The sequence below is a fragment of the Dactylosporangium thailandense genome (genome assembly GCF_059739745.1).
Genome location: NZ_AP029195.1, coordinates 3,856,367 through 3,914,037, shown reverse-complemented (window position 1 = coordinate 3,914,037; position 57,671 = coordinate 3,856,367). Strand labels below are relative to the sequence as shown.

General features: G+C 74.9%; 42 protein-coding genes (2 of these 42 running past the window's edge). 17 read left to right on the top strand and 25 right to left on the bottom strand.

Translation table 11 applies throughout. The features are described 5' to 3' along the window. Together AC6JBM_RS17575 and AC6JBM_RS17570 are read right to left on the bottom strand one after the other, a co-directional pair. Window positions 1-1,571, bottom strand: partial view of a phosphoketolase family protein gene (locus AC6JBM_RS17575; RefSeq protein WP_497984659.1) — the 5' portion only. 883 nt of this gene lie to the left of the window's left edge; the window shows 1,571 of its 2,454 coding nt (coding positions 1-1,571); the start codon lies at window positions 1,569-1,571; the stop codon falls past the left edge of the window. 126 nt (window positions 1,572-1,697) lie between these two features. Continuing rightward, window positions 1,698-2,900 carry an MFS transporter gene (locus AC6JBM_RS17570; protein WP_497984658.1) on the bottom strand — a complete coding sequence of 401 codons (1,203 nt, stop codon included), beginning with the start codon at window positions 2,898-2,900 and terminating at the stop codon, window positions 1,698-1,700. 199 nt (window positions 2,901-3,099) lie between these two features. Between AC6JBM_RS17570 and AC6JBM_RS17565 the strand changes: the two genes are divergently transcribed. The 3 genes from AC6JBM_RS17565 to AC6JBM_RS17555 are packed head-to-tail and all read left to right on the top strand — an operon-like array spanning window position 3,100 to window position 5,753. Next, window positions 3,100-4,458 (top strand): ferredoxin reductase family protein, encoded by a 1,359-nt coding sequence (locus AC6JBM_RS17565; protein WP_497984657.1) that lies wholly within the window; start codon window positions 3,100-3,102, stop codon window positions 4,456-4,458. A gap of 9 nt (window positions 4,459-4,467) precedes the next feature. After that, window positions 4,468-4,965: an FMN-binding protein gene (locus tag AC6JBM_RS17560; RefSeq protein ID WP_497984656.1), complete on the top strand. Its 498-nt coding sequence runs from the start codon at window positions 4,468-4,470 to the stop codon at window positions 4,963-4,965. Continuing rightward, window positions 4,962-5,753, top strand: coding sequence for an FAD:protein FMN transferase (locus AC6JBM_RS17555; protein WP_497984655.1), 792 nt, complete (start codon window positions 4,962-4,964; stop codon window positions 5,751-5,753). The genes AC6JBM_RS17560 and AC6JBM_RS17555 overlap by 4 nt, the downstream gene beginning before the upstream one ends. Before the next feature lie 14 nt (window positions 5,754-5,767). Here AC6JBM_RS17555 and AC6JBM_RS17550 read toward each other — a convergent pair whose 3' ends face one another. Further along, window positions 5,768-6,394, bottom strand: a complete 627-nt coding sequence (locus AC6JBM_RS17550; protein WP_497984654.1) for a CPBP family glutamic-type intramembrane protease — start codon at window positions 6,392-6,394, stop codon at window positions 5,768-5,770. Between the two features lie 32 nt (window positions 6,395-6,426). Here AC6JBM_RS17550 and AC6JBM_RS17545 point away from each other — a divergent pair, with 32 nt between their 5' ends. After that, window positions 6,427-7,098, top strand: coding sequence for a helix-turn-helix domain-containing protein (locus tag AC6JBM_RS17545; RefSeq protein WP_497984653.1), 672 nt, complete (start codon window positions 6,427-6,429; stop codon window positions 7,096-7,098). A 3-nt stretch (window positions 7,099-7,101) separates the two neighbouring features. On the opposite strand, the gene AC6JBM_RS17540 is transcribed toward AC6JBM_RS17545, so the two are convergent. The 3 genes from AC6JBM_RS17540 to AC6JBM_RS17530 form a co-directional block, all read right to left on the bottom strand. Next, window positions 7,102-8,472 (bottom strand): serine/threonine-protein kinase, encoded by a 1,371-nt coding sequence (locus AC6JBM_RS17540; protein ID WP_497984652.1) that lies wholly within the window; start codon window positions 8,470-8,472, stop codon window positions 7,102-7,104. Window positions 8,473-8,629: 157 nt separating this feature from the next. Beyond that, complete coding sequence (locus AC6JBM_RS17535) at window positions 8,630-9,280, bottom strand: DUF2306 domain-containing protein (RefSeq protein ID WP_497984651.1); 651 nt, start codon at window positions 9,278-9,280, stop codon at window positions 8,630-8,632. Window positions 9,281-9,385: 105 nt separating this feature from the next. Further along, window positions 9,386-9,916, bottom strand: coding sequence for a DinB family protein (locus AC6JBM_RS17530; RefSeq protein ID WP_497984650.1), 531 nt, complete (start codon window positions 9,914-9,916; stop codon window positions 9,386-9,388). Between the two features lie 78 nt (window positions 9,917-9,994). Between AC6JBM_RS17530 and AC6JBM_RS17525 the strand changes: the two genes are divergently transcribed. The 4 genes from AC6JBM_RS17525 to AC6JBM_RS17510 all read left to right on the top strand — a co-directional run bounded on the left by AC6JBM_RS17525 (window position 9,995) and on the right by AC6JBM_RS17510 (window position 15,310). Continuing rightward, a complete protein-coding gene (locus tag AC6JBM_RS17525; protein ID WP_497984649.1) occupies window positions 9,995-11,680 on the top strand; it encodes an ABC transporter ATP-binding protein in 1,686 nt (561 codons plus the stop codon). 206 nt (window positions 11,681-11,886) lie between these two features. Beyond that, window positions 11,887-13,938 carry an ABC transporter ATP-binding protein gene (locus AC6JBM_RS17520; RefSeq protein WP_497984648.1) on the top strand — a complete coding sequence of 684 codons (2,052 nt, stop codon included), beginning with the start codon at window positions 11,887-11,889 and terminating at the stop codon, window positions 13,936-13,938. Between the two features lie 389 nt (window positions 13,939-14,327). Beyond that, window positions 14,328-15,056 (top strand): ATP-binding protein, encoded by a 729-nt coding sequence (locus AC6JBM_RS17515; protein ID WP_497984647.1) that lies wholly within the window; start codon window positions 14,328-14,330, stop codon window positions 15,054-15,056. 62 nt (window positions 15,057-15,118) lie between these two features. Continuing rightward, the gene (locus AC6JBM_RS17510) at window positions 15,119-15,310 is read left to right on the top strand and encodes a hypothetical protein (RefSeq protein ID WP_350617764.1); all 192 of its coding nucleotides are present in this window, start codon (window positions 15,119-15,121) and stop codon (window positions 15,308-15,310) included. A 123-nt stretch (window positions 15,311-15,433) separates the two neighbouring features. Here the strand turns inward: AC6JBM_RS17510 and AC6JBM_RS17505 are convergent, their stop codons facing one another. The 3 genes from AC6JBM_RS17505 to AC6JBM_RS17495 are packed head-to-tail and all read right to left on the bottom strand — an operon-like array spanning window position 15,434 to window position 18,080. Further along, window positions 15,434-16,336 (bottom strand): ornithine cyclodeaminase family protein, encoded by a 903-nt coding sequence (locus AC6JBM_RS17505; protein WP_497984646.1) that lies wholly within the window; start codon window positions 16,334-16,336, stop codon window positions 15,434-15,436. Window positions 16,337-16,338: 2 nt separating this feature from the next. Continuing rightward, complete coding sequence (locus AC6JBM_RS17500) at window positions 16,339-17,439, bottom strand: alanine racemase (RefSeq protein ID WP_497984645.1); 1,101 nt, start codon at window positions 17,437-17,439, stop codon at window positions 16,339-16,341. Next, a complete protein-coding gene (locus tag AC6JBM_RS17495) occupies window positions 17,436-18,080 on the bottom strand; it encodes a helix-turn-helix transcriptional regulator (RefSeq protein ID WP_350617767.1) in 645 nt (214 codons plus the stop codon). The genes AC6JBM_RS17500 and AC6JBM_RS17495 overlap by 4 nt, the downstream gene beginning before the upstream one ends. 117 nt (window positions 18,081-18,197) lie before the next feature. Between AC6JBM_RS17495 and AC6JBM_RS17490 the strand changes: the two genes are divergently transcribed. Beyond that, complete coding sequence (locus AC6JBM_RS17490; protein ID WP_497984644.1) at window positions 18,198-20,183, top strand: substrate-binding domain-containing protein; 1,986 nt, start codon at window positions 18,198-18,200, stop codon at window positions 20,181-20,183. Window positions 20,184-20,301: 118 nt separating this feature from the next. Here the strand turns inward: AC6JBM_RS17490 and AC6JBM_RS17485 are convergent, their stop codons facing one another. Next, complete coding sequence (locus AC6JBM_RS17485; RefSeq protein WP_497984643.1) at window positions 20,302-22,086, bottom strand: ABC transporter ATP-binding protein; 1,785 nt, start codon at window positions 22,084-22,086, stop codon at window positions 20,302-20,304. 158 nt (window positions 22,087-22,244) lie between these two features. Here AC6JBM_RS17485 and AC6JBM_RS17480 point away from each other — a divergent pair, with 158 nt between their 5' ends. Both AC6JBM_RS17480 and AC6JBM_RS17475 read left to right on the top strand, forming a co-directional pair. After that, on the top strand, window positions 22,245-22,439 hold the full coding sequence (locus AC6JBM_RS17480) for a hypothetical protein (protein ID WP_350617771.1): 195 nt from the start codon (window positions 22,245-22,247) through the stop codon (window positions 22,437-22,439). Next, window positions 22,433-22,792 (top strand): S26 family signal peptidase, encoded by a 360-nt coding sequence (locus tag AC6JBM_RS17475; protein WP_497984642.1) that lies wholly within the window; start codon window positions 22,433-22,435, stop codon window positions 22,790-22,792. The genes AC6JBM_RS17480 and AC6JBM_RS17475 overlap by 7 nt, the downstream gene beginning before the upstream one ends. Window positions 22,793-22,838: 46 nt before the next feature. Here the strand turns inward: AC6JBM_RS17475 and AC6JBM_RS17470 are convergent, their stop codons facing one another. The 7 genes from AC6JBM_RS17470 to AC6JBM_RS17440 form a co-directional block, all read right to left on the bottom strand. After that, window positions 22,839-26,300 carry a ricin-type beta-trefoil lectin domain protein gene (locus AC6JBM_RS17470; RefSeq protein ID WP_497984641.1) on the bottom strand — a complete coding sequence of 1,154 codons (3,462 nt, stop codon included), beginning with the start codon at window positions 26,298-26,300 and terminating at the stop codon, window positions 22,839-22,841. A 119-nt stretch (window positions 26,301-26,419) separates the two neighbouring features. Then, window positions 26,420-29,590 carry a chemotaxis protein CheB gene (locus AC6JBM_RS17465; protein ID WP_497984640.1) on the bottom strand — a complete coding sequence of 1,057 codons (3,171 nt, stop codon included), beginning with the start codon at window positions 29,588-29,590 and terminating at the stop codon, window positions 26,420-26,422. 68 nt (window positions 29,591-29,658) lie between these two features. Continuing rightward, window positions 29,659-30,456: a ricin-type beta-trefoil lectin domain protein gene (locus AC6JBM_RS17460; protein WP_497984639.1), complete on the bottom strand. Its 798-nt coding sequence runs from the start codon at window positions 30,454-30,456 to the stop codon at window positions 29,659-29,661. Then, window positions 30,443-32,818, bottom strand: coding sequence for a right-handed parallel beta-helix repeat-containing protein (locus AC6JBM_RS17455; protein WP_497984638.1), 2,376 nt, complete (start codon window positions 32,816-32,818; stop codon window positions 30,443-30,445). Before AC6JBM_RS17455 ends, AC6JBM_RS17460 begins: the two co-directional genes overlap by 14 nt. Then, on the bottom strand, window positions 32,815-39,927 hold the full coding sequence (locus tag AC6JBM_RS17450; protein ID WP_497984637.1) for a hypothetical protein: 7,113 nt from the start codon (window positions 39,925-39,927) through the stop codon (window positions 32,815-32,817). The genes AC6JBM_RS17455 and AC6JBM_RS17450 overlap by 4 nt, the downstream gene beginning before the upstream one ends. Before the next feature lie 93 nt (window positions 39,928-40,020). Next, the gene (locus AC6JBM_RS17445; RefSeq protein ID WP_497984636.1) at window positions 40,021-41,400 is read right to left on the bottom strand and encodes an FAD-dependent monooxygenase; all 1,380 of its coding nucleotides are present in this window, start codon (window positions 41,398-41,400) and stop codon (window positions 40,021-40,023) included. Window positions 41,401-41,402: 2 nt separating this feature from the next. Continuing rightward, window positions 41,403-41,600, bottom strand: a complete 198-nt coding sequence (locus tag AC6JBM_RS17440) for a TetR family transcriptional regulator (RefSeq protein ID WP_497984635.1) — start codon at window positions 41,598-41,600, stop codon at window positions 41,403-41,405. Window positions 41,601-41,650: 50 nt separating this feature from the next. Between AC6JBM_RS17440 and AC6JBM_RS17435 the strand changes: the two genes are divergently transcribed. Further along, window positions 41,651-42,529, top strand: coding sequence for a hypothetical protein (locus tag AC6JBM_RS17435; protein ID WP_497984634.1), 879 nt, complete (start codon window positions 41,651-41,653; stop codon window positions 42,527-42,529). A 19-nt stretch (window positions 42,530-42,548) separates the two neighbouring features. After that, on the top strand, window positions 42,549-42,854 hold the full coding sequence (locus tag AC6JBM_RS17430; RefSeq protein ID WP_350617783.1) for a WXG100 family type VII secretion target: 306 nt from the start codon (window positions 42,549-42,551) through the stop codon (window positions 42,852-42,854). Between the two features lie 36 nt (window positions 42,855-42,890). On the opposite strand, the gene AC6JBM_RS17425 is transcribed toward AC6JBM_RS17430, so the two are convergent. Next, the gene (locus tag AC6JBM_RS17425; protein WP_497984633.1) at window positions 42,891-43,997 is read right to left on the bottom strand and encodes an FAD-dependent oxidoreductase; all 1,107 of its coding nucleotides are present in this window, start codon (window positions 43,995-43,997) and stop codon (window positions 42,891-42,893) included. Beyond that, window positions 43,916-45,406 carry an MDR family MFS transporter gene (locus AC6JBM_RS17420; protein ID WP_497984632.1) on the bottom strand — a complete coding sequence of 497 codons (1,491 nt, stop codon included), beginning with the start codon at window positions 45,404-45,406 and terminating at the stop codon, window positions 43,916-43,918. The genes AC6JBM_RS17425 and AC6JBM_RS17420 overlap by 82 nt, the downstream gene beginning before the upstream one ends. A gap of 80 nt (window positions 45,407-45,486) precedes the next feature. Here AC6JBM_RS17420 and AC6JBM_RS17415 point away from each other — a divergent pair, with 80 nt between their 5' ends. After that, on the top strand, window positions 45,487-46,062 hold the full coding sequence (locus AC6JBM_RS17415) for a TetR/AcrR family transcriptional regulator (protein ID WP_497984631.1): 576 nt from the start codon (window positions 45,487-45,489) through the stop codon (window positions 46,060-46,062). Between the two features lie 8 nt (window positions 46,063-46,070). Here AC6JBM_RS17415 and AC6JBM_RS17410 read toward each other — a convergent pair whose 3' ends face one another. Beyond that, complete coding sequence (locus tag AC6JBM_RS17410) at window positions 46,071-48,197, bottom strand: ArnT family glycosyltransferase (protein ID WP_497984630.1); 2,127 nt, start codon at window positions 48,195-48,197, stop codon at window positions 46,071-46,073. A 97-nt stretch (window positions 48,198-48,294) separates the two neighbouring features. Between AC6JBM_RS17410 and AC6JBM_RS17405 the strand changes: the two genes are divergently transcribed. Next, complete coding sequence (locus tag AC6JBM_RS17405) at window positions 48,295-49,443, top strand: epoxide hydrolase family protein (protein ID WP_497984629.1); 1,149 nt, start codon at window positions 48,295-48,297, stop codon at window positions 49,441-49,443. Window positions 49,444-49,447: 4 nt separating this feature from the next. Here AC6JBM_RS17405 and AC6JBM_RS17400 read toward each other — a convergent pair whose 3' ends face one another. The 4 genes from AC6JBM_RS17400 to AC6JBM_RS17385 all read right to left on the bottom strand — a co-directional run bounded on the left by AC6JBM_RS17400 (window position 49,448) and on the right by AC6JBM_RS17385 (window position 56,210). Then, window positions 49,448-50,002 (bottom strand): Uma2 family endonuclease, encoded by a 555-nt coding sequence (locus tag AC6JBM_RS17400; RefSeq protein WP_497984628.1) that lies wholly within the window; start codon window positions 50,000-50,002, stop codon window positions 49,448-49,450. A gap of 96 nt (window positions 50,003-50,098) precedes the next feature. Then, window positions 50,099-54,565, bottom strand: a complete 4,467-nt coding sequence (locus AC6JBM_RS17395) for an FtsK/SpoIIIE domain-containing protein (RefSeq protein WP_497984627.1) — start codon at window positions 54,563-54,565, stop codon at window positions 50,099-50,101. After that, window positions 54,562-55,707, bottom strand: coding sequence for a hypothetical protein (locus tag AC6JBM_RS17390; RefSeq protein ID WP_497984626.1), 1,146 nt, complete (start codon window positions 55,705-55,707; stop codon window positions 54,562-54,564). Before AC6JBM_RS17390 ends, AC6JBM_RS17395 begins: the two co-directional genes overlap by 4 nt. Continuing rightward, the gene (locus AC6JBM_RS17385) at window positions 55,704-56,210 is read right to left on the bottom strand and encodes a sigma-70 family RNA polymerase sigma factor (protein WP_497984625.1); all 507 of its coding nucleotides are present in this window, start codon (window positions 56,208-56,210) and stop codon (window positions 55,704-55,706) included. The genes AC6JBM_RS17390 and AC6JBM_RS17385 overlap by 4 nt, the downstream gene beginning before the upstream one ends. A gap of 218 nt (window positions 56,211-56,428) precedes the next feature. Between AC6JBM_RS17385 and AC6JBM_RS17380 the strand changes: the two genes are divergently transcribed. Then, a complete protein-coding gene (locus tag AC6JBM_RS17380) occupies window positions 56,429-57,199 on the top strand; it encodes an ATP-binding protein (RefSeq protein WP_497984624.1) in 771 nt (256 codons plus the stop codon). Here the strand turns inward: AC6JBM_RS17380 and AC6JBM_RS17375 are convergent. After that, window positions 57,168-57,428 (bottom strand): hypothetical protein, encoded by a 261-nt coding sequence (locus AC6JBM_RS17375; RefSeq protein ID WP_497986482.1) that lies wholly within the window; start codon window positions 57,426-57,428, stop codon window positions 57,168-57,170. The two genes, AC6JBM_RS17380 and AC6JBM_RS17375, sit on opposite strands and share 32 nt — an antisense overlap. Here AC6JBM_RS17375 and AC6JBM_RS17370 point away from each other — a divergent pair. Then, window positions 57,376-57,671, top strand: the 5' portion of a protein-coding gene (locus tag AC6JBM_RS17370) for a hypothetical protein (RefSeq protein ID WP_497984623.1). 391 nt of this gene lie beyond the right edge of the window; only the first 296 of its 687 coding nucleotides appear in the window; its start codon is at window positions 57,376-57,378; its stop codon lies off the right edge, out of view. The two genes, AC6JBM_RS17375 and AC6JBM_RS17370, sit on opposite strands and share 53 nt — an antisense overlap.

Genomic DNA, 57,671 nt, shown 5'->3' with positions numbered 1-57,671 from the left:
CGGGCCGCCGACTCCAGCCACTTCGCGTGCTGGTTGAGCATGGCGTCGACGATGTGGATGAACGCCTCGTAGCAGGTGAACAGGCCGTGCCGGCCGGTGAGCAGGTACCCCTCCAGCAGCCCCTGGCAGACGTGCTCGGACAGCAGCTCGACGACCCGCCCGGCCGGGTCGAGCCGGTCGTCGCCGGGCTCGTCGAGCGCGTTCCACCGGCGACCGGTCACCTCCAGCACGTCCTGCAGGCGGTTGCTGGCCAGTTCGTCCGGGGCCGTGATCAGGAACGAGTCCGGGTTGATCGCCACCACATCGCGCAGCCAGCGGCCGAGCACCCGGGTCGCCTCGTGCGCGATCGTGCCCGGGTTCGGCACCTCCACGGCGTACCGCCGCCAGGCCGGCAGTTCGAGGTCCTTGCGCAGCAGCCCGCCGTTCGTGTGGGGGTTGGCGCTCATGCGCCGGTCGCCGACCGGGTTCGAGTCGAGCAGCGCCGGCACCGGGCGCCCGTCCGCGTCGAACAGCTCCTCGGGGCGGTACGAGCGCATCCAGCGCTCCAGCGCCCGCAGGTGTTCGGGATCGGTGCGCACGCCCGGCAGCGGCACCTGGTGGGCGCGGAAGGTGCCCTCCACCGGCTGGCCGTCGACCTCGACCGGGCCGGTCCAGCCCTTGGGCGTGCGCAGGACCACCATCGGCCACCGCACCGGCCGGACCAGGTCGCCGCCGTCGCGGGCGACCTCCTGGATCTCCCGGATCGTGTCGGCGGCGCGGTCGAGGACACCGGCAAGTTGCTGATGGACGTCGGCCGGGTCGTCGCCCGCCACGAGCGCCGGGTCGTACCCGTAGCCACGCAGCAGCGCCACCAGATCGTCCTCGGGAATGCGGGCCAGCATCGCCGGATTCGCGATCTTGTACCCGTTGAGGTGCAGGATCGGCACCACCGCGCCGTCGTGGGCCGGGTCCAGCAGCTTGCCGACATGCCAGCTGGCGGCCAGGGGACCGGTCTCGGCCTCGCCGTCGCCGACGACGCAGAACGCGACGAGGCCCGGGTTGTCCAGCACGGCCCCGAACGCGTGCAGCAGCGAGTACCCCAGCTCCCCGCCCTCGTGGAAGGAGCCGGGTGTCTCCGGGGCCGCATGGCTGGGCACGCCGCCGGGGAAGGAGAACTGCCGGAAGAAGCGCCGCAGCCCCTCGGAGTCCTGGCTGATGTGGCTGTACAGCTCGCTGTATGTGCCCTCGAGCCAGGCGGCCGCGTTGGGGCCGGGCCCGCCGTGGCCCGGTCCCGCGACGAACACCGCGTCGAGGTCCCGCTCGCGCACGAGCCGGGTCGCGTGGGCCCAGACGAGGTTCAGTCCCGGCGTCGTGCCCCAGTGGCCCAGCAGCCGCGGCTTGATGTGCTCCGGGCGCAGCGGCTCGCGCAGCAGCGGGTTGTCCAGCAGATAGATCTGGCCCACGGACAGGTAGTTGGCGGCCCGCCACCAGGCGTCCAGCCGTTCCAGCCGGTCGCGGTCGAGCACGCCCTGGGCCGGGCCGAGCGGCGCGGGGCCCTCGACGATGGTCGGACCGGCGGTCGTAGTCGTCATACGGCCGCCGCTACCCCGACATGTGCCGTGTAGACCGCGATCCGCTCGCTCCGCGCGGGAGGCGTCCGGCCGGCCTCGGGCTGCACGACGACGTGGCCGTGCAGGCGCGGGAGCGATGAGGAGGACTCAGAAGGTTTCCCCGGCCGGGCGCCCGCGCAGCGACCCGGCCAGCGGCACACCGGCGAGCAGGCACAGCGCCGCGCCGCTGGTCAGGGCCGTGCGCACGTCCTCGGCGCCGGCCCCGTCGCGCAGCGCCACGCCCGCGAGCGCCGCCCCGAGCCCCGCCCCCAGCAGCCGGCCCGCGGAGATCAGCGCCGACACGCGTCCGTGATGCCGCTGCGGTACCGCATTGAGCCCGGCCCGCGACACCCCCGCGAACAGGGGGCCGAGCCCGAGGCCGAGCAGGACGGCGAGGGGCAGCGCGCCGAGGCCGTGCAGGGGCGCGTTCGTGAGGCCGTAGCAGCCCAGGCCCGCGCCCGCCACCGCGAACCCGCCGAGCAGCACCGGGCGCTCCCCGCGCGCGTCGATCAGCCGCCCCGCCACGGGCCCGACCGCCCCGACGCACACCGCGATCGCCATCGGCGCGGCGGCCGCGAGCAGCGGGCTGTAGCCGGCGGAGTCCTGCAGGTACTGCTCGATGACGAAGAACACCCCGATCATCACGAGGAAGCTCAGCCCCGCGGCGGCCACGGCGACGAGCACGGCGCGGCGGCGCAGCACCCCGGCCGCCGGCTCGGCCCCGGCGTCGGGCGCGCGGCCCGGGACCAGGCGGGCGACCGCGACGGCCGCGGCGGCCGCGAGGGGCAGCAGCGCCCACCAGGCCGCCCGCCAGCCGAAGGCGGTGGTGAGCAGCCCGCCGAGCAGCGGCCCGGCGATGTTGGCGACCCCGGCCGCGGCGCCCCAGATGCCCAGCGCGGTGCCGCGGCGCTCCGGCGGGAAGCCGCTCACCGCCCCCGACAGCGCCGCCGGGCTCGCCAGCCCCGCGCCCATGCCCTGCAGCGCCCGCGACGCCACGAGCACCGTGAAGCTCGGGGCCAGCGCGCCGAGCAGGGCCCCGGCCGCGAACAGCGCGAGCCCGGCCAGCGCGGCCCGGCGTCCCCCGAACCGGTCGACGAGCCGGCCGCCGGGCAGCAGCAGGAGCGCGAACGCCAGGAAGTACACGGTGATGACCCAGCCGAGCGGCTGCGGGGCCGTGCGCAGCGACCGCCCGACGTCCGGCAGCGCGACCGCGACGAGGGTGCCATCGATCTGCAGCAGCGCCGCGAGGCCGCTGCAAGCGGCGAGGGTGCGCCAGGCTCCGCGCGGCACGGTCCCCGGGTCGCGCGGCATTGCGCCAGCATAGAGGCCCGTCCGGTGGGATGGTGAGGGGCTGAGTGTGCTCGCCCCGCCGGTGCGCAGGTCGGCGGCACCGGCCCGCCGCCGAGGCCCCGCCGGCGTCCTCACGGTTGGCGCTGAGGGCCCGCGCCTCTTAAGGGATTCTTAGACCTGCGCAGGCCAGTTCACAGGATCGTCGCCGATGGTTACGGTCATGACGACGACCCTCGCCTCACCGGCCCGCGCCGTGCGCGCCGCCACCCCCCGATGGTGGGCCGACGCCGGTGGTGCGGCCGCGTGGGTGAGCCTGCTCGTGGTGACCGCGCTATGGGTCGCGGGCGGCGGGGTGCAGGCCGCGGCCGAGTCGTGGACGGACTCGCTCGGCCGGCTCACCGGGCTGCTCGCCTCGGACCTGCTGTTGCTGCAGGTGCTGCTGATGGCCCGGGTGCCGGTGGTCGAGCGGGCGTTCGGGCAGGACCGCCTGGCCCGCTGGCACCGCTGGACCGGGTTCACCTCGTTCCACCTCATGCTCGCGCACATCGTGCTCATCACGATCGGCTACGCGGGCGACGCGCACGTCAACGTGCTCGCCGAGCTGTGGGACCTGGTCGTCGACTACCCGGGGATGCTGCTGGCCACCGCGGGAACCCTGCTGCTCGTGCTCGTCGTGGTGACGTCGATGCGGGCGGCCCGGCGGCGGCTGCGCTACGAGTCGTGGCATCTGCTGCACCTGTACGCGTACCTCGGCGTCGGCCTGGCCCTGCCGCACCAGATCTGGACGGGCACCGACTTCGTCTCCTCGCCGTGGTCGCGGGCCTACTGGTGGACGCTCTACGCGGTCTCGGCCGGCGCCGTCGTGCTCTACCGCCTCGGGCTGCCCGCGTGGCGCAACTGGCGGCACCGGCTCGTCGTCGACCGGGTCGTCCCCGAGGGCCCGGGCCTGACCTCGGTGTACCTGCGCGGCCGGGACCTCGCCGAGCTGCCGGTGCGGGCCGGGCAGTTCTTCCAGTGGCGGTTCCTCGAAGGGCCCGGCTGGTCCCGCTCCCACCCGTACTCCCTGTCGGCGACCCCGCACACCGGCGTGCTGCGCATCACCGTCAAGGACCTCGGCGACGGCAGCGCCCGCGTCGCCGGGCTGCGGCCGGGCACCCGCGCGCTCATCGAGGGCCCCTACGGCAAGCTGACCGGGGAGCGGTACACCGGCGGCCCGGTCGTCATGCTGGCCTGCGGCATCGGCGTCACCCCGCTGCTGGCCCTCCTCGGCGAGCTGCCCTACGCCCCCGGGCAGGCCACCCTGGTCTACCGGGCCCGCAGCGAGGCCGAGCTCGCCTTCCGGGCCGAGCTCGACTGGCTGGCCCGCCACCGCGGCGTCCGGATCGTGTACCTGCTCGGCCCCCGCGCCCACGAGACCTCGTGGCTGCCGGCCGGCGCCCCGCCCCTGCACCACCTCGCGCCGCAGATCGCCGGCGCGCGGGTCTACGTCTGCGGCCCCGACGCCTGGACCGGGGCCGCGACGACCGCGGCCCGCGGTGCCGGAGCCGGTCCCATCCACACCGAACAGTTCGCCTGGTAGGAGCCTTCCTTGCGACGCATCACCCTCTGGCTGCTCTCCACCCTCGCGGCCGTCGTGCTGCTCTTCAGCTACCGCACGAGCCTCGGCTCCACCACCACCGCGGCCACGCCGGCCACCGCGGCCGGCACCACGTCCTCGTCCACCACCGGCACCGGCACCGGCACCGGCACCGGCACCGGCACCGGCACCGGTTCGGGGTCGGGGTCGGGGGACGGCACCGCGAGCGGGACGACCTACCAGGGCTCGGTGGCGCCGACCCGGTGGGGCGACGTCCAGGTCAGCATCACCGTCGCGGGCGGGAAGATCACCGCCGTGTCGGTGCCCGTCTACCCGAACGGCAACGGCAAGGACCGGCAGATCAACGCGCGTGCCCTGCCGACCCTGGTCCAGGAGACCATCGCCGCCCAGAGCGCCGACATCGACACCGTCTCCGGCGCCACGGTCACCAGCGACGGCTACAAGGAGTCGCTGCAGGCCGCCCTCGACGCCGCCCACCTGAACGCATGAGCACCGCGACCCTCCCGCGGCGTGCGTGGGTCCAGCAGATCATGGGCCTGCCGGTCAGCATCCACGTGCGCGGCGACGACCCGGACGGGGCCGAGGTCCGGGCCGGTGTCGAGGCCGTCTTCGCCGACCTGCGCCACGCCGACGCGGTCTTCAGCCCGTACCGCGACGACAGCGACCTGAACCGCTGGGCCCGCGGCGAGCTCGCGGCCGGCGCGGCGGACCCGGCGTTCGGCGAGGTCCTCGCGCTGTGCGAGCGGGCGCGGGAGCGCACGGGCGGCTGGTTCGACCCGCGCGGGCTGCCCGACCCGCGCACCGGCACGCCCCGCTTCGACCCGTCCGGCCTGGTGAAGGGCTGGGCCGTGCAGCGCGCGGCCGAGCGGTTGCGGCGGCTGCGGCGGCACTCCTGGTGCCTCAACGCCGGCGGCGACGTCCTCGTGCACGCCGAGGACGACCACCCGGCGTGGCGGGTCGGCATCGAGCACCCCGACGACCGCGCCCGCCTGCTGCACGTGCTCGAGCGCCGCGACGGCGCCGTGGCCACCTCCGGCACCGCCCACCGCGGCCACCACATCGTCGACCCCACCACGGGCCGGCCGGCGTCGGCGGTCCGCGCGGTGACGGTGACGGGCCCGGAGTTGCTGTGGGCCGACGTCTACGCGACCGCCGCGGTGGCCCGCGGCCCCGGCAGCCTGCCCTGGCTCGGCACGCTGGAGGGCCACGCGGCCCTGCTCGTCTCGGCGTCCGGCCTCGTGCGGGTGACCGAGCACTGGCCGGCCCCGGCCGCGTAGGCCCGCGTCGCGCCTTATCGCACCATCGCGACCAGCATGACCAGGTTCACCAGGACGTGGGCGAGCACCGCGGCCGGCAGCCCGCGCGGGCGCCCGGCCGCGACCGCGAGCGGGAGCGCGAACACCGCGACGGTGAGCCAGGTCCAGGGCTGCCACAGGTGGTACGCCGCGAAGAGCGCCGCGTTCGCCGGTGCCGCGAGCGCGGGCCGGGCCGGCAGGCGCGGCAGGAGATAGCCGCGGAAGTACACCTCCTCGGCCACCGGGCCGACGAGCACGAAGCACACCACCCAGCCGGTCACGGTCACCGCGACCTGCCAGCCGGGCCGCGCGGTGTCCACCGTCAGCGGCCACCACGGCGCCGGCTCCAGCCACTGCACGAGCCCCGGCAGCAGCGCGGCGGCCGCGATCGTCGCCGGCAGCACCCGCCACGACACCGCGAACGCGGGGCGCACCGAGCGGGCCAGATACAGCTCGACCGGAGCCAGGACGAGCAGCACCGCGGCGAACATGCCCCACACGAGCGGCAGCCCGGCGGCGGCCAGCACCGGGGCGAGGGCGGCGAACACGAGGGCGCCGGCGGCGCCCGGCAGCAGGTGCAGGGCGATGGCGCGCGGCCACGACAGCGGTGTCAGAGGTGTCATGGCCCGAAACGGTGTCGCCTACCCTGCTCAACATGACAGGCCCGGATTCGAGTAGGCGTGAGGTGCTCACCGTCGCGGACGCGGCGGCCGCGCGGATGGTGCTCCAGCCGCAGCGGCGCCGGTTCCTGGAGCCGTTCCTCGCGCGGCCGTGCACGCCCGGGGAGGCCGCCCGGGCGCTCGGGGTGCCGGTCGAGCAGGTGGCGTACCGCGTGCAGGCCATGCTGCGCGCCGGGCTGCTGCGCGCGGCCGGCACGCGGGCCCGAGCCGGCCGCGCGGTCACCGCGTATCGGGCCCCGGACGAGGTGCGGGCGCCGCTCATGGTGCTGCCCGACGGCGACGTGCGGGACTTCTTCCGGCTGGTCGACGAGCCGATGCGGGAGACGTTCCTCGCCGCACTGGCCGGACTGGCGAGCCGGGCCGGGCTCGGCGACTGGGTGGTCCGGTTGTACCGCGACGACGCCGGTCGCATCCGCCTGGACCTCGCCCCCGATGGCGGCGACTGGGACCCGGCCGCGCTGCTGGGCCCGGACCGGCCCGCCGTCATGTTCAACTGGGTGCCGCTGCGCCTGACGCACGACGATGCCAAGGCCCTGCAGGGAGAGCTCATGGCCGTGCTCGGCCGCTGGGCGGGCGCGGTCCCGGCCGACGGCGAGGCACCCACGCATCAGCTCGGGCTGTTCCTCACCCCGATCCCGGGCCGGTGAGGGTCAGCCGCCGTGGCTGGTCGAGGTCGCGGTCGGGGTGGTGCCGTCGCAGGTGACCGTCACGTCGATCGACCGGTTGCCGTGCGTGAACGCGGCCACCGCCGCGACCGCCGGGCCGGCGTTGACCCAGTCGACCCGGTACGGCGAGGTCGGCGACCACGACGTGAGCTCGGCCTGGCCCGACGGCGTGCACCGGGCCTGGACGATGCCACCCTCGGACGTGAACGTGCGCGGCGGCCCGGGCACCGCCTCGGGCGAGGCCGTCCCCGTCCCCGTCCCCGTCGGCGTTGCCGGAGGCGCGGCCGCGGATGCCGGGGCCGGGCCGGTCGTCGTCACCGGCCGGGCCGAGGGGACGGCCGCCGCGGGTGCCGAGGACGGCTCCGCCGGCGGCGTGCTGCCCGGCGCCGTCGTCGGTTCGAGCGACGGGGCCGGTTGCGCCGCGGCGGGCACCTGCTGGTCCGAGGCCGGGAACAGCGCCCAGGCGAGCAGGCCGGCCGCGGCCGCGCCACCCAGGACGACGAGCAGGGCGCGCCGGCGCGGCGGCGGGGTGCCGGCCGGGGCAGCCGGCGGATCGTAGGTCGCGAGGAAGGTGGCCACCTCGGCGGCGGTGGGGCGGTCGGCGGGGTCCTTGGCCAGGCAGCGCAGGCACAGGTGGGCGACCTCCGGCCGTACGCCGTCCAGCTTCGGCAGCGGCGGCGGCTCGGCGAAGAGGTGGGCGTCGAGGGTCTCCGTGGGCCGCGACATGGACCAGGGCAGGCGACCGGCGAGCAGCTTGTAGAGGAGCATGCCCAGGGAGTACACGTCGGATGCCGGGGTGATCGGGTCGCCGACGATGCGTTCCGGGGCGAGGTAGGCCGGGGTGCCCAGGAGCTGCTCGTCCGGGTCGCCGGAGTCGGCGGTCGCGGCGATGCCGAAGTCGACCACCTTCGCGCCGGTCGGGGCGAGGATGACGTTGGCCGGCTTCACGTCGCGGTGGACCAGGCCCGCGGCGTGCGCGGCGGCCAGGCCGGCGGCGACCTCGGCACAGATCCGCAGGGCCTCGGCGGGGGACAGCGGCTCGGCGGCGACCCGTTGATCCAGGGGCAGGCCGGGCACGAGCTCCATGACGATGTACGGCGTGCGGAGCCCGCCCTCGACGGTCTCCCCGAAGTCGTGGACCTGGGCGATGTTCGGATGCGACAGCGCCGCGGCCGCCTGCGCCTCCACCCGGCTGCGCAGCCGGAACGCCGGGTCGCTCGCGTACCGGCCGGACAGCAGCTTCACCGCCACGTCCCGGGCCAGCACCTCGTCCCGGGCCCGCCAGACCGTCGACACGCCGCCGACGCCCAGGATGTCGTCGAGCCGGTACCGCCCGCCCAGGACCCGCACTTGCATCGACGTAGTTTTGCATCCGATCACGCGACGCGCGACTCGGCAGCGGCGCCGGCGGTCCGCGGCAACGCTCCTACCAGGCAATGCTCGGCCAAATTTCGTTGCTTGCGCACAACGATCGCGCTCGCGGCCGGGCCCGCCGCCGCCCGGGCCGATACGATCAGGCCGCCCGGGCTCGCGAACGCCGGATGACCAGCAGCTCGACCACGAGCAGGTTCACGACCCAGCCCAGCGTCTGACCGATCGGGATCATCGCCGGTGCGCGCTCGCCGATCTCGCCCGCCGTGGCGCCGCCGAACGGGATCTGGGCGAGCAGCAGCAGCGGTACGAGCAGCCGGGACGTGACGGCGAGGAACGTCAGCGCGTAGTTGCGCAGCATCCAGGCCCGGTGGGCGGTGAAGTCGCGCCGCCGGGCCGCCCGGTAGGCGAGGACGCCCGTGACCAGCCACAGCACCGCCGCGGTGGTCAGGCCGGCCTGCGTGACGGGCCGCCCCGACCAGATCGCGACCGGGACGGCGGCGATCGCCGAGGGCAGCACCCCGGCGAGCAGGTAGACCCGTCCGAGCGTCCGGTGCAGCCGCCGGCGCGCCCGTACCGCCGGCATGAACTGCAGCGGCCCGATCACGAGCGCCACCGCCGCCGTGAAGATGTGCACGACGAGCACGGCGTAGTGCGGGCCGCCGCGCACGTCGAGGCGGCCGTCGGCGGGGTCGAGGCTCAGGTACGGCCACGCGAGCACCACCGCGAACCCGATCGCGACGACGAGCAGCCCGAGGAGCGTGCGGCGGCGCCGGAGCGCTTGATCTGTCACGGTCCGATCATCGGACGGCGGCCCGGCATCGAGCGTCGCCTCAGCGTCGGTGCGGACGTACGCAAATCTGCGTACCGCGAACTCCGCCCGCCGGGGGCCGCGCCGTCACTCGCCGGTCGCGCCGTCGATCGACTCGCGGAGCAGGTCGGCGTGCCCGTTGTGCCGCGCGTACTCCTCGATCATGTGGCACAGGATCCAGCGCAGGCTCGGACTGCGCCCATCGGCCCAGGGCCGGGCCGCCACCCGCCCGAGCCCGCCGTCGCGCAGGGCGGCGGCGGTCCGCTCGCGCGCCTCGGCCACGCTGGACCGCCAGAGCCGCCGCAGCTCCTCGGGGCCGTCCCCGGCCGCCGAGTGCCACTCCCAGTCCGGGTCGGCCGCCCAGTCCACGCCGGCCCAGGGCTCGGGGCGCTCCTCGCCGTCCAGCCGGTACGCGAACCAGTCGTCCTCGACGTACGCGAGGTGCTTGAGCAGCCCGCCGAGCGTCATCGGGGAGGCCCCCACGGTCGCCCGGAGCGCGTCCGCGCCGAGCCCGGAGCACTTCCACGCGAGCGTCGCGCGCTGGTAGTCGAGGAACCCCAGCAGCGTCGCGGCCTCGTCCCCGTCCGGCGGCGGCTCCGGCCGTCCGTGCTCGTCCATCCGACGAGTATCGCGCCCGAACGGCCCGGGCGTGGGCCCGGTGCCGCGGTGCGCCCAGGTTAGGCTACCCTCACTCCGGTGACCGCCCCGCTGCACGCCTCCGGCATCCTGCGCCGGGCGCTCGCCCGCAACCGCCGCCACCTCGGCCTCGGCACGCTGCTCTACTGCGGCCACCAGCTGTGCGAGTCGATGGTGCCGATCCTCATCGGCGTCGGCATCGACCGCGCGGTGGCCCCCGGCGACGGCCGAGCCCTGATCGCCTGGATCGGCGCCCTGGCCGTCCTCTTCGGGCTGCTGACGCTGGCGTACCGCTTCGGCGGCCGCCACCTCATGCGCGCCATCACCGACGAGGCGTACCTCCTGCGCGACGAGCTCGCCGCGAAGATCCTGCACCCGCGCGGCATCCGCACCCCGCTGCGCGCCGGGGAACTGCTTACCGTCGCGTCCACCGACGCCGACAACGTCTCCTACCTGCTCGACTACGCGCCCCGCGTCGCCGGCGCCGTGACCGCGACGCTGATCAGCGCCGTCGCGCTCGTCGCCGTCGACTGGCGCCTCGGGGTCGCCGTGCTCGGCGGCACGCCCGTCGTGCTCGGCCTGCTGCAGCTCGCCGGCCCGCGCATCGCCCGCCGCGTCGAGGCCCAGCAGGACCTCGCCGGCCGGGCCTCGTCGCTGGCCACGGACCTCGTCACGGGCCTGCGCCCGCTGCGCGGCATCGGGGCCGAGGGCGCCGCGGCCCGCCGCTACCGGGAGGTCAGCCGCGCCTCCCTGGCCGCGTCGCTGCGCGCGGCCCGGACCCAGGGCACGTACCTGGCCGCCTCCACCGCCACCAGCGGCCTGCTCGCCGGCGGGGTGGCCGTGCTCGCGGGCTGGTTCGCGCTCACCGGCCGGATCACCGTCGGCGAGCTCATCGCCGTCATCGGCCTCGCCCAGTTCCTCATGGAGCCGCTGGGCATGCTCGCCATCGTGCCGAGCTGGATCGCGGAAGCCCGCGGCTCGGCCGAGCGGGTCGCGCTGGTGCTCAACGCGCCCGAGGTGCGGCCGGAGCCCACCCGCGCGCCGGCCGGCGACGACGTCACGCTCGAGCTGGCCGGGGTGCGCCACGGCCCCCTCGACGGGCTGGACCTGCTCGTGCGGCCCGGCGAGTTCGTGGGCGTCGTGGCCTACCGGCCGGCCGACGCGGAGGCGCTGATCGGGCTGCTCGCGGGGCGGGTCGCGCCCGGGGAGTTCGACGGGGAGGTGCGGCTCGGGGGAGTACCGCTGCATGAGCTGAACTCCGCACGGGAGCTGCTGCACGTCGAGCCGCACCACACCGACCTCTTCGCCGGCACGCTCGCCGAGAACCTCGCACCCGGCGGCGCCGACCCGGACGCGCTCGCCGCCGCGCTGCGGGCCTCGGCCGCCGACGAGGTCCTCGCCGCCCACCCGGCCGGCATCGAGCACGCCATCGACGAGCGCGGCGCCGGGCTGTCCGGCGGCCAGCGGCAGCGGATCGCCCTGGCCCGGGCCCTGCTCGCCCGGCCGCCGGTCCTCGTCCTGCACGACCCGACCACCGCCGTGGACGCCGTCACCGAACAGTCCGTCGCGCTCGGCGTGCGAGCCTTGCGCCGGGGCCTGACGACGCTCGTGGTCACCAGCAGCCCCGCTCTGCTCGCCGTCGCCGACCGGGTCGTGGTCCTCGACGCGGGCCGCGTTCACGCCGCGGGCACCCACGCCGCCCTGGGCGCGGCCGAGCCGTCCTACGCGCGGGCGGTGCTGCGGTGACGCTGCCGATCGCCTCGGCCCGGGGCAGCGAGCCGTCCTGCGTGCGGGCGGTGCTGCGGTGACGCTGCCGATCGCCTCGGTCCGGGGCAGCGAGCCGTCCTGCGCGCGGGCGGTGCTGCGGTGACGCTCCCGATCGCCTCGGCGCGGGACACCTGGCGCCGGATCCGCGGCGCCGGTCGGCCGGCCTGCGCGCGGACGGTGCTGCGGTGATGCTCCCGATCGCCTCGGCCCGGGGCACCTGGCGCTGGGTCCGCGGCGAGCTCGGCCGGCGGCGGCTCGAGGTCGCCGGCACCCTCGCCGTCGGGCTGGTCGGGGCGGCCGCCGCGATCGTGCCGGTCTCCGCGCTCGGCGTGCTCGTCGACCGCGTCCGGGCCGGCGCCTCCCCGTCGGCCCTCGCCGCCATCGGGGCGGTCATCGGCGCCGCCGCGCTCGCCGCCGGGCTCACGGCCGGGCTCGCCGCGTACCTCGTCGCGCGGACGGGCGGCCGGCTGCTGGCCACCCTGCGCGAGGCCACCGTCGAGCGGGCGCTGCGGCTGCCGTCCGCGACGCTCGAACGCGCGGGCCGCGGCGACCTGCTCGCCCGGGTCGGCCCCGACGTGGCGGCCGTGCACCGCGTGGTGTCCGAGATCCTCCCGACCATGATCTCCTCCGTGCTCCTGGCGGTCCTCAGCCTCGCCACGATGGCCGGGATCGACTGGCGCCTGGGCCTGGCCGCCGCCGTTTCGCTGCCCTTGTACGTCCTGGGCCTGCGCTGGTACCTCCCGCGCTCGGCCCCGGGCTACCGGCAGCAGCGCATCGCGATCGCCGACCGCGCCCGGCTGCTGGTCGAGAGCATGCTCGGCCGGCCGACGGTGCACGCGTACCGGCTCGAGGAGCGCCACCGCCGCGGCATCGACGCGGCCTCGGCCCGGGCGCGCGACGTCGAGTACTCGGTGTTCAAGCTCTTCACGCGGCTCGTCGGGCGCGTCAACCGGGCCGAGTTCGCGGGGGTCCTGGCGATCGTCGTCGCCGGCTACCTCCTGGTGCGCGCCGGCCACGTGACCGTCGGCGAGACCGCGGCCGCGGCCGTGCTCTTCCACCGCCTGTTCAACCCGATCGGCGGCCTGCTCTTCAGCGCCGCCGACATCCAGGCGGCGGGCGCGGCCCTGGCCCGGCTGGTCGGCGTGCTCGAAGTCCCTGCGGCCCACACTGCCGACGCTGACGCCCGAGCTGTCGACATTGACGCTGGCGCTGTTGACGTTGACGCCCGTGTTGCTGACGTTGACGCGCGCACGGTTGCGGTTGACGCCCGCACCGTTCACGTTGACGCCTGCGACGTTGACGCTCGCGCCGCTGGCGTTGACGTTGACGCTCGCGCTGCTGACGTTGACGTTGACGCTCGCGCTGCTGACGTTGACGTTGACGCTCGCGCTGCTGACGTTGACGTTGACGCTCGCGCTGCTGACGTTGACGTTGACGCTCGCGCTGCTGACGTTGACGTTGACGCTCGCGCTGCTGACGTTGACGATCTGGATTGTCGTCATGTCGAGATTGTCAATGTTGATTTTCGTCAAGTCGGGTTGATGCTGCGCGACGTCACGTTCGCGTACGACGACGGCACCGATGTCCTGCACGGCGTCACGTTGCATGTGGCCCCCGGCACCCGCGTCGCGCTCGTCGGGTCGACGGGTGCGGGCAAGTCGACGCTGGCCGCGATCGCCGCCGGGCTGCTGCACCCGCGCTCCGGCATCGTCACCGTCGGCGGCCGGCCGCCCAGCACCGCCCGGGTCGCGGTCGTCACCCAGGAGACGCACGTCTTCGCCGGCCCGCTGGTCGAGGACCTGCGCCTGGCCCGCCCGGGCGCGACCGACGCCGAGGTGTCGGCGGCGCTGGCCACCGTCGACGCGCTGGGCTGGGCCCGCGACCTGCCCGAGGGCCTGCGTACCGTCGTCGGCGAGGGCGGCCATCCGCTCACCGCCGCTCAGGCTCAGCAGCTGGCCCTCGCCCGGGTCGTACTCGCGGACCCGCCCGTCGCCGTGCTGGACGAGGCCACCGCGGAGGCGGGCAGCCTCGGCGCCCGTCACCTGGAGACCTCGGCCCTGGCCGCGACCGCGGGCCGCGCGACGCTCGTCGTCGCGCACCGCCTGACCCAGGCCGCGACCGCCGACCGCATCGTGGTGCTCGACGGCGGGCGGGTCGCCGAGGAGGGCACCCACGCCGAGCTGGTCGCGGCCGACGGCGCGTACGCGCGCCTTTGGCGAGCCTGGGAGACCCGCTGACGAGGAGGGCACCCACGCCGCCGAGCTGGTCGCGGCCGACGGCGCGTACGCGCGCCTCTGGCGAGCCTGGGAGACCCGCTGACGAGGAGGGCACCCGCGCGTCGAGCTGGCCGCGGCCGAGGGCGCCTACGCGCACCTTGACGAGCCTGGAAGTCCCGACGACCCGGGCGGGTCGTCAGGGAGGGCGCGTACGCGAGCCTGGGAGACCCCGCTGGCCCGGGGAGGGCGCCCAGGCCGAGTCTGGGCGCGGCCGACGGCGCGCACGCCAGCCTGGGACAGCCGCTGACCCGACCGGCGAAACGATGCTCCGGCTCGCCGGCGGCCCCCGGAAACCCGCACGCAGCGCGATCGGATGTTTACCGATCTCGGGATGCGATAAATGGACTCTGGTGTTCCGGTGTTCCGTCGTCGAGGACTATCCGCTCGCGATCCTCAAGCCCAGCGGGCTCCTCGAGCGCGCCACCGCCCCGCGGCTGCGGCAAGCGCTGCACAAGGCGCTCACCGTCCGGCCCGAGGTCGTGCTGCTCGACGCGGAGCGGCTGCGGGCCGTGGACGATCTCGAGCTCTCGGTGTTCGCGGTGCTCCGGCGCAGCTGCGAGGGGGCCGGCGTGGCGCTTGTCGTGTGCGGGGCGCCGCCCGAGCTGGCCGCCCGGCTCGCCCGCGTGGCGGTGTGCCGGCAGCTGGCAACGGCGCCGTCCGTCGGGGCGGCGGTGGACGGGCGCGCCGGTCGGATGGCGCCGTCGCGCCGCCATGCGTTCCTGCTCCCGCTGTCCTCGTCGGTGGCGCAGGCCCGGGCCGTCGCCGAGGACGCCTGCGCCGCGTGGGGCGTGGCCGAGATCGCCGGGCCGGTGGTCATGGTCACCGGGGAGCTGGTCACGAACGCGGTCCGGCACGCGGGGACCGAGATCGGGTTCTCCGTCGAGCTCGGCCGCTACTACGTGGTCGTCGCCGTGCGCGACGGCAGCCCGACGCTCCCGCGGCTGCGCGACCCGGACCTCGAGACGGGCGGGCACGGGCTGCTCATCGTCGAGGGCATGAGCGCCTCCTGGGGCAGCGCGCCGACGGTCACCGGCAAGATCGTGTGGGCCACCGTACGGCGGCCGACGAAAATTGATTGATTCGCCTGCAACGGGGTATGGGGCTCGCCGTCACACCACTTGATCAATTTGCGGGAGCCCTCGTGTCCTATATCGTCCAGTCCGACAGCATCCTGGCGAACACCGCCGCCGAACTGCTCGCCCGGCACGCCGCCGGGGCCGCCAACGGCATGTGCCGGGCCTGCGGCTCGCCCGCTCCCTGCCCGGCGGCCCGCCACGCGGACTCCGTCCTGGCGGCCGTGCCCGCCATGGAGCGGGTGGCGGAAGCCGCCTGAGGACAGGTCGGGACTGCGGCGAAAAGCTGGCGGCCGTGCCCGCCATGGACCGGGTGGCCGAAGCCGCCTGAGGACGAAAAAATACCGGCGGCGGAAGCCGCCTGACGACGGTCCGGGACGAGGCTAGGAACCGGCCACGCGCAGCAGGGCCTCGGCGATGAAGAGGTCCTGCAGGGCGATGCCCGAGCTGTCGAAGACCGTGATGTCCTCCGGCTCCACGCGGCCGATCGCCCGGCCCGTGAGCACGTCGCCGATCGCGGTGACGTCCAGCCCCGCGGCGTGCTGGAACTCGCCGATGCGGCGGGACTGGGCGGGCAGGTCACAGTACAGCCGCGCGTTGTGCAGCAGCGAGGGCGGGAGCTCCTGCTTGCCGACGGCGTCGGAGCCCATGCTCGCCACGTGCGTGCCGGGGCGCACCCACTCCGCGTCGAAGAGCGGGGCGGTCGCCGTCGTGGCCGTGACGATGATGTCGGCGCCGAGGCACGCCTCGCGGGCCGGCGTCACGGTGCCCGGCAGCCCGCGCGCGGCCAGGCGCTCGACGAATGCGGCGCCGCGCTCGGGGGTGCGGGCCACGACCAGGATCGACGCGATCGGCCGCACGCGCGCGAGGGCGGCGCACTCGTAGAGGGCCTGGTGGCCGGTGCCGAACACGGCCAGGGTCGCGGCGTCGGCGCGGGCCAGGACGCTCGCGGCGACCGCGTCGGCGGCGGCCGTGCGGTAGGCGTTGACGGTCCCCGCCTCCACGACGGCGGCGATGCGCCCGGCGTCCTGGTCGAACAGCAGCACCACCGAGTTGTGGCGCGGCTCGCTGTCCGGCCAGTAGCTGCCCACCTTCAGGCCCGCCAGGGTCTGCGACGCGGCCGACTTGACCGTGAACCGGTTGCGCGGGTCGGAACCGTGCGCCAGTACCGCCGGAAACACCTCGGCCCGGTCGTCGACCGCGGCGACGAGCGCCTCGCGGGCCGCCGCGAACGCGAGGTCCTCGTCGATCAGGGCGGCGGACTCCGCCTCGGACAGGAAGATCACGGTCACCATCCTCGCACTCGGGGCCACTGGGCCTGGATCGTCCGCGAGCCGGGCTCGAGGACGTGGTACCGCTCGTGCTGCGCCGCCGTCGCGCAGGCGTGGATCGGCAGGATGCGCACCCGCGCGCCGACCGGGATACCGGGCAGCTTCGCGGCGCTGTCCGGGCGGATGGCGAGGATCCCGTGCTCCTGGCTCGCGTCGGTCATGAGCAGGTCCTCGTAGGGGTTGCCGTCGAGATCGGCGACGAGGCCGTACGCCTGGTCGACCCGCTGCCGCGCCGTGCCGCGGTCGCGCGAGGTGGCCATCCAGCCGCCGTCGGTGAGAATCCAGCCCTTGTCCGGCTGGTGGCCGATGACGGTGACGACGACGGAGAGCGCGAGATCCGCGTGGGTGCACACCCCGATGCCGGCCATCACGAGGTCGAAGAAGACGAAGTTGCCGGCCCGGACCTCGGTGACGCCGCGCAGGTCGGTCGCGAAGTGCGCGGTCGGGGTCGAGCCCACGCTCACCACGGGCGCCGCGAACCCCGCCACCCGCAGGCGTCCGGCCGCCTCGACGGCGACCGCCCGCTCGTGCTCGGCCGCGGCCCGCAACTGCTCGTCGCCGTCGGCGAAGTAGGACTCGCCGGCGTGGGTCAGGACCCCGCGGGGCTCGCCGAGGGTCTTCGCGATGTCCAGCAGCGCCGGGTCGTCCGGCCGCACCCCGCCGCGGTGCCCGTCGCAGTCGACCTCGATCAGCGCGGGGAGCCCGGCCACGGCCGACGCCTGCTCGACGCTGTCCAGCAGCACGGTGACGTCGACCCCGCTCGCCCGCAGCGCCCGCACCCGGTCGAGCTTGTGCGGCGCGATGCCGACGGCGTAGAGGATGTCGGTGAAGCCGGCCGCGGCGAACGCCTCGGCCTCCGCGAGCGTCGACACGGTGACCGGCCCCGGCCCCCCGCCGTGCACCATGCGCGCGACCTCGACCGACTTCGCCGTTTTCACGTGCGGCCGCAACGGTACGCCGAGCCGCTCCAGATGCGTGCGCAGCCGCCGCACGTTCGCCTCGACGCGGTGCGGGTCGAGGGCCGCGAACGGGGTCTCGGGATCGTCCAATGTGGTCACTGCTGGGCCTCTCTGCGGCACTCGGCCAGATCTGCGTACACGGCGGAGCGGGACACCCCGAGCCGGTCGGCGACGCGCGGGACGGCGTTGCGCACGCGGAACACGCCCCGCTCGTCCAGCGCGCGCAGCAGGGCGATGCGCTCGCCGCGCCCGAGCCCGGCCGCGGGCCGGCCGCGCGCGAGCTCCTCCGCGCGGACGAGCGCGTCGACGACGTCCTCGAAGTCGTTGGTGAACGTGGTCGCCGGCGCCTGCGGCGGCAGGACCCCGGCCAGGGCGGCCAGCAGATCCCCGGCCTGCCGCAGGGCGGTCACGTCCACGTTCACGCACAGGGCCCCGAACACGCGCCCGTCCCCGTCGCGCAACGGCATCGTCGAGGACTTCACGATCCGGCCGTCCGCGGTGCGCGAGACGTAGTTGAGGTCGTTCCCGGCCGCGTCGCCCTGGGCGAGCACGGCCAGCCCGATCTCGCTCAGCGCCCCGCCGACGGCACGACCGGTGACGCTCCCGGCGACGGCGACGACGGACCGCTCGCCGAGCCGGTAGTCGTGCAGCACGACCTCGCACGTCGGCCCGAACGTGGCGGCGATGCCGTCCACGACCGGCCGCAGCGCGCTCAGAATCGCGTCCGCACCCTCCGTCACGCCGCCTATAGTAAACGTCCAGTGGCTGGACAGAAAGTCCGCCGTTCACCGAACGGATTGCTGGCGTCCGGCCACCGTCCGCAGTCGACGACACTCCGGCGGTCCACCGTACGGGCTGTGTCGCGATCATCACGGGGAATCGTCGTCCTGCTGGCCTTGGCGCTCGCCGTCATGGGCTCGGCCCGGCCGGCGGCCGCGGCCGTGTACGCGCCGATCACGGGCGGGGGCTCGACGACGGCGTCCAACGCGTTCCACCTCTGGACCGGCAACGTCGCGCAGTACGGGATGCGCGTGGACTACCTGCGGGTGGGCGACGCCAGCGGCCGGCAGCGCTTCGCCGCGGGCGACACGGACTTCGCCGCGTCCGACGTGCCCTTCGACGCCGGCGATCCGGCCGCGGCCGCGCGCCCCTTTGCCTACATGCCCGACGTCGCCGTCGCGACCACGTTCGTCTACACCCTGCGCAACGGGCTCGCGACCATCACGAACCTCCGCCTGTCCGGCGAGAACGTCGCGAAGATCTTCACCGGCCGCTTGACCGCCTGGAACGACCCCGCGATCGCGGCCGACAACCCCGGCGTGAACCTCCCGGCGATCGCGATCGTCCCGGTCGTGCACTCCGAGGGCTCCGGCCAGACCGCGGCGCTCACCCGCTGGATGGCCGCACGCCAGGGCCCGATCTGGCAGTCGTACTGCGCGCAGACCGGCCGAACCCCGTGCACCCCGACCTCGGCGTATCCGGTGCTGAACGGCTCGAACATGATCGCCCAGCCCGGGGACGTGGGCGTGGCCGGATACGTCGCGCTGGCCAACGGCACGATCGGCTACACCGACGCCTCCACCGCGCGGGCCGAGGGCCTGCCGGCGGCGAAGGTGCTCAACTCGGCCGGCTACTACACCGAGCCCACCGCCGGCCACGTCGGCGTCTCGCTGCTCGCCGCGCGGGTCGCGCCCGACGGCACCGCGGACCTGTCCGGCGTCTACACGAACCCGGATCCGCGCACGTACGAGCTGTCGTGGTACTCGTACCTGCTCGTGCCGACCGGCGACGCGTTCGGCTTCACCGCGGCCAAGGGCTTCACCCTGGCCCAGTTCGGCACCTACCTGCTGTGCCCGGGCCAGGGCGGCCTGAGCGCGCTCGGGCTGGCCCCGCTGCCACTGAACCTGGCCCTGGCCGCGTACCGGCAGCTGCGCCAGGTGCCGGGCGCGCAGGTCCCGCCGACCGAGGACGGCTTCGTGCACTCCTGCGCCGGCAACCCGACGTTCGCGACCGACGGCACCGACACGCTCGCCGCGAGCGACCCGATGCCGGCCGGGTGCGACCGCAAGGGCCAGGGCCCGTGCTTCACCGGCATGCTCACGCAGACCGGACTGTCGGGCCCGGACCAGGTCGCGATCGGCGACGCCGTCAGCCTGGTCGCCTCGGTCTACCCCGTCGGCGCGCCGGGCACGGTCCAGTTCCTCGACCGCGACACCCCGCTCGCCGCCCCGGTGCCCGTCTACGGCGGCTATGCCCGGCTGACGGCGATCCTCGACCCGGGCTTCCACATCGTCACGGCCCGGTACGAGCCGTTGGCGGACTACCCCTACTACCAGCCGTCGACCTCGAACCCGCTCGGCATCACGGTCGCGGGCGTGGCCCCGCAGGACGAGAGCATCGTGACGAACGTCCCCCACGACGAGGGCGTCTTCACCATGACCGTGACCGACGTCCCGGTCCGGCTCACGACGGCCGCCCTGCAGCCCGACCACACCTTCGACTCGACGGGCGGCCTCGCCCCCGTGACGATCACCGACGAGCGCGACCAGACCCGCCCCGGCTGGAGCCTGACCGGCCAGGTGGGCGACTTCACGAGCGGCGCGAACACCTTCAGCGGCGCGTACCTGAGCTGGACCCCGGCGATCCTGACCCCGAACCGGGCCGGGGACGTGCGGCCGGGCGACCCGAGCGCGATCCTGCGGGACGGCAGCGAGCTGGCTCACGCCCCGGCGGCGGGCGGCCTGGGCACCACGGTCCTCGGCGCCGGCCTGCACCTGCGGATCCCGTCGACGACCCAGCCCGGCGAGTACTCCGCGACGCTCACCATCACCGCGATCGCCTGACGGGCCCGCACGCGGCCGGAGAACGCTCGATGTCCCGCATACGTCGATGGTCGCGGCCCGCAAGGCCGGGCTCCATCCCGCTGCCCACCGGCCGCGCGCTGGGGCTGACCCCACCGGGTCAGGCGACCGGCTCGGTCTCCGGGCGGTAGCCGTCGGCCTGGAGGCGGAACAGCCGCGCGTACTCGCCGCCGTGCGCGAGCAGCTGCGCGTGCGTGCCCCGCTCCGCGATCTCGCCGCCCGACAGCACCACGATGGTGTCCGCGTCGCGCAGGGCGCCCAGGCGGTGCGAGATCAGCAGGCTCGTCGCGCCGGTGCGGTGGGCCCGCAGGCCGTGGTGGATCTCGTGCTCGGCCTCGGCGTCCAGGCCCGCGCTCGGCTCGTCCAGGATCAGCAGGTCGCGGCGGTCGCGCAGGTAGGTGCGGGCCAGGGCCAGGCGCTGCCACTGGCCGCCCGACAGCAGCACGCCGTCGCCGTCCGCCTCGGCGAAGAGCTTGGACAGCATCGTGTCGTAGCCGTGCGGGAGGGCGCGCAGCACCGGGTCGATGCCGGCCCGGGCCGCGGCCGCCTCGACGTCCGCGGGCGACGGGGACGCCGTGACGTCGCCGAGGGCGATGTTCTCCGCGGCCGTCAGCTCGTAGGTCATGTAGTCCTGGAACAGCGCGCCGATCCGGGACCGCAGACCGGACAGCGAGAGCGAGCGCAGGTCCACGCCGTCCCACAGGATCGCGCCCCGCGTGGGGTCGTAGAAGCGGCACAGCAGCTTCACGATCGTGCTCTTCCCGGCGCCGTTCAGCCCGACCAGCCCCACCGCCGAACCGTGCGGGAGGACGAGGTTCACGCCGCGCAGCACCCAGTCCTGCTCGGGGGAGTAGCGGAACCACACGTCCCGGAACTCGATCGAGGACCGCAGCGGTGGTACCGCCCGAGGCTCGTCCGGCACCGCCAGGTCGGGCTCCGCGTCGAGGACGGCGCGGAAGTGGCGGTACAGCAGCAGCGCGTTGTGCACCATGGCGACGCGGCCGACCAGCGCGGCCAGGGTCGTCTGCAGGGCCGCGATCCCGGCGACCAGGGCCGAGACGTCGCCGACCGAGAAGCGCCGCAGGGACACGGCCCAGACGAGGACCGCTCCCAGTACCGATGCCGAAACCAGGCCGAGCAGGAACTGCACGCGCAACGTCCGGGCGTCCAGGCGGCGCCGCTGACCGTCGGCCTCGGCGAGCTCGTCCAGCATGCGCAGGCGGAACAGCTCGGACAGCCCCAGCAGCCGCACCTCCTTCGCGGCCGGGAGGCTGGTCTGCAGCTCGGCGTAGAAGAACTCGCGGCGCTCGTTCGGGCTGATGCTCCAGATCATCGCGGCCTGCGCGCGGCTCAGGCGGATCTCGGCCAGCAGCGCGGGAACCAGGCCCAGCAGCGTGACGGCGGCGATCGCGGGGCTGACCGCGGCCAGGACGACGACCAGGCCGGCCACGGTGATGCCGAGCTGGACGGTGCCCAGGACGCCTTGCACGACCTGGCCGGGGCCCGAGCGGCCGGCCGACTGGGCCATCCGGAGCCGGTCGTGGAACTCGGGGTCCTCCAGCCGGGCGAGGCCGCCGAGCCGGGCCGTCGCCTGGTACAGGTCCGACTGGGCGCGGCGGCCGACCTGGTTCTGCAGGAACGTGTGCAACGACGGCAGGGTCGCGGCGAGCAGTCCCGCCGCGACGAGTCCGGCGATCGCGAATGTCGCAGTGTCGGCCGTACCGCCGGCGGAAATCGCATCCAGCGCGCGCTTGAGCAGCCAGACGGTGGCGACGGGCACGACCGCGCCGACCAGCGTGACGGCGGCGTCGGCGGCGAGAGGGCCGGGGCCGGCGCGCACGGCCAGCCGCACCGCGTGCCCGGCGTCGAGGAAGGGCTGGCGCACGCCGCGCACGTTACCGTGATCATCCTCGATGGGACAGTTTTCACGGCGCTTTCACGGCCGAGCCGGGGTTTCGCGGCGTCGCGTTGACACGACTGCGCGTGATCACTGACGCTCGCGATCGTCGTCGTGCAACACCAAGATTCGAGGAAAGGACGCCCATGGTCGCACTCGTCAACCGGCTCGCCGACCGCATGCTCGCCCGGCTCGTCCCCGCCGCGCGCGCGGAGGCCGACTGCGCCTACCACCTCAGCTGCTGGTGCTCCGGCGGCCTGCACTGGTGCCAGAAGTGCATGAACGGCTGCTCCGGCGTGCCGAACCACTGCTACGCCAAATACGCGACGGGGACGTGCTGACCCGTTTTCCATGGTTCGTCGTGCGGGTCTCGGGCGGCAGCATGGCGCCCGCGCTGCACGACGGCGATCTGCTGCTCGCCCGCCGGTACCGCGGCCAGCCGCTGCGCGTCGGCGACATCGTGGTGCTGCACCGGCCCACCGGACCGGTCCGGCTGCCACCGGGCGCGCGGATCCAGGCCGGCCCGGTCGCTCCCCAGCGGCCGGGCCGGCTCGTCAAGCGCGTCGCCGGGCTCGTCGGGCCCGACGCGATGATCGTGCTCGGGGACAGCCCCGGCTACGACTCCCGCCTCTTCGGCCCGGTCCCGGTCGCGACCACGATCGGCGTGATGGTCCGCAAGCTGCGCACCGCATGACACCGGGCCCCGCCGTGGCGGCGGCGAGGCCCGATGCGCCTGCGGATCAGCCCAGGCGGAACTTCTGGGCCGCGGTGGTGTTGCAGTCCCAGATGCGCAGCGGGTCGCCCGCCTTCTGGTTGTTGTTCGGGTCGTCCAGGCAGCGGCCCGACGGCGGGTTGTAGAGCGTCCCGTCCGCGCGGGTGGTCCACTGCTGCGAGCCCGTGCCGTTGCAGTCCCACAGCTGCACCGCGGTGCCGTTGGCGGTGCCGCCGTTGACCACGTCGAGGCACTTGCCCAGCGTGCGCAGCGACTGGTCACCGGGGGCGGACCAGCGCTGGGCGTCGCTGCCGTTGCAGGTGTAGAGCTGCACCGCGGTGCCCGAGGCCGGCGACGCGTTGGCGACGTCGGCGCACAGGCCGCCCGGGCCGGTGACCGGGCCCGGCGGCAGCTTCCAGAGCTGGGCGCCGGAGCCGTTGCAGGCGTACATCTGCAGCTGCACCGCCCCCGGCGTGGTGTTCGAGTTCGGCACGTCGAGGCACTGCCCGCCGTTGGTCAGCGCGCCGTTGGACTGGTGCGACCACTGCTGCGCGGCCGCGCCCGAGCACGTGCTGATCGTGACCCCGGCCCCGGCGGTGAGGCACTTGCCGAGCACCCGCACGGTGTTGTCGGCGCCGTAGGCGAACGTCTGGGCGGCGGTGTGGTTGCAGCCGTACAGCTGCGTCGCCGTGCCGTCCGTCGCCGTGCCGCCACGCACGTCCAGGCACAGGCCGCCGGCGCCGAGGATCTCGCCCGCGGTGGGGTTGGCGGTGGCCGAGCCGGACAGCGAGACGGTGTGCTGGGCGTTGAGCGCCAGCGCGGCCGTCGTGACCGTCACCGTGCGCTGGTTGGCGTTCCAGGACCACGCCGTCTCCGGGACCTGCACCCCGTCCACGCTCACGGCGGTGGGTGCGTTCGAGTTCGACAGGCGCAAGGTGTACTGCCGCGACGTCGGCGCCCCCGTGAAGGAGCCGGTCTGCGCGCCGACGGTGAGCGTGCGCGACGCCTCGCTCCAGGCCAGCGGGGCGCTGGTCGAGGCCGTCGAGGTGCCCTCGCCCGCGTCGGAGTGCAGCGAGAAGGTCCCGTCGGCCCCGGCGGCCACGTTCACGGTCAGCTGGGTCAGCGGCCGCTGCCCCGCGTTGTCCACGTAGTCGGTGCGGGTCGGCAGGATGCCGCCCGACTTGATGAGCACCGGCATCTGCGACAGCGGCGCGGAGACGGTCACCGTGGACGGTCCACTGTAGACCTGGCCGGTGAAGTAGTCGGTCCACGTGCCCGGCGGCACCCACATCGAGCGGGAGCCGGAGCTGCTCACGATCGGCGCGACGAGGACGTTGTCGCCGTAGAGGTACTCGGTCGGGTTCGTGTACGCCTCGTTGCTGGCCGGGTAGTTGAGGTACAGCGGGCGCGTGATCGGCACCCCGGTGGTGTTCGCCTGCTTGGCCAGGGTGTAGGTGTAGGGCACCAGCGCCTCCCGCAGCCGCAGGAAGCTCTCCGCACTGGCCTGGGCCGCGCCCGTGTAGTTCCACGGCAGCCGGTCGCCGTGGTCGGAGTGCAGCCGGTCGACCGGCTGGAAGGTGCCCAGCTGGACCCACCGCGCGTAGAGGTCGTCGGCGAGGTGCCCGCCGTGGAAGCTGCCGATGTCGTGGCTGACGTTGGAGAAGCCGGCGGCCGCCTCGTCCGGGGTGAACCGGGCCTCGAACGCCAGCATGTCCCACGACGCCGGGGTGTCGCCGGTGAACTGCATCGTGTTGCGCCGCTCGGCCCACGGCCCGGCCGCGAAGCTGGAGTCGTCGTTGCCGTACTCCGCGCCGCCGATGCGCCCGAAGGAGAACCCGCGCAGCCCCCGGGCCGCCGCGGCGTCCGCGTAGGCCTGGTTGATCCAGGGGTCGGCGGCGACGTGCGGGTCGGACGCGATCGAGGCGCCGCAGCTGGTGCAGTAGTCCAGCCACCACGTGCGCACGCCCTGCTGCTCGAACGGCTTGTGCAGGTTCAGGTACGCGCTGAGGTGCCCCGGCTTCGACCAGTCGAAGACGTAGTTGCCCCCGTCAGGGATCAGCCCGCCCGCGGTGCTGTTGGCCGCGGCGAACTTCGGGTCGTTGCCCGCGATGCTCGTGTGGACGTTCAGCGAGACGTCGAGGCCCTGCTGCTTCGTCCAGTCCAGGAACCCCTGCGGGTCCGGGAACAGCGACGTGTTCCAGTTCCAGCCGTTCCACTGGCTCGGCGACTTCCAGTCGGTGTCGACGACGAGCCAGTCGATCGGGGTGAACGTGCCGCGGAAGGTCGGCAGCAGCGTGTTCTGGTAGTCGGCGGTGCTGTAGGCGAAGTAGCGGGAGTACCAGACGCCGTACGCCGACTGGGGCAGCAGCGCGGAGGCGCCGGTGAGCGCGTTGAGGTCGCTCAGGCCCTGCTTGTAGTTCTGCCCGTAGCCGAAGAAGTAGCCGTCCTGGTACGGCTGGCTGCCGTGCCCGGGCCGGTCGGTGAGGACGTGCGCGGCGCTGAGCAGGGCGGTCCGGGAGTCGTCGAGCAGGTACCAGCCGGATCGGGCGAGGATGCCCGGGTGCTCGGGGACCGGCAGCACCCTGGGGTTGTCCAGCGAGCGCGACCAGCCGCCGAGGGCGTCCTTCGGCCCGGCCCCGTAGGCGGTGGTGAGCAGCGCCGTGGAGGCGGCCGGGAACGTCGTGGTGGCCGTGGGCGTCAGCGCGATGCTGTCGATGTTCACGTGACCGGAGTCGGACGCGTTCTGCGCCACGGTGATCGTGCTCGTGCCGGCGGGCAGGCTCACGGTCGTCGACGCGGTGCCCCAGGTGTCCCAGCCGCCGGTGGCGGGCAGGCTCAGCTGCGGCCCGGCCGTCGTGCCGACCCTGGTCGACAGCGTGCGCGTGGTGCTCTGCCCGTCGCCGCCGGTCGCGTTGGCGTAGCGCACCTGCAGCCGGTAGCTGCCGGCCGCGGGCACGCCGCTGACGTCGACCGCGATCCCGGAGCCGGTGGACTCGATCCCGGCCGCGAACGCCGAGCCCGTGTAGCCGGTGTGGTCGTAGGCGGGCGTCGCGCGCCCGGTGAGCAGGGCGTTCTCGGCCTCGCACGCGGTGTTGTACGCGCAGTAGGAGGGGAACGCGGGCTGGGCGGTCACGCCGGTGGACAGCGCGACGGAGGTGTTCGCGGCGGTGAAGGCGCCGCTGCCCTGCTTGTAGCGCAGGGTCAGCGCGCTCGTGCGGATCTCGCGGTACCCGTCCGACGTGGCGGTGGTCGTGTACGACGGCACCGGGAGGTTCCGGTTGACCGCGTTGAGCGTGGTGCCGTCCTGGAAAGCGCCGTCGCCGGCGTATTCGAGGCGGATGAGGGTCGGGGTGAGCACCTCGAAGCGGGCGTTGCCGTCGGTGACGACGTTCGTGGCGGCCTGGGCGGGCGCGGGCGGGGCGAGCGAGACGAGTGCCCCGGCGAGCAGCGCGAGCGCGGCGGCTCGGGGGAGGAGGCGGCGGTTGGGCACAGATACCTCACAGGGCAGCACTGAGCGGATGCTGTCCCTCACTCCACTGCGTTGTAACTAACGTTGTCAATACGTGTTATGGGAAATGTTGACAGAACGCCCTCGCGTGTTGCCTCCGCCTACTCGCGGGCCTCGGTGACGTCGGAGGCGGTGCCGATCCACTCCTCGATCTGGCCGTCCTCGTCGAGCAGCGGCACCGCGCGCGACAGCGTCCAGCCCAGCGTGCCGTCGGGCCGGCGGACGCGGTGCTGGAGCTGGAAGACGGTGCGGGTGCGCACCGCGTGGTCGATCGCGGCGAGCACCCGGGGCTGGTCGTCGGGGTCGATGTAGTGGTCGAGCCAGGAGGTCGAGGGCTCGTCCGTGTCGTCGAGGAACCCGCGCCCGGTCAGCGTGCGCATCTCGGACCAGTCGGGGCTCATGCGGTACACCACGTCGAAACTCGCGTCCACGATGGCGCTCCAGCGCGCGTCGGTCCGGCGGCGCTGCCGGGCCAGCTCGAGCTGCGCGGCGACGCGGGCGACGAGCTCGCGGGCCGAGAACGGCTTGACGATGTAGTCGTCGGCGCCGGCCAGGAGCCCCTCGATCGCGGTCTGCTCGCCGGCGCGGGCGGTGAGCAGCAGGACCGGGACGCCCGCGAGGCCGGGGTCGGCGCGCAGCCGGCGCAGCAGGCCGAAGCCGTCCAGGCGGGGCATCATCACGTCGGCCAGGACGAGGTCCGGCCGGTGGTGCCGCGCGACCTCGAGCGCCTCGACGCCGTCGGCGGCGCCGGTCACGTGCCAGGCGCCGCCGAGCAGCCGGGTCAGGTACTCGCGCATGTCGGCGTTGTCGTCCACGACGAGCACGCGGGCGTCGCCGAGCCAGCGGCCGGGCAGCGCGGGGACCTCGGCGTCGCGGTCGATCCCGAGCGCCCGGCGCGCCTGCTCGCGGGCCGCGTCCCAGCGCGACGCCTCGGCGGCCATCGCCGCGGCGACCTCGCCGGTCGGGGCCGGCGCGGTGGTCTCGGGCCGCCCCAGCGGCCGGCGGCCCAGCGGCAGCCAGACAGTGAAGACGGTGCCCCGGTCCACCGTGCTGGTCGCGCGGACCCGCCCGTGGTGGCGCCGGACGAGCTCGTCGACGAGCGCCAGGCCGATCCCGGCGCCCTCGTGGGTGCGCCCGCGGGTCTGGGCGACCCGGTGGAACCGGGCGAAGATGTGCGGCAGCTCGGCCGCGGGGATGCCCACGCCCGTGTCGCGCACGGTCAGCTCGGCGTGCTTGGGCAGGGCCCGCAGGGTGACGCCGATGCCGCCCGACCAGGTGAACTTCAGCGCGTTGGAGATCAGGTTGGAGAGGATCTTCTCCCACATCTCCGGGTCCACCCAGACGGGCTCGGGCAGCGGCGCGGCCTCGATCGTCAGCGTCAGCCCGGCGGCCGCGGCGGCGCTGCGGAACATCGCGGCGATCTGGGTCGTCAGCGCGGCCAGGTCGGCCGGCACGAGCCGGGCCCGCAGCCGGCCGGCCTCGATCCTCGAGAAGTCCAGCAGGGTGCCGACCAGCCGCAGCAGGCGCCGGGCGTTGCGCTCGGCGACCTCCAGCTCGGCCGCGACACCGGCGGGCAGCTCGGCCGCGTGGTGCAGGGCCTCCTCGAGCGGGGCGAGCATCAGGGTCAGCGGCGTGCGGAACTCGTGGCTGACGTTGGAGAAGAACTCGGTCTTGGCCCGGTCCAGCTCGGCGAGGCGCTCCAGCCGCTCGCGCTCGCGGCGCCGGGCCTCGGACTCGGCGACCTTGGCCGTGACGGTCTCGCCGATCAGGGTCAGGAATTCGTGGTACCGCTCGTCCGGCGCCAGCCGCGGGTTCAGGCCGAGGATCAGCACGCCGGCGGCCTTGTCCTGCGCCTCGTCCCGCAGCGGCAGGAGCACGGCGGCCTCCGGCGACACCTGCGGGGCGCCCGTGAGGTGGCCGCGGAACCGGGTCGCCAGGTCCTCGAGCAGCACCCGGCCGCCTTCCACCGCCTGCCGCAGCGGCCAGGCGCCGGCCGGGGTGAGCCGCGTCTCGCGCGGCGCCAGCGGGCCGCCCGGCTTGACGCCGGCCGCGCCGACGAGGCCGGCGACGGCGCCGGTGCTGTCGAGGAGGTACACCACCGTGAAGAGCAGATCGGCGCAGTCCCCGAGCACGGCCAGCGCCGCCTCTCCGGCCGCGCGGCGGCCGGCGGCGACCGGAATGCCCGCGAGCCGGTTCAGCGTGCGCAGGCGCCGCGCCGCGATGACCTCCCGCGTCCGGTCGAAGAACGACTGGTAGACCCCGAGCACCGTGCCGTCCGTCCCCCGGATCGGCGTGTGGGACAGGTCGAACCAGGCGTCCCGCATCCGCCCGTCCCGCTCGAACGGCAGGTGCGCGGCCTCGATCCGCGGCCGGCCGCCGCGCAGCGTCTCGGCGAACAGCGGCCGAATCCGGTCCCAGGCCTCGGGGAACGCCTCGCGGTGCGGCCGGGCGAAGGCGTGCTCGTGCCGGCCACTGAGCGGGTCGACGGCCGCCTCGTTGACCAGCAGGAAGTTGTCCTCGCCCCAGATGACCGCCGTGGGGTCGGGGGAGTCCATCGCCAGCCGCACCGCCGTGCGCAGCACCGGCGACCAGTGCGCCACCTGCCCGACCGGGGTCCGGCCCCAGTCGATCTCCCCGGCGAGCGCGGCGATGCGGCCGGTCCGGCCGAACGTCGCGTGGATGGCCGCGAGTTCCTCGCTCGCCGGGGGCAGCGGCGCCCCGCACGCGACGTCGGCGACGACCGCGCCGATCTCGTGCAGCGGCAGCACCAGGTCGGCCCCGGCCGCGACCGCGGCCCGCGGCATCGCGGGCTGCTCGGCGGTGTCCTCGCTCTGCGCGATCACGATGCCGCCGGCGGCCTTCATCGCGCGCACCCCGGCGGCGCCGTCGCTGCCCATGCCGGTCAGAACCACCACGAGCGCCCGCGGCCCGAACGAGTCGGCGACCGAGGCCAGCAGCGCGTCGTGCGGATGGTCGCGGATGTCCAGCGGGGTCGAGCCGACCGCGCTGCTGCTGTCGGGAAGGATCTCGAGCCGCCGCCGCGCGGGCGCGACCACGACGTGGCCCGCCTCGAGCGGCTCGCCGTCCCGCGCCCAGGCGACCGGCAGGGTGGTCTGCCGCTGCACGACCTGCACGAAGTGGCTCCCGGGCCCGCCCAGGTGCTGCTGGACGACCACGGGCACGGGCAGGCTCGCGGGCAGCTCCCTCAGCACCGTGCCGATGGCGTGCAGACCGCCCGCCGAGGCCACCAGGACCACGACGTCAACGCTCACGCACCTCAGTCTTCCACTTCGCCGCCGGATCCGGACGCCGGCGGCTCAGCCGCACCCGCCCCGAGCGCTCACCGCCAGTACCACTTCTGGTTGCTCTTGCCGTTGCACGGCCACAGCTTCACGGCGCTGCCCGGCGCGGTGTTCTCCCCGAACACGTCCGCGCACTTGTTGGCCTGCGTGTCCACCAGGTCGTTGGAGCCGTTCAGGCGCCACTGCTGGGCCTGGTTGCCGTTGCACTTCGCCACCTGAATCGTGGTGTAGTCGTCGGTCGAGGCCCAGGCGGCGTCCATGCACAGCCCGACCGAGCGGATCGTGCCGTCCGGCGCGGTCTCCCAGTGCTGCACCGCCGAGCCGTCGCACCGCGCGATCGTCAGCGCCGCGCCGTCCTTGCCCGAGTTCGCGCTCAGGCACAGCCCGGACTGCACGCCGACGATCGCACGGCCCGGGATCGTCGGCGCGGCGGCGGTCGTGGCGGCCGCGGGCGGCTTGACCCCCGCGGCGCCGGCCGTGTTCGTCGGGGCGGCCTTGGCCGGGCTGCCACCCGTCGTCTTCGGCTGCTGCGTGGTCGCCGCGGGCTGCCCGGCGGCCGACTTCACGGGCGCGGCGGACGGGGCCGGCGAGCCCGGGGCCACGCTCGGGGACGTCTGCGACTCGGTGACCGCCGCGGGGAAGACATACTGCGGGTCCGCGACCCGCGGACGGTCCGGCGCGGGCCAGCGCAGCTGCAGCGGTACCGCCACCAGCACCGCCAGCGTCGCCAGCCCCCCGGCGGCGATCCACACCCGCCGGTCCGGCAGCAGCCCGCGGGCCGCGGTCGCGGGCTTGCGCGCGTAGGCGGCCGCGAAGGATTCCTCAGACCGGGGCACGGTCGCTCCTCACAGAAGGCAGGTCCTCGGGCCGCAGCAGCACGAGGTCGTCGGGGCCGGCGCCGTCGAGCTCGGCGACGCGCTGCGCCTGCCGCTCGGTCAGCTCCTGGAACACCTGGCGCGCGAGGCGGCCGTTGCCGAAGCCCTCGCCGCGCGGCAACGCGTCGAAGTAGGCGGCGAGCCCCTCCGCCGCGGGGCCGGTCAGCTCGTAGCGGTGCTCGCCGGCCTGGTGCTCGACGATCGCCACCAGCTGGGTGGTGTCGTAGTCGTCGAAGTGCAGCGTGCGGGTGAACCGGGAGGCGAGGCCCGGGTTCGCCCCGACGAACCGGGTCATCTCGTCCGGGTAGCCGGCGACGATCACCACCACGTCGTCGCGGTGGTCCTCCATCATCTTCACGAGCGTCGCGATCGCCTCGTGGCCGAAGTCGTCGCCGAAGCGGGGGACGAGGGAGTACGCCTCGTCGATGAACAGCACCCCGCCGAGCGCCCGGGTGACGGCGGCGGCGGTCTTCGGGCCGGTGTGCCCGACGTACTCGCCGACGAGCGCGGAGCGGTCCACCTCCACGAGATGGCCCCGGCGCAGCAGGCCCAGCGCCTTGAGCAGCCGGCCGTAGAGGCGCGCCACGGTCGTCTTGCCGGTGCCGGGGTTGCCGGCGAACACGAGGTGGCGGCTCAGCGGGGGCGCCGGCAGCCCGGCCTCCTGGCGCATCCGCACCGTCTGCATGAGCTTCACCAGCGTGTGCACGTCGCGCTTGACCCGGTCGAGGCCGACCAGGACGCCGAGCTCGCCGAGCAGGTCGTCGAGGCTCTCCTCGGCCGGGTCCGGGTCGAACTCGGCGACCGGCCGCTCCGGCGCGCCGGCGGCCTTGGCCAGCGGCACGGCGTCCGGCCGCTCGTCGAACGTCGCCGTGGCGCGCTCGCCCACGTGGATGGCGGTGAAGCCGGGCTCGGTGATGCGGCAGTCCTCGTAGGTGCCCCCGGCGTCGTCGGCGACGTAGAGCCCGTTCTTGGCCACGCCGTGCACCCGCAGCCCCGACACCGTCGGCTTCGCGCCCGTCCACACCACCAGGCCGGAGCCGCCGCCCCCGGTGACCGTGGCGCCGTCGATGCGCACCTCGGCCTGGCTGTCCACGACGATCCCGGCGGCGCCCGCGTCGCGGACCGCGACCTCGGCCAGGGTGGCCGCGCCGGCCCCGGTGACCTCGAAGCCGACCCGGGCCGGGCGCACCACCGTGCAGTTGCGCACGGTCGCGGCCGTCGCCGAGGCGAGCCGCAGCCCGATGTCGGCGCCGTCGACCCGGCAGCCGTCGGCGCTCAGCCGGGCCTTGCCGGTCGCGTGCACCCCGCTCATGGCCAGGTCCGACAGGTCGCAGCCGGACAGCTCGACGGCGGCGTCGTCGGCCGCGTGCACGCCGTGCTCGGCCCCGCGCACCACCCGGCACCGCTCCAGCCGCAGCCGGGCCGCGCCGGCGCCGTGGACCGCGCCGAAGGCGGAGCCGACGAGGTGGCAGCCGGTCAGCAGGGCCTTCGCCGAGCCGGTGACGAGCAGCGCGTTGGCCCCGGCGTCGCGCACGGTGCAGTCCTCGGCGACGAGCTCGCCGTCGTCGGCGACGACCAGGCCGCTCGCGCCCGGGCCGGTGATCCGGCACTCGGTGAGCCTCGCCCGGGCGGCCCCGTTGACCTGCACGGCCGCGGAGCCGGCGGCGGCGATGCTGCTCTGCTCGGCCAGCGCGGTCGCGGCGTCCTCCAGCAGCAGCCCGGTGCGCCCGGCCCGGTCGATGCGGCAGTCGGCGAGGGTCAGCCGGGCGGTGCCGCGCAGCCGGATCGCGGAGCCCTCGGTGCCGTGCAGCCGCAGCCGGGTCGCCGCGAACTGCGCGTCGCCGGAGAGCACGACCCCCGCGCCGTCGCCGATGCGCACGTCGGTGGCCTCGGCCCGGGCCGGCCCGACCAGGTGCAGCGCGGCGCCCGCGGCCCCCTCGATCGCCCCGCCGGTGAGGGCCAGCGCGACCCGGCCCCGGGCCTCGACGCGCCCCTGGCGGACCCGGACGTCCTCCAGCACCAGCCCGCCGCTGTCCACGACGGACACCAGCGGCCGGGACGGGTCGGTGCCGGTGATCGCGAACCCGTGCACCGCGCAGTCCCCGGTCGCCACCGTCAGGGCCGGCTCGGTGCCGGCCGGGACCAGCTCGACGCTGCCGGCCCCGGCCTCCGGGCGCAGCGTCACCGGCCGGTCCAGCCGCAGCGTCTCGGCGTAGCGGCCCGGGGCCACGGCGACGGTGTCACCGGGCGCGGCCGCCCGCACGGCCGTGGCCAGGTCGCGATGGGCTCCGCGGCGGCCGGGGGCCACCAGATGTACCGTCACGGCCATCCTCCGGGCTGGTAGTACCACGGGTTGACGCTGGGCCGGAACGCCTTGAGCAGCTCCGAGGTGACGACCTTCTCCACGATCTTCCAGGGCAGCTGGAAGCCGAACTCGGCCAGGCCCTGCCGGTGGAACGCCCGCCCGCCCAGCCCCGCGGTGAACAGCGTCTTGCCGATCGTCGTGGTGACCGCGCCGGTGATGCCCGACGCGGCCGCGAGCAGCCCGTCGAACGCGGCCGCGCCGCCGGAGAGATAGATCGTGTCGCCGTCCGCGTTGGTGATGCCGAAGACCGAGGCGTTCATGGCGCCGTTGACGAAGCCGGTGAGCCCGGCGACCGGGACGTTGAACGCGAAGTCATAGGTGCCGCCCCGCCAGCGGGTCGCCGTCTCGTTCCCGGCCCACTCGTTGCTCCAGTGCTTGTCGTGGTTGAGCGGCTTGCGGAACCAGGCCTTGCCGCCGTCGATGTTCGCCAGGCCGGCCTTGAGGTCGGCGGTGCGCTGCATCGGCCCGAACCGGTTCTCGTGCATCACCGACCCGACGGCGCTCTTGACCGCCGAGCCCACGGCCGCGTTCGCGAACGCCTTGAGCGCGTCCTGGCCGTTGAACTGCTTGCCCGCGATGGCGTCGACGATCGCGTTGACCACCAGGTTGGCCGCGAACTCGAGCAGGAACTCCTGGGCGAACTCCAGCGCGATCTTCTGCGCGGCGTGCTGCCAGTACGGCTTGTACAGCGCCTCGTTGAGGTTGCCGACGTGCAGCTCACCGCCCCAGGCCATCCGGTTGCTCTCGCGGATGCGCCGGTTCCAGCCCCGCACCTCCGACGCCCAGCCGCGGTAGTCCAGCTCCCGCCCGGCGAGGTCGAGGCCGCGCCCGACGCCGGGCACGTGCACCCAGCCGGCGTCGTCGCGCCTGGCCACGATGGTGCCGGCCGCGTCGTACTGCCGCCACTGCCCCCGCCACGCGTCCTTCTCGATGAAGCCGACCCCGGGCAGCGGCTTGCGCTCCCGGACGACGGCGCCCATGTCGAACTCCTTCCACACGCCGAGGTCGCCGCCCCGGTACTCGCGCACCCTCAGCACATCCGCGGCGGGAACGTCACGGACCAGGGTCGGGCCGGTCAGGTCCCGGAACCTCGTGGCGCCCGGCGACCACTCCGCGTGCCAGGCCCGGCCGTTCCACCATTCGCGGCTGGCCCCGAGCGGCGCGGTGACGTTGCCGTGGCGGTCCACCCGGTGCCAGTGCCAGGTGTGGCCGCCCGCCGCGTTGTCGACCCGCCACGCGTCGACGTACGCGCCGCCGTCGAGCATCCGCCGCTCCCGCACCAGCACGTTGACGCCGTTGACCCGCTGGAAGTCGCGGAACGAGTCGTCGAACGTGGTGTGCGGGCCGTTGAAGTTGCGGCCCCAGTCGCGGGTGCCGCTGTTCGTGCCGTCGGTCCACGTCCAGCGCCGCGTCGTCGCCCCGCCCGTCGCCTCCACGTGCACGGTCCCGCCGCCGGGGGCCATCGTGGGGAACTCGTCGGAGCGGCCGACCACGACGCCGTGGATGTCGCGCTGCACCCACGGCCGGCCCACACCCTCGAACGCGTCGATCCGCGACGCGAACCCGCCGCCCGCCGCACCCGCGGCGGGCGGGCGCTGGAACTCCCGGATCGAGCCGTCCGCGTAGCCGGCCCGGGCGACCCGGTAGTTGTTGTTGAAGGCGTACCAGTCGCCGGCCGTGACGAAGCGGTCCTCCCACACCCGGCCGTCCGCGTGGACGCCGCGGCCGAAGGACACCCGGTAGCCGCTGAGGTTGCCGGCCCCCTCGGACCACGGGACGTGCAACGGGTTGCGGGCCGCGCCGGCCGGGAGCGGGACGACGTCGTGCCCGACGGTGAGCGTGTTGCCGTGCTCCAACTTGCCGGTGTACCGCACGAAGCGCCCGTCCCGCCCGACGTCGTACGCGGCCTCGCTCATCGACACGAACCGGAACCCGTCGGTGCGCACGGCGCCCGGGTCCATGCGCGTCCACGTGAACACCTGGAACTTCGTGTCGGTGCGCAGGAACTGGTTCTCGTGCAGCCGGAACACGCCGCCCGGGACGCCCGCGAGGAACCGGCGCGCCCAGTGCGGCGGGCGCTGCTCGGACCAGCGGGCCGTCTCCAGCGTCGAGCCGTTCGGCAGGTTCTGCAGCTTCCCGGCGTCCTTGCCGTGCGGGGAGTGCGACTTCCACGTCGCCGCCGGTGCCCCGCCCGCGAGGTCGTACTCCTTGTACATCCCCGCCTTGTCCGGCCCGTGCCACGGCCCGTGCTGCCGCTGGGCGATCGCCCCCGGCGCGCCGCCGGCCCCGGGCGCCATCCGGTCGGTCCAGCCGCCGTCGTGGTCGACGGTCCGCACGCCGCTGCCGAGCTCCGCGCCGTGCTGGTCGACCCGCGTCCAGCGCCACTGGCCGAGCGCGTCGCGGGTCGCGATGACCTCGCCGCCGCCGAGGCTCTGCCGGATCGCGTGCGACGGGGTGCCGGTGTGGCTCACGTCCCGCCACGACACCGCCGAGTTGTCGAAGCGCCGCACGCCGTGGTCGACGAGCGTCCCGGCCTGGTCGAACTTGGCCCACTGGGGCCGCTGCCCGCCGCGCAGGTCGTTGCCGACGGTGCGGAACACGTCGAGGGTCTGGTTCGCACCCGGCACCGGCCGGCGGTGGAACATCTCCGCCCCGGTGTCGGTGAGCAGCTTCACGCGGCCGTTGACGGCACCGGCGAAGTCGGCCGTACCGCGCTGGAACGGCCCCGGATTGACCACCGGCGCCCCGTTCTCGTGCAGCCGCCAGGTCCCGTTCGGCACGTCGGCGACGAACTGCCGGACGGTCGGCCGCCCGTCGCGCAGCACGTTGAACGACTGCGCGGTGACCGCGCCGTCGGGGTTGTGGACGCGGTACTCCCCGTTGTGCAGCCCGCGCGTGTCGGTGACCCGGAAGTCGTTGCCGGCCAGCCGCTGCACCCGAAGGTGCGGGATCTGCGCCCCGGTGACCGCGTGCTCGGCGTGCCAGCCGCCACCGACCGGGTTGACGAGGAAGTGCTCGACGTTGCCGGCGAGATTGTCGGCCCGGACCCCGACGTGCGTGAGGGTGCCGTTGATGTCGAACCGCTCGAAGTGCGCCGCGTTGGTGAGGTTGTCGACCTGGAACCCGCCGGCGTGGGGGTTCGACCGGAAGCCGGCCGGTACCTCGAGGTGCGGCGCCCCGCCGCCCGTCGGCGTGACGTGGGACCAGCCGGGGTGCCCCTGGATGGGGCGGCCGGTGTGGGTGAGGTTGGCGTTGATGTCGAAGCGTTCGAAGTGGCCGGCGTTGGTGAGGTTGTCGACGTGGAACCCGCCGCCGGCGTGGGGGTTGGCCTGGAAGCCGGCGGGGACTTCGAGGTGCGGCTGGCCGCCGCCGTGGGGGGTGACGTGGGACCAGCCGGGGTGGCCCTGGACGGGGCGGCCGGTGTGGGTGAGGTTGGCGTTGATGTCGAAGCGTTCGAAGTGGCCCGCGTTGGTGAGGTTGTCGACCTGGAACCCGCCGCCCGCGTGCGGGTTGGCCTGGAAGCCGGCGGGGACCTCGAGGTGCGGCTGGGCGCCCGTCGGGGTGACGTGGGACCAGCCGGGGTGGCCCTGGACGGGGCGGCCGGTGTGGGTGAGGGTGCCGTTGACGTCGAACCGCTCGAAGTGGCCCGGGTTGGTGAGGTTGTCGACCTGGAACCCGCCGCCCGCGTGCGGGTTGGCCTGGAAGCCGGCGGGGACCTCGAGGTGCGGCTGGGCGCCCGTCGGGGTGACGTGGGACCAGCCGGGGTGGCCCTGGACCGGGCGGCCGGTCGCGAGCAGGTTGCCGACGTCGTCGAACCGGCGGAACTCCTCGCCCCGGATCATGTCGGTGACCTGGAAGCCCCCGTCGCCGTGGGCGACCGCCAGGTACTCCGGCCGCCCCACCCCGCCGGCGTCGACGACCCGCAGCGACTCGACGTTGCCGACCGTGTGGATCTCGATGCGCAGGTCCGACGCCGAGCCGTGCACGTCGCGCAGCGGCACGTGCGGGTCGAACGGCTCCGGGGCCATCTTGGAGAACGGCTGGCCGCCGCCGAGGAGGCGGGGCCGGGCCTTGACCGACTCCGCGGTGATCTCGGCGATGCGCAGGTCCATCGTCACCGGGTCGATGCCGAGGGTCTTCAGGTCGCGGGCGATCCGGTCGACGCGGGTGATGGCGGCCGCGTACGTGCGCTCGGCCCGCACCTCCACCGCCGTCGGGCCGCGAGAGGAGCCGCCGGGGCGGTCCATGATGTCGTTCCAGGTCTGCTCGACCCGGCCGAGCTCGTTGCGGGCGCGGGTGTACGCGGCCCAGGTCTCGATCTTCTTCGCCCGCAGCGGGTCGTCGGCGCCGCCGAACAGCTCGCCGATGCGGTCGCTGTCGCGGCGCCAGGCTCCCTCCAGGCCGCCGCCCGGCAGGCTGACCGTCTTGCCGGGGCTGCCCGCCGAGTGGATCGCGTTGTCCAGGCCGGTCTCGGCCCGCGCGAGGCGCCCGCCGAGCTGGGTCTGCACCAGGCCGGCGACGGCGGTCGCGCCGATCGGGTCCAGGGTGGCGCCGGTCTGGACGTCGGCGCCGGCGTTGTGGGCGGGGTTGACGACGGTGGGGGTGCGTTCCGCGGTCTTCGGGCCGGCGGTGACGGGCGCGGCCACGACGAGGTCGTCCACCTTCGGCGCCCCGGCCACGTGCGCGGGCGCGACGTTGCCGGTGTGGACGGTGGCCACGTCGGCCGTGCGGACGGTGGAGACGGTGTTCGCCGTGTGCACGGCCGGAGCCTGGACCGCCGGCGTGTGCTCGACGGGGGCCAGGTTGACGTGGACCGGCGGGGGAGTCGCCGCGATGTGGGCCGTGGTGTGGGCCGTGGTGTCGACCGTGTGGGTGATCGTCGGCGCGTTGACCAGGTGGGTGACGGGAGCCGGCGGGGTCGTCGTCGCCAGGTGGGTGACCGGTGCGGGCGGTGCCGTCGAGGCCACGTGGGTCGCCGCCGGAGGCGTGACGATCGCGTTGACCGCGGGCGCCTCGACGTGGACCGCCGGGGTGTCCAGGTGGCGGGTCACCGAGCCGAGGTCCATGGACACGTGCTGGGCGTTGATGGCCAGGCTGGTGTGGTCGGCGATGCGGCCGCCGGCGCCGTTGAGGGCCGACGTCGGGACGCCGTTCATGAGGTGCAGGGACGGCGGGGAGACCGCGGCGGAGCCGAGGGCGTCGATCGCGTGCACCGGGGCCGGCGGGACGGCGCCCGTGTGCAGGGCGCCGACGCTGCCCAGGCCCGGCACCTCCAGGTGCGGGGCCTGCAGGTGCGGCGGGTTGAGGTGGTTCGCGCCGTTGACGAGCTGGTTGACGTGCACGCTGGGCAGGTCGAGGGCGTGCGGGGTGGTCGCGCCGTTGGCCGTGGCGTTGAGGTGCAGGCCCGGCAGGTCCAGCGCGTGCAGGGTGCTCGTGCCGGCGGTGTGGGCCGGCGGGGTGAGGTGCAGGCCGGGCAGGTCGAGGGCGTGGACCGTGCCGGAGATCGCGGTTCCGCCGGCCAGGTGGGCGACCGTCGGGGGCTGCAGGTGTACCGCCGAGGAAATCCCGGTGATGTGGTCCACGTTGGCCAGGACCGGGTTCACCGCCCGCTCGGCCCAGGCCTCGACCCGCACCTTCGAGATCGTGTCCATCGGCGAGAGCAGCAGCGCGTCGAGGTTGCGCACCGCGTCCCCGCTGAAGTGCAGCGAGTCGCCGAACGAGGTCGGGATGTGCATGCTCGGCGGGTTCATGCCGAGGTGGCCGAGCCCGCCGAAGTCGGTGAGCTTCGGCATCTGCAGGCGCGGCGGCACGGCCAGGTCGCCGGCCCGCACCTCGGCGAGCTTGATCGACGGGAGGTCGACCCCGCGCTCGGGCAGCACCGGGTGCGGCTTCGGCAGCCCGAAGATGTGCTTGCCGAGCACGCCGCGGTCCCACACCGCGAGCTTCGTCGCCTGCCACACGCCCAGGTGCAGCTCGTCGGCCTCGGCCGGCAGGAACAGCCGCAGCCACCTGTTGCCGCCGAACTCGCGCTGCAGGAACGTCCACGTCGAGCTGCCGAACTTGGCCAGGAACCCGGGGATCCCCGCCACGACGTTGCCGATGCCCTTGACCCCGTTGACGACGATCAGGCCGCCCTTGCCCAGGGTCGTGGCCATGAACGAGGGCAGGTCCTTGATCCCGGCCTGCACCCACAGCCCGGCGCCCTTCACCCAGCTGCCGCTCAGCGCGACCATGTCGTGCAGGCCCGGGAACAGCACGAACGGGTGCGAGATGATGCCCCTGAAGGTGTTGCCGAAGAACTTGAACACCGCGAACGCGCCGGCCTTGAGCCCGTTCCAGGCCAGCTGCGCGCCGGTCTTGATGAGCTGGAAGATCGGCACCGCCCGCGTGGTCGGGGCCAGGATGCCCAGCGCCGACAGGAAGAACTCCAGCGCCGAGGCCTTACCCTGCGCGAAGTCGACCGCCGTCTTGATGAACAGCACCATGTTCACGCCGAGCGCGACGAGCGCGATCGGCCCGCCGAACACGAGGGCGGGCAGGATCAGCGCGATCGCGAGCCACTTGAAGATCTCCCAGAACTCCTCGCAGCCGGAGACGGGCTGCTTGATGTGCTCGTAGGCGTCGACGATCTTGTTCGAGGCGGTGGTCGCGGCGTCGGACACGGCGGTGCCCGCGTTCCTGGCGGTGTCGGTGAACCCCTGCCGGCTCGGGTCGTCCTCGGCGAGGTTGCGCGCCTGGCTGAGCGCGTTGTCGGCGCGCCATTGCTGATCGCGCAGGGTCGAGTTGTACGTCGTGAGCGCCGTCACCGACCACTCGAACGCCTCGGCGAGGCTCTGCACGAACCCGCGGAGCCGGTCCGAGATCTTCTCCCGCAGCGCGTCGGCGGTCTGCCCGACGAACGCGTTGGGACCGGCGGTCTCGAGCACCGCGGCCAGCCCGTCGTCGACGTCGCGCGCGACCTGCCCGAGGTCGCGGATGGACGCGATAACCTCGTCGATGCGGCCCGGGTCGCCCGGCGTCGGGTCCGATCCGAGGCCGACCTTGTCCCAGTCGGTCGGGCGAGCCACGGCCTCGCCTCCTTCGCATGCGCTCCCGGGTTGTCCGGCCTCGCCTCGACCACGATCGAGGGGCCGCTCCGGTTCACGCCCGCGCCCGGGAAATCACGGCCTGGGCGGCGCCATGCGGGCGGCGGACTCGGCGAGCGCGTCCCGCCAGGCCCCGTGGGCGACCGAGGCGACGTACCCGTCGGGCCGAACGAGGATCTGCGCCGGGCCGCGGATGCCGTACGTGCGCCGAAGCCGCGCCGGCGGGCGGGGGATCGAGACGGTCCTCAGCGCGGCGCCGTGCGCGGGCCACACACCGCCGGGGAGGCCGGCGATCGCGTCGGCGCCGACGGCCAGGAGGGTGAAGTGCGGGCCGCGGAACGCGTCGTGCAGCCGGCGGTGGCGCCCGTCCTCGTCCTGGTACACGGCGTCGGGCGCCCGGTCACCGGGCCGGACCCCGCTCGCCGGGCCGGCCGGCGCGAGCGGGCCGCCGGCGTAGGACAGGCGCAGCTGGCGCTCCTCGTCCCCGCGGCGGATCGCCTTGCGCGGCTTGCCGTCGAGGGACGTGTACAGCGCGCCGGCCAGCCCGAGCACGTGCGCCGCGACCGGCCGGCGCTCCGCCTCGTAGGTGTCGAGGAGCCCGTCCGGGGCGCCGGCGAGGACCTGGGCGAGCTTCCACCCGAGGTTGTAGGCGTCCTGGATGCCGGTGTTCATGCCCTGCGCGCCGGTCGGCGGGTGCACGTGGCCCGCGTCGCCGGTCAGCAGCAGCCATCCCAGGCGGTACCGGGCGGCGATGCGGATGTTGGGCCGCCAGACGGACGCCCAGTGCACCTCGCGCAGGACCGGCTTCGCCCGGCCGGGCAGCGCGGCGAGCGCGGCGGCGAGGGCGCCCGGGCTCGTGTCGGCCTCCTCCGCGCGCCGCAGCCGGTACATGAGCTGGAACCGGCCGCCGGGCAGCGGGCACAGGGCCACGAAACGGCCGTGCCGCCGCGGCCAGATGTGCCACCGGTCGCGGGACGGCCCCCGCACCGTCACGTCGGCGACGATCATCCGGTCGGACTCGTCGGTGCGGCCCTCGAAGGCGATGCCGGCGAGGTGACGCACGGTGCTGGCGCCGCCGTCGGCGCCGACGACGTACCGGGCCGGGATCGCCTCGGCACCCGCGGGCCCCCGCACGGTCGCGGTCACGTGCTCCGGGCCGTCGAGCACGGTCTCGACCGTGGTGGCGAACTCGACCCGGCCGCCGAGCTCGCCGAGGCGTCCGCGCAGCGCGGCGTCGGTGCGGTACTGCGGCACGAGCAGCGTGTCGGGGTGCGGGACGTCCGGGGCCGGCCGCCGTCGCCGGTACATGGCGACCGGGATCGTCAGCGGGCCCTCGAAGCCGCCGGGCGCGGCGCTGATGACGCGGCACGCGACACCGCGGCGCCGAAGGTCGAGGGCCAGGGTGAGGCCGGCGGGACCGGCCCCGACGACGAGCACGTCCAGGGTGGAGGGCATCGTCAGCGCCGCTCGTCGCGCAGCAGCCCCCTGACCTCGCGGCCGAGGCCGAAGGACGGGCCGCCGACGAGGCAGAGCGCGGGCGCCCTGACGTCCAGCCGGGCGGCCACCGCGCGCACCGTCACCGCGTCGATGCCGCCGTCGTCCAGCACGGCGAGCGCGGCCGCGGGCGGGCGGTGAACCGGGAGCGGGGTTCGCACGTGGTCGTGGCGGGACCCCGGTCGGCGGGGGGACCGGTCAGGAGAGTGCCGTGCCCGACTTCGCGATCGACTACGGACTGCTGCACCAGGCCCGCAAGGACCTCCACGACCTGGCCGACCGGATCGGGCCGCGGCTCGGGGACACCGTCTTCTCGCAGGTGGGCAGCATCGAGTACGGCGACAGTGACAGCGTCTTCGGCAACGAGACGCTCGCCGAGAGCTTCCGCAGCCTGTACCGGCGCGCCCAGCACCCCATGAGCAAGGCCGAGGACGACCTGCGCGAGCTCGGGGACATCTTCGGGGCCGTGGCGGACGGCTACTTCGACGTCGACGCCCAGATCGCCGACGGCATGGGCATGATGGGCTCCACCCTCGACCTCGACCGGTGGAAGGACAAGAAGGCCGAGTGGGACTACCTGCAGGGCCATCGCGGCGACTGCGTTCCCGGGCCCGACGGCAAGATGCCGGACTTCTGCTCGGCGACCGACCCCGGCCCGCCGCCCACCGACATGACGATCAACACCGCGACCGGCTCCGTGCACACGCACCTGACGCTGGACGAGAACAACAACGTCATCAAGGAGGAGACGACGGTCGTCAACGGCGACCAGAAGTACACCTCCACGACCACGTACAGCGACGGCGGCAAGAACTACACCACGGACACCGTGTTCAGCGACGGCAGCAAGACGCACTCGGTGACCACGACCGGCGACAACGGCTCGTCGACGACCGACACCACCGACCAGGACGGCAAGACCACGCACACCGTGATCGCGCTGAACCCGAACGGCGGCGGCACGATGACCGTCAGCGAGCCGGACGGCACCGTGACCGAGTACTCGCGCCCCGACCGCTACGCGAAGTGGGACGAGACCAGCAAGACCAGTCCCGAGGACGACACCTACTACCCGACGCCGATGTACTGACCGGAATTGGAGCCGAGCAATGCCCAACATCTCCCTCGACTACGAGAAGATCGAGGCGACGTCGACCCGCCTCGACGGCGCGGTCCGCGACATCCTGCCGATGCTGGAGTCGCTGCGCAGCGACGTGTCGAACCTGCTCGAGGACGGCCTGGTGTTCCAGCAGTCCAGCCCGGCGATGAAGGAGTCCTACGAGAAGTTCAACACGTCGCTGCTCGCGGCGATGAAGGGCATCAACGACTTCGCGAAGCAGTTCCGCGACATCCGCACCTCGATGGAGGAGATGGACACGGACATGGCCGGGAAGATCCGCTCCGCCGGCAGCTGAGCCGGCGGCCGACGCCGCGACGGGGGCGGCTCCGGGTCACGACTGCTCGCCGTAGCCGAAGTCCGGTACCTCGGCCGAGAGCAGGAACTCGGCGCCGCCCTCGGTCACCTTCTGCATCTGCGCCGAGCGCGGGAGCATCGTCGCCTCGTAGGCGCGCACGGCCTCGCCGACGCTCGCGTGGTGCGCGAGCGCCAGGGCCAGCTCGCAGCCGTCGAGCATGGCCAGGTTGACGCCGACGCCGAGCGGCGGCATGACGTGGGCCGCGTCGCCGAGCAGGGTCACGGCCGGGTTGTGCGTCCACGCGTGCGGGACGGGCAGGGCGAAGATCGGGCGGTCCACGTACGGCCCGTCGTTGTCGGTCAGCATCCGCCGCAGCCGCGGCGACCAGGCCGCGTAGGACTCCAGCAGCCGGGCCCGGATGCCCTCGGTGTCGGCGATCGTGAGGCCGCTCGCGGCGATCCAGTCGACGGGCGCGCGCTGGATGACGTACACCCGGATGTGCCCGCCGCTGTTGCGCTGGGCGAACAGGCCCCGGTCGCCGTCGGCCGCGGCCGCGCTGCCCCCGCCGACGAGCTCGACGAGGTCGGGGTGGCGCTGCTCGACGTCGGAGAACCAGGCCTCCAGGAAGCTCACGCCGCTGTACTGCGGTACCGCATCCGAAACGGCGGGCCGCACCCGGGAGAAGGCGCCGTCGGCCCCGACGACGAGATCGGTCTCGACGGTCGTGCCGTCGGCGAAGCGGAGCTCGCCCGAGCCCCCGACGGACTCCAGCGCCCGCCCCCACCGCACGGTGCCGGGCTCGAGGGAGTCCAGGAGCAGGCCGCGCAGCTGGCCGCGGTCGATCTCGGGCTTGACCAGCTCGCCGGCCTCGGGGACGGCGTGGAAGAGCAGCTCGCCCCGGGCACCGTACTGGCGCATCTCCTGCCCCTCGGGCCGGGCGAGCCTCAGGAACTCCTCGTACAGGCCGGCCTCGCGCAGCGCGAGCTGGCCGTCCTCGGCGCGCAGGTCGAGGGTGCCGCCCTGGTTGCGGGCGTCGGGGCTCGGGTCGCGGTCGTAGACCGTCACCGGGACTCCGTGGCGCTGGAGGATGCGGGCGCAGGTGAGGCCGCCGGGGCCGGCGCCGATGATCGTGATGCTGGCCATGACTTGGCTCCATTCTGGACGCTGCGAAGCGGGACCTCCTCGATGCACGCGGCGGCGATCAGGCCGGCGACGCACACGAAGAGCGTGACGAGGAAGATGTGCCGGACGCCGGTGGCGATGCCGGCCGGGTCGGCGACGTGCCCGGCGACCGCGTTGGTGAACAGGGTGCCGAAGACGGCCACGCCGACGGAGCCGCCGAGCGTGCGGAACAGGTTCGTGGCGGCCGAGGCGGCCCCGAGGTCCCGCGGCTCGGCGCTGTTCTGGGCGATCGTGGTCGCCATCTGCATGGTGCAGCCGAGGCCGGCGCCGATCAGCGCCATGAAGACGCCGGTCGTGGCCCGCGAGGTGTGCTCGGTCGTGGTGGCCAGCAGGCCCGTGCCCGCGATCAGGAACCCCGCGCCGAGCAATGGGAAGAGTTTGTACCTCCCGGTGCGCGTCATGTACCGCCCCGCGATCTGCGACACCACGACGACCGGGATCATCAGCGGCAGCAGGAGCAGGCCCGAGTTCGCCGCGGAGGCGTGCTGGACGGACTGCTGGAACAGCGGCAGGTACAGCGAGCACCCGAACATCACGACCCCGGCCGCGGTGACGATCACGAGGGCCAGCGGGAAGTTGCGGTGCCCGGTGAACACCCGCGGCGGCAGCACCGGCTCGGCCGCCCGGCGCTGGGACACCACGAGCGCGGCGGTGGCCAGGGCGCAGCCGGCCGCGAGCGCCAGGATCGGCCACGAGCCCCAGGAGTAGGTGCCCCCGGCCCAGGTCGCGGCGAGCACGAGGCTGCCGATGGCCACGGTGAGCAGGGTGATGCCGAGCCAGTCGATGCGGGCCTTCACGCGCGTGACCGGCACGTGCAGGAGCACCGCGCACCACACCAGGGCGAGCGCGCCGAGCGGCAGGTTGAGGTAGAACGCCCAGCGCCATCCGAGGTGCTCGGTGACCAGGCCGCCCAGCAGCGGGCCGCCGATCGTGCCGATCGCCATCACCGAGGCGGTCATGCCCTGGTACCGCCCCCGCTCCCGCGGCGGCACGAGCGCCCCGATGAGCGCGAAGGCCCCGGCGCCGAGCCCGCCGGCCCCGATCCCCTGCAACGCGCGGAACCCGATGAGCTGCCCCATCGAGTGCGCGGCCCCGGCGAGGCCCGAGCCGGCCAGGAAGAGCGCGATCGCGGCCAGGAACACGTGCTTGCGGCCGTAGAGGTCGCCGAGCTTGCCCCAGACGGGCGTGGAGATCGCGGTCGTGAGCGTGTACGCCGTCACGACCCAGGAGATGTGGGCGAGCCCGCCGAGGTCGCCGACGATCGTGGGCATCGCGGTGCCCACGACCATGTTGTCGAGCATGGCCAGCAGCATCGCCAGCATCACGCCGAGCAGGACCCACCGGACGTTCACCTTCCGCATGACTCGCATGACCCCAGAAAAGCAGACTGAGTTCAAAAGTGCAACGAGTCAACTTAGTGCCTGATGCCACTCTCGGGTACGATCGGCGTATGACCGAAGCCCCGCCCGGACGGCGCGAACGCAAGAAAGCCGCGACCCGGCAGTCCATCGCCGACGCGGCCCTGCGGCTGTTCCTGGAGCGCGGCTACGACCAGGTGAGCATCCGCGACATCGCCGACGCCGCGGACGTCTCGACCACCACGCTGTTCAAGCACTTCCCGAGCAAGGAAGCGCTGGTGTTCGACATGGACGAGGACCGCGAGGCCCGGCTCGTCGCCGCGGTCCGCGACCGGCCCGCCGGGACGGACGTGATCGAGGCGCTGCGCGGATACGCGCGTGACCACTGGCTGCCGCTGGCCGACGACCCGCGGCTGGCCGCCTTCACTGCCCTCGTGGACGCGACGCCGGCGCTGCGGGACTACGCCGAGCGGATGTGGTCCCGGCACACGGACAGCCTGGCCGCCGCCATCGCCGACGCGTGCGGCGCGCCGGCCGGCGATGTGGCCAGCGCGGCCCTCGCCCGGTTCATGCTGCAGATCCCGGCCATCACCCGCGGCCGCCCCGACCCGGAGGCGGCCGTCGAGGTCGTCTTCGGCATCCTGGCCGACGGCTGGCGCCCGGCCTGAGGGGCCGGTCATCCGCAGCGGTACAGCTCCTGGTCGCCGACGCCGACGTCGTCCGGGACCGCGGCGCAGGCCGCGCGCACCCAGTCCGCGATCGCGGTGGTCGTGCCGCCCGTCCGGCCGGGACGGAACCCGAACCTCCCCTCGCCGGCCCCGGACAGCAGCACGTAGTGCAGCTCGCCGCGCGCGACGAGCCGCTGGACGCCGGCGAGGGTCGGGCTCGGGACGCTGCCGCTGAAGCCGCCCATCGGCAGGTAGGGCCGGCCGGTCGCCATGATGTAGGGGGCGGCCTCGCTCCACGAGGTGGTGGCGGCCAGGTACCGCGCGCCGTCGCGGTGGGCGACCAGGTAGTCGTCGAGGCGGCGCTGGTCGGCCGTGAGCGTCTCGCTCGTCTCCCCGAACGGGCCGCCCCCGAAGCCGCCCCCGCCCCGCGCGACCATCCGCCGGACGTCGGGCGGCTCGCCGCCGGGGAAGCCGCCGCCGGGCGTGCCGCCGCCCGGGAGGCCGCCGCCCGGCGGGCCCTCGGGTGCTCCGGCGCCGCGCCGGTCGCCGAAGCCGCCGCCGACGGGGCCGGCCGAGGCGTCGAACGCGCTGCCGCCGTAGCGCGGGTGCAGGACCGACGCGGCCCAGGCGCTCGGGGCGGCCACCGTCGCGGCGATCGCCAGCACCATCGCGGCGCGCAGCACGGCCCGGCGCGGCCGGGGCGCCCGCGGCACGGCGGCGGCGACCAGTACCGGCAGGGCGAGGAGCGCGGCGGCCGCGATCGCCCACGGCAGCCAGGGCAGGAAGTCGGGGAAGCGGAGGCTGAGGTACACCGCCCACGCCACCTCGGCCACGACGAACACCGGCAGCAGCCCCGCCGCGGCGCGCCCCCGCCACCCGGGCGGCGCCGCGGCGGACTCCGGCCGCGCCGCTCCCGCCCCCGGCCGGTCGCGCAGGCCGCGCCACCCGCGGACCAGGGCCGACGCCGACAACGCGGCCAGGGGCGGCGCGAGCGAGGCCATGTACGCGGTGTGCGGGATCATGATGGCGCTGAACACCGCGGCCACCGTGACGAGCCACAGGCCCCAGAACAGCAGGCCGGCCCGCTCGGGATCGGTGCGCGGGGCCCGGCCGCGGGCGACGAGCCCGGCGACCAGCCCGAGCACGGCGAGCGGGTAGAGCCAGCCGATCTGGGTGCCGTACCGCTGCCCGAAGAGCTTGGCGAGCCCCTCCTCCCCGCCCATGCCCCGCCCGGCCGGCGGCTCGAACCCGCCGCCCGGGCCGCCGGCGTTCGCGCCGCCGGGTCCGCCGCCGGTGAACATCGACTCGACCGCGCCCGGCACGTGCAGGCCGAAGCGGTCGAAGCCGTTGTAGCCGAACACCATCGCGAGCGCGCTGTTGTTCGTGCTGCCGTCGACGTAGGGGCGCCACGCGTCCGGGGTGAGCTCGTAGATCGCCACCCAGGACAGTGACGCGGCCAGCATCACCACCCCGGCCGCGCCGAGGTGGCCGAGCCGGCGGCGCCACGGGCCGGGCGCGGCGACCAGGTAGGTCAGCGCCATCGCGGGCAGCACCATCCACGCCTGCATCATCTTGGCCTGGAAGCCGACGCCGATCCACACGCCCGACACCAGCAGCGAGCGCAGCCGTCCCTCCAGCAGTGCCCCCTGGAACGCGTCGGCCGCGAGCACCAGGGCCATGGTGAGCAGCCCGTCCTCCATCGGGTGACCGAACATCGAGGCGACGACGGGGGTGAGCCCGAACAGTCCCGCGGCGAGCAGCCCGGCCGCCGGGCCGGCGAGGCGGCGCCCGATGCGGTACATCACCAGCACCGCGATCACGCCCTCCACGACCTGCGGGAGGGTCAGCGACCAGGCGTGGTAGCCGAAGATCCGCGCCGAGATCGCCTGTGGCGCGAAGGAGCCGGCCAGCTTGTCGATGGTGACGGTCGCGCCCGGGTCCAGGGCGCCGTAGAAGAACGCCTTCCAGCTCACCGACATGCTCTTGGCCGCGACCGAGTAGAACAGCGCGAACCCGCTGTCACGGATGCGCCAGACGTAGAGCACCGCGGCGAGGGCGGCCACCGCCAGCAGGGCGGGCCGTGCCCAGGCGGGCTGGCCCTCGGGGGAGCGCCAGAACCGAAATGCAGACGTCACGGGCTCTCCATGGCATATGTCGGAATGATCCGAGTCGGAGTCTGCCCGAACAACCTCAAAACGGGCTCGGAGTCTCGGGTCGAGTAGGTTTTGTGGCATGGTCGAACCGTTCACCTCGCGCGCCTCGGCCGAGGCGCTGCAGGACCTCCGCGCCCGGCTGCGGGCGACCCGCTGGCCGGATGCGCCCGAGGACGCGGGCTGGGGGCTGGGCGTCGACGTCGCGTACCTGCGCGAGCTGGCCGAGTACTGGGCCGACGGCTTCGACTGGCCCGCGCAGGAGGCCGCGCTCAACCGGCTGCCCCGCTTCCGGGCCACCGTCGGCGGCCGCGGCATCCACGTGGTGCACGCCCGCGCGGCCGACCGGCGCGACGCGCTCCCGCTGCTGCTGTGCCACGGGTGGCCGGACTCCTTCTGGCGGTACACCAAGGTGATCCCGCTACTGGTCGACCCGGGCGCCCACGGGGCGGACCCGGCCGACGCGTTCGACGTGATCGTGCCGGACATGCCCGGCTACGGCTACTCCGACCGGCCCACGGGCACCCCGCCGGACACGATCGCCGTCGCGGGGCTCTGGGCCGAGCTCATGCGCGCGCTCGGCTACGAGCGCTTCGGCGCGGCGGGCGGCGACATCGGCAGCGGGGTGAGCCGGTACCTCGCGCTGGACCACCCCGAGCGGGTCGTCGCCGTGCACCGGATGGACGCGGGCCTGCCCGTCTTCGCCGGCGACCGGGCGGAGCTGGCGCCCGAGGAGCGCGCGTTCCTCGACTCCGCCGCGGCCTGGGGCGCGGCCGAGGGCGCCTACGCGGCCATGCACCGCACCAAGCCGCAGACGGCCGCCGCCGGGCTCAACGACTCCCCGGCCGGGCTGGCCGCCTGGATCGTGGAGAAGCTGCGCTCCTGGAGCGACTGCGGCGGCGACCTCGAGAGCGTCTACACCAAGGACGAGATCCTCACCAACGTGACGATCTACTGGCTGACCGGCACGATCGGGTCGGCGATGCGGATGTACGGCGTGAACGGCGCCATCCCGCCCGCGCAGCACGCCCGCCGGGTCGAGGTACCGTCGGGCTTCTCCCTCTTCCCGGGCGACCTCGTCCGCCCGCCCCGCGCCTGGCTGGACCGCATCGCGAACGTGACCTACGCGACCGAACCGCCCCGCGGCGGCCACTTCGCGCCGTTCGAGCAGCCCGAGTCCTACGCCCGGGAGCTACGCGACTTCTTCCGCCCCTACCGCACCCGCGCCTGACCGATCAGGAGATGTTGGGTGCGGTGCTCAGCAGCCAAGCGAGGGGCTGGGCGCCGCCGGGTACCTGTTCGTACTCGGCGGTATCGGGGTTGAGGACGTGCCGATGCACCGACGTGGTGCTGCCGCGCTCGACGAACCAGTACTGCGGGATGCCGGCCTTGGCGTACTCGGTCTTCTTGATGATCCGGTCGACGACCTCGGAACCCCGGGACACGACCTCGACCGCGAGGAGCAGTCCAACTGTGCCGGCGTAGCTCGAACGAGCCGCGCGCGGCGGCAGATCCTTCGCCCACACGGTGATGCCGGGAACCCTGCCACCGCCGACGTCGACGCCGCAGTCGGTGACCACCTGCTCCGGGCCGTAGCCGTTGGCGAGGAACCAGGCGAACATCCGGGACACGAGCAGTGCGTGATCGGGATCCGCCGGCGGCATGACAGACAGGACTCCCTCTGGGCTCAGCTCGTAACGGTGATTTTCGTCAGCGGCGGCCATCGCGGCGAGGTCGTCCAGCGTCACATGGGTCGGCATCCCCGCACCCACGGCTTCGGCGCTCATCATGCCTCCCCTCCTCGTTGTGCGTTTGGAGGCTACAACCTTGGTTGACCGTTGGAGTTGCGTGGGCGACGAAACACGCCCCGCAAGGGACTCCGGTGCTCAGTCCTCGCGGAGCATGGTCAGGGGGATCTGCACCGCGATCGCGGCTCCGCCCGGGCCGCCGGTGAAGCCGCGGCCCGGCGGGGCGGCCATGCGCACCTGGCTGCTCACCAGCCGCGCCCCGATCGCGTCGCCCTCGGTGATCGAGCGCGGGGTGAGCAGCAGGCCGCGCCGCGAGCGGCGGGCCGCGGTCAGCCAGCTGCCGAGCGCGATCGACAGCGCGTCGGCCGCGCCCGCGTAGACCACCGCGCGGCCCCGGTCGCGCCCGCCCGCGGCCACGTCCCGCAGCACCTTGTCCGCGGCGGGCGCGGTGAGCAGGTCGGCGTCGTCGACCAGGACGACGACCGGGCCGCCGAGCTCGTCCAGGGCCGCGGCGACCGCGTCGGCCGCCGGGTCCGGATCGTCGAACAGGCGCACCCGCGGCTGGCGGCCCAGGGCCCGCAGCGGCGAGTCGCGCGGGGTCAGCACCACGAGGCCGGTGCCGCCGGTCAGCAGCGACACGGCGATCGCGGCCAGCGCGTTGCTGCGGCCCGAGCCGGCCGGGCCGCCGACGAAGAACGCCGACGTCGCCGTCAGGTCCACCACGACCGCGCCGCCCTCGTCGCCGCCGACGCCGAGCAGGGCCTGCATCGGGCGGCGCCGGTCGTCGGGGACGAGCTCGTACGCGCCGGTGAAGTCGACCCGTCCCGGCAGCGCCGCGACCGGGAACGGGCGCGCCGCCGGGGTGGTGGCGGGCAGCCGGGCGCCGATGCGGCGGATGGCCTCGGCCTGGGCCTGGCCGCTGTCGTCGGCGTCGAGCAGGGCCACCTGGGTCTCGGTGCGGCTCAGCACGTGCCAGCCGCGGCCGGACACGATCGTGCCGGGCACCTTGCTGGGCAGGATGCCGACGAGCTGGTAGTCGTTGCGGTCGGCCTGGCGCAGCAGCAGCTTGTGGTCGTTGTGCGCGGCCAGGCGGCCGCCGAGCAGGGCCCGCTCCGAGGTGGCGATGACGTGGATGCCGGCCGCGGCGCCCTCGCGCACGAGCCGGGTGATGTCGGTGAGCAGCCGGCCCTGGTCGTGCTCGTCGAGGATCGGGGCGAGGGCGTCCCAGCCGTCGACGAAGAGCAGGATGTGCGCGGGCCGCTCGGCCTCGGGCAGGCGCCGGCGCAGCTCGACGATCCCGGCCGCGTTGGCGTTGGCGCTGCGCTCCTGGCGCTCGGTCAGCTCGCGGCCGAGCCGGCGCAGGAGCCGCTCCAGGCGCTCCATGTCGTGCCGGGACACCACGGCACCGCAGTGCGGGAGCGTCTCCAGGGCCGCGAGGCCGCCGCCGGCGGCGTCGATGCCGTACATGTGCACGTCGGCGACCGCCGCCTTGCGCGCCGCCGAGGTCGCGATGGTGCGCAGGACCTGGGTGCGGCCCGAGCGGGGCGCGCCGACGACGTAGAGGTGCCCGAAGGTGGCCAGGTCGACCGTGGCCACCCGCCGCTGCTGCAGCGCGGGCACGTCCTCCAGCGCATAGGGGATGGGCGCGGGCACGCTCGCGTGCCGGTCTTTCGGCGTCGGTACCGCCGGCAGCTCCTCCAGCAGCACCGCGTCCTCGAGCGCGGGCAGCCACGGGCTCGGCTGGGCGACGAAGTCCTCGAGCCGCTCGGCGGCCGCGCGGATCGCCTCGACCAGGGCCTGCAGGTCCGTGGGCACGACCGGCCCGGGCAGCAGCGGGTCGACGTCCTCGGCGACCAGCTCGACCGGCCGGCCCAGCCGCTGCCAGGACAGTTCCGCGGTGCGGACGGGCTCGTACTGCTGCACCGGCGCCTCGTCGAGCAGGCCGGGCCGCTCGGCGCCGACCCAGGCCGCCTGGAACGGCACGGCGCTGCGGTGCCCGGCGCGGATGAGCGCCCGGCCCGGCGTCCCCGGCGAGATGTGCACGGCCTCGCCGGTGTCGATGATGTCCTGGCTCTCCACCGTGTCGGTCACCCGCAGCGCGATGCGCAGGTTGGTGTTGGCCTTGATGTCCGGCGTCACCGCGCCGGCCGGGCGCTGGGTGGCCAGGATCAGGTGGATGCCCAGCGACCGGCCCCGCTGCGCGATGCTGATCAGCCCCGGCACGAAGTCCGGCAGCTCCCGCACCAGGGTCGCGAACTCGTCGATGATGAGCAGCAGCCGCGGCAGCCGCGCCAGGGACGGGTCGGCGGCGCGCTTGGCCCGGTAGGCGGGCAGGTCCTTCGCCTCGGCCGCGGCCAGGATGCGCTCGCGGCGGCGCAGCTCGGCGCCGAGGGAGTCCATCGCCCGCTGCACCAGGTGCGCGTCGAGGTCGGTCACCATGCCCAGCGTGTGCGGCAGCTGCGCGCACTCCCGGAAGGCGCTGCCGCCCTTGTAGTCCACGAGCACGAAGGTGAGCTCGTCGGGCCGGTTGGTCGCGGCGAGCGAGGCGACGAACGACTGCAGCAGCTCCGACTTGCCGGAGCCGGTGGTGCCCGCGACCAGGCCGTGCGGGCCGTCGCGGACCAGGTCGAGGCTGAGCGGGCCGTCGTAGCCGCTGCCGAGCACGAACGTCGTCGACGCGGGCCGGCGCCGCCAGCGCTCCAGCAGCGCCTCCGGGTTCGGGGGCTCCTGGTCGAGCAGGTCCAGCAGCCGTACCTCGCGCGGCAGCCCGGCGTCGTGCTCGGGGCTCACGTCCCGCAGCGGCGTCAGGGCCCGGGCCAGCCGGTCGCACCAGGCGACGGGCACGAGGTCCGCGCGGATGTCCTTGAGCGGTGCCGTACCGGTCCGCCGCAGCGTGAGCGTGTCGGCCTCCGCGACCACGACCGCCCCGCACTCCTCCGGCAGCAGCCGCTCCTGCTCGTCGAGGCAGACGCTGAAGATCCGCACCCGGGGGCCGTCGGCGAGGATCTGCACCATGCCGGGCACGTCGCGCAGCGCCCGCGCGCCGTCCACGACGACGAGCAGGTCCGGGTCGGTGAACATGGCCCGGCCCATGGACGAGCCGAGCACCCGCTGCCGGGCCTGCACCTGGGCGACGAGCTCGGCGACGCGGTTGGCGATGCTCTCCGGGTCGTTGCCGATGGCCGCGTGGGGACCGTGCGCGCCACCGGGGCGCAGGTGCGGCAGCCACCGTACCCAGCCCCAGCCCTCGGCCCGCTCCGGGCTGGTGAGCACGACCATGCGTAGGTCGCGCGGGCTGTGCAGCACCGCGGACTGGGCCACGAACCATCGGGTGAGCGCCTGTACCGGCTCGGCCGCGCCGACCACGCCGAGGACCCCGCACTCCGGCAGCTCCAGCCCGACGGGCACGTCCCGGATCGTCCAGCGCACCGTGCGGTGGTTCTCGTCGCGGGCCGGGTCGTCGATCTCCTTCACCGACGGCACGTCCACGGTGCCGAGCCGCAGCAGCAGGTGGTCCGGGTCGCGGCGGCGCCGCTCCCAGAGCCGGGCGCCGGGGCCGGTCGCGATGAGCCCGATCGTCGCCGGGTCGGGGCCGGTGACGCAGCGCACCTCCCGCTCCCGGCGCACCGCCGCGTCGATCTCGACCGCGAGGCTGCGCATCCGTTCGGTGTACCGCTGCTGCTGCTCCTGGTGCTGCTTGCGGTTCGTGCGCCGGCCGACCATCCAGTTCGTGATCGCCATGACCGGCGTGAACAGGATGAAGACGAGGTAGAAGTACGAGTGGAAGACGCCGACGAGCACCAGGCCCAGCACGATCGGGGCGAGCAGGAGCAGCATCGGGAACGGCTGGCGGGGCGTGCGGCCCGGCGGGACCGGCAGCCGGACGCGCTCGGCGTCCAGGTGCGGGGCGATGCGCGGCGGCCGGTTGTAGTCCAGGCCGAAGCCGTCGGCCGAGGCGGTCACGGCCGCGTCGGGCTCCACCGGCGCGCTCAGCCGCAGCAGGGCCGGCCCCACGCACAGGTCGGCGCCGTCGGCCCAGCGCCCGCCCGGCCCGCCGCGGCCGCGCCGCTGGGCCGTGGGCAGCCCGGTGACCGGGTGCGGGTCCGGCGGCGGGGTCACGTCGGCGGGCCGCACGCCGTCGTCGAGCCGGCTCATGTGCCAGTTCGCCGTGCCGTCCGGCGAGACGGTCACCCACAGCCCGCCGGGCGGGGCGTCCGGGCCCTCGACGCGGATCGCGCATTGCTCGCCCGCGCCGATCTCGTGGCTGCCGGCGCCGAGCAACCAGGTGGTGCCCGCGCCCGGCCCGGAGACGAGGTGGACCTCGGCGAGCCGCGGGCCGCCGCGGGTCAGGTCGGTGCGCCCGCCGGTCGCGGCCGGGGCCGGGGCGCCCAGGCCGATGGTGCTGCCCGGGCGGATGCCGCTGCCGCGCACGGGGGCCTCGGGCTCCAGGCGCTCGCGGTCGAGGAAGACACGGCGACCGGCCGCGGCGACCGGGCCCTCGACGGCCTCGGCGAGGCCCCGCACCGTGGCGCCGTCGGGCACCTCGACGACGTGGTCGCGGGCGGCGCGCTCGTCGGCGTCGTACGCGGTGAGCATGAGCTTCATGCGGTTCCCCCGGAGCGCCGCCCGACGGCCGCGTCGTCGAACGCGGGCTCGGCGAACTCGTCCACTGTGGTCGGTTGGTGCGCGGACACGCCGGTGGCCGCCGTGGTCGGTTGGTGCGCGGACACGCCGGTGACCGCGGCGGGCTCCGCCGCGAACTCCGCGAACTCCGCGAACTCGCCGGGCCGCTCCACCAGCGACACGGCCGGCGGCAGCAGCGGGGGCGGTGCAGGGGGCGGGGCCGGGGGCGCCGCGCGCAGCAGGCGGGCGACGGCCTTGGGCAGGGCCGCCGTGTCGACGTCGAGGGGCACGCCGGCGATGCGGACGCGGCCGCCGCGCTCGGTGGTGATGAGCCGGGCGTGGCCGTGGGCGCCCTTGACGGCCAGCACGCGCACGCCCCGGCCGACGGGCTCGTCCGGCGGCTCCGGGCACACGACGAACATCGTGTCCGGGGTGGGGCCTGCGCCCGGGAAGCGCGGATGGACGCCGGCGGTGACCTGGACCCGGCCCGGCCGGGCGCGGTCGAGCTGGGCGGCCATCGCCTGGATCAGGGCCCGGGCCGTGCGGGGGTCGCCGGCGCCGGCGGTCAGGGGCGGGCCGGTGTGCAGGTCGAGGTAGGCGACGAGGTCGCGCCGGGCGATGCCGAGGGCGACCGGCTCGCCGGCTCCCTCGCCGTCCAGCCCGGCGAGCTCGGCGAGCTCGGCGAGCTCGGCGAGGTCGGCGAGGTCGGCCCACCACAGCCGCGGGTCGTGTTCGTCGGCGGTGAACGGCGGCGGGGGAGTGCCCGGGTCGCGGCCGGCGAGCAGGACGCCGGCGGCCGCCGGGCCGACGAGCACGGCGTAGGGCTGGGCCGGGCCGGTGGCCGCGGCCTGCAGCGCCCGCCGGACGGTGTCGCGGGCCGAGGGGTCGGCGAGGGCTCTGGTCAGGCGGCGGAGGTTTCGGCGGTACCGCAGCCAGACCCGGACCGGCCGGACGAGCGCCGCACCGGTGAGCGCGATCTCGCGCCGCCCCTGCCGCAGCACGGCCTTCCAGCCCCCGGCGCGCCGGACCGCGCGCGAGGCCAGCACGAGCGCGAGGATGAACAGCCCCAGCCCGCCGATGAGCAGACTGATCGGGCCCCGGTTCCGCGAAAAGAACTCGATCATGCAGCCTGGTCCAGGACGGCGCGCAGGGCGCGGACGGCGTTGTGGGTGCGGCTCTTCACGGTGCCCGGCGGGATGCCCAGCCCGGCGGCCACGTCCTCGCCGGCCCGGCCGAGCAGGTGGACGTGCACGAGGATCTCGCGCTGGGCGGCCGGCAGCCGGCGCAGCCCGTCGAGCAGGACCACCCGGTCGCAGACGGTGTCGGCGACGTTGACGACGTCGGGCCGGTCGGCGACGAGCTCGGTGGCCAGCCCCACGGGCACGGCCCGGCGCTTGCGCCACGCGTCGATGACGAGGTTGCGCGCGGTGCGGAACAGCCACATCCGGATCGGGCGGTCGTCGTGGTCCAGCCGGTCCGCGTCCTGCCAGGCCCGCAGCAGCGTCTCCTGGACGATGTCCTCGACGTGGTGCGGGTCCGCCGCGACGAGCGACGTGACGTACCGGTGCAGGGCGGCCCGCTGCCGCTGCAGTTCGTGGCCGAGACAGGGACGCTCGACGGTGCTCAAACGAGGTTCCTTCCGCGGGTTGCCGAGTGGAATGTCCCTGTTCTCGGCTGACGGAAGATGAACACCGCGTGACCTGGCGGCCACCCAGCCACGACAAGTCATTGACGTCGATGCGTGAGTGACCGTTAACATGATCATCGTGGGAACGCAGACCCCCGGACGGGTGAACGCGCTCCGAGATCGTGCGTGGGACCCACGTCCTGTGGCACCGTGCCCGGATGATCACCGCCGAGACCGTGCACGACCTGGACCGCGAGCTCATCTGGATCACCGTCACCGGCCCGCTCTCCAGCGCCCGCAAGCAGGATCTTCGCATGTGGATCGGCAAGGCGCTGGTCGCCTGCCCGCGCGCGGTCATCGTGGACCTCACCGGCCTGGAGGACCAGACGGGCACGGCGGCGTCGCTGCTGCAGGCGGCGGCCGCGAGCGCGCGCGAGTACTACGGCGTCTTCCTGCTCTTCGTCACCCCGGCCGGCGGGCCCCTGCGGGCACAGCTCGGCACCCGGTTCTGGCGCCACGCCCTGCACCTCTTCGCCGACCGCGCGGCCGCCGAGGCCGCGGCGCTGGCCGGGCCGCCGCCGCCGCCGGACCGGTTCGCGCTGGTGCTGGAGCCGGACGGGCACGCACCGAGCCGCGCCCGGCTGCTCGTCCACGACGCCTGCCGGGCCTGGGCACTTCCGGCGCTCGCCGCGCCCGCCAGCCGGGTCGTCTTCGAGCTCGTGCACAACGCCGCGACCCACGCGGGCACCGACGTGGCCGTCACCGTCAGCCTGCGCGGCAGCTACCTGCACCTGGCCGTGCGCGACGGCCGCCCGGACGCGCCGGCCCGGCTGCTGCCGGCCCGGCGCAGCGATCCGGTCCTGGCCGAACCGCCCGGCGACGGCCTGCACGTCGTGGACCGCAACGCCACCGCGTGGGGGTCGGCGTCCGACGGGCGCGGCAAGACCGTCTGGGCCGTCATCCGCCTTCCCGGGGGCACGGCCCCGTGAGCTCGAGGAGCCGCTGCCGGGCCAGCGCCCGGTCGGCCGGGCGGTCCTCGTCGTGCCCGCGGCGCGCGGCGTACGCCCGCACCAGCGCGTGCAGCGCGAACCGGTCGTGCGGGCGCCGCTGGACGAGGTGCTCGCCGGCCAGCCGCTCCAGGTGCCGCGCGGCGCTGCCCGGGTCGGTGCCGAGCAGCGCCGCGGCGGCGTCGGGGCCGAACTCGGGGCCGGGGTGCAGCGCCAGCCGGCGCAGCAGCGCCTGGGACTGGGGCGGCAGCGCGCGGTACGACGGATGCAGCGCCGTCTCGATGCCCTCGTCGAGCTCGCACGACGCCCAGGTCGCCCGGGGCGCCGACGCCTACGAGAACCACTGCGGGCCCAGGGGCAGCGACGAGTGGTGGTGCACGCGGTACGAGCGGCCGCCGGCCCACGTCAACGTCCTGCCCGAGCACGCCGTCGCGGCCGAGATCGCGCTCTACGC

What these genes read in the sequence shown, in the direction of transcription:
- AC6JBM_RS17570 (WP_497984658.1), bottom strand. Translation starts at nt 2,900, where the DNA reads ATGCCGCGCGACCCGGGGACCGTGCCGCGCGGAGCCTGGCGCACCCTC.
- AC6JBM_RS17565 (WP_497984657.1), top strand. Translation starts at nt 3,100, where the DNA reads ATGACGACGACCCTCGCCTCACCGGCCCGCGCCGTGCGCGCCGCCACC.
- AC6JBM_RS17555 (WP_497984655.1), top strand. Translation starts at nt 4,962, where the DNA reads ATGAGCACCGCGACCCTCCCGCGGCGTGCGTGGGTCCAGCAGATCATG.
- AC6JBM_RS17550 (WP_497984654.1), bottom strand. Translation starts at nt 6,394, where the DNA reads ATGACACCTCTGACACCGCTGTCGTGGCCGCGCGCCATCGCCCTGCAC.
- AC6JBM_RS17545 (WP_497984653.1), top strand. Translation starts at nt 6,427, where the DNA reads ATGACAGGCCCGGATTCGAGTAGGCGTGAGGTGCTCACCGTCGCGGAC.
- AC6JBM_RS17540 (WP_497984652.1), bottom strand. Translation starts at nt 8,472, where the DNA reads ATGCAAGTGCGGGTCCTGGGCGGGCGGTACCGGCTCGACGACATCCTG.
- AC6JBM_RS17530 (WP_497984650.1), bottom strand. Translation starts at nt 9,916, where the DNA reads ATGGACGAGCACGGACGGCCGGAGCCGCCGCCGGACGGGGACGAGGCC.
- AC6JBM_RS17480 (WP_350617771.1), top strand. Translation starts at nt 22,245, where the DNA reads ATGGTCGCACTCGTCAACCGGCTCGCCGACCGCATGCTCGCCCGGCTC.
- AC6JBM_RS17445 (WP_497984636.1), bottom strand. Translation starts at nt 41,400, where the DNA reads ATGCCCTCCACCCTGGACGTGCTCGTCGTCGGGGCCGGTCCCGCCGGC.
- AC6JBM_RS17430 (WP_350617783.1), top strand. Translation starts at nt 42,549, where the DNA reads ATGCCCAACATCTCCCTCGACTACGAGAAGATCGAGGCGACGTCGACC.
- AC6JBM_RS17425 (WP_497984633.1), bottom strand. Translation starts at nt 43,997, where the DNA reads ATGGCCAGCATCACGATCATCGGCGCCGGCCCCGGCGGCCTCACCTGC.
- AC6JBM_RS17420 (WP_497984632.1), bottom strand. Translation starts at nt 45,406, where the DNA reads ATGCGAGTCATGCGGAAGGTGAACGTCCGGTGGGTCCTGCTCGGCGTG.
- AC6JBM_RS17415 (WP_497984631.1), top strand. Translation starts at nt 45,487, where the DNA reads ATGACCGAAGCCCCGCCCGGACGGCGCGAACGCAAGAAAGCCGCGACC.
- AC6JBM_RS17405 (WP_497984629.1), top strand. Translation starts at nt 48,295, where the DNA reads ATGGTCGAACCGTTCACCTCGCGCGCCTCGGCCGAGGCGCTGCAGGAC.
- AC6JBM_RS17400 (WP_497984628.1), bottom strand. Translation starts at nt 50,002, where the DNA reads ATGATGAGCGCCGAAGCCGTGGGTGCGGGGATGCCGACCCATGTGACG.
- AC6JBM_RS17395 (WP_497984627.1), bottom strand. Translation starts at nt 54,565, where the DNA reads ATGAAGCTCATGCTCACCGCGTACGACGCCGACGAGCGCGCCGCCCGC.
- AC6JBM_RS17390 (WP_497984626.1), bottom strand. Translation starts at nt 55,707, where the DNA reads ATGATCGAGTTCTTTTCGCGGAACCGGGGCCCGATCAGTCTGCTCATC.
- AC6JBM_RS17380 (WP_497984624.1), top strand. Translation starts at nt 56,429, where the DNA reads ATGATCACCGCCGAGACCGTGCACGACCTGGACCGCGAGCTCATCTGG.